The organism is Ruegeria sp. MALMAid1280 (assembly GCF_049195285.1).
GTDB lineage: Bacteria > Pseudomonadota > Alphaproteobacteria > Rhodobacterales > Rhodobacteraceae > Ruegeria.
The window spans coordinates 334047-390669 of the sequence record NZ_JBMIRT010000059.1; the positions used below are offsets into that span (position 1 = coordinate 334047).

A 56623-nucleotide genomic window follows, 5' to 3' on the forward strand; every position below is an offset into this window, starting at 1 on the left:
AAGGCAGAGATTACGGCTGGCCGAAGGTGTCGCTGGGCACACGGTATAACCGGCTGCCGCTGCCCGACACTCTGGACTACGGGCGCCACCCTGAGTTCGAATTGCCTGCTTATTCCTGGTTGCCATCGGTCGCCATCAGCTCGCTGGCCCTTATTGACGATTTCCATCCCGCCTGGGATGGCGATCTGATCGCCGGTTCACTGGCAGGCAACAGCCTTTTCCGCATCCGGACGAAGGGCGACAGCATCCTGTTTAACGAACAAATCCCGCTGGGTTTTCGTATTCGATATGTGCATCAATATGGTGACGCGATTGTTCTGTGGACGGATCAGAAAAAGGTGCTGCACCTGACTGTTGGCGAGTTTGATCCCAGCTATCAATTCGCCGTTTCGAAAATTGGAAACCTCGACCTGTCCAAACACACGGCCGAGGCGGTCGAAACCGCGCTGGAAGGCTGCGCTGAATGCCATGGCTTCGGTGTGCTGCCCAGTGCCGGCGCCCCGTCTTTGGGTGAAGTCTATGGGCGCAAGGTCGCGGGTCTGGCGGATTTCGACTACTCGCAATCTCTTTCTGCCGTCGGCGGTGAGTGGGACCGCAGCCAGCTTGTTGCCTTCCTTGGCAATCCGCAGTCCGTGGCGGGCGAAACGTCCATGCCGGACCCAGCCTTGGATGATCCCGAGGTGATCGACGCGATCGTGGACATCCTGATCTCGCTGCGTCGGCAGGCCGAGTGAAAAGCGGTCTGACTCCATACCCTGAACCGAGAAAAGCACAGGCGCCCTGGCCTGTGCTTTTTTGCTTTTGGAAGCAGGCCGTGCGGCCCCCCCCGGAGGGCCGGATAGCCTAAATTTGCTCAACCTTCACCGACTCGACCGGATAGAAGGCCACATAGCCCTTGATCTCAGCCATGGCGGGCAACGGGTCCTCATAGCTCCACGCCGCGTTCTCGGTCACCGAGGATTTATTGACGATCGAGAAATGCGCCGCGTCCCCTTTATGCGGGCAATGCGTGACCTTATCGGTCATGTCCAGAAATGCCATCGCGATGTCCGAGCGGGGAAAATAGATCACCGGGGTCAGGTCCCCCTCCGACAATTCCAGGGCGCCAGTGCTTTCACCCAGTACAGCGCCACCCGAACGAACGCTCCATTTGCCCGGTGCCTTGCGGATCGTGATCTCTACCATTTCTTTTTCCTCGTCTCTTCTGGGCCGCTCCTCTGCCCGGTATATGTAACAGTCCGGTGTCAAATCGGCGCGGTTGCGGCATCCAACCACAGTTGAGCGTCATCGCCCAGCCTTGGCCGGACCTTTTCCGCAACGTCGCGGTGATAGGCGTTCAGCCAGGTGCGCTCTGCGCTTGTCAGCATATCGACCACAATCAGCCGCCTGTCGATGGGCACATAGGTCAGCGTTCGCCAGTTCAGCATGGCGCGTTCGTCGTCACCGCCGGGCAGGGCCGGGGCCTCTTGCACGACGACAAGGTTTTCGATGCGGATGCCAAACGCGCCTTCGCGATAATATCCCGGCTCGTTCGACAGGATCATGCCGGGCTGCAGCGGCACATGGCTGACTTTCGACAGACGTTGGGGGCCTTCGTGAACGCTCAGATACGCGCCGACCCCATGGCCGACGCCGTGGTTGAAATCCTGCCCCGCAGCCCAAAGCGGCGCACGCGCGATGCCTTCTATGTCGCGCCCGGCCAGCCCAACAGGCCAGCGCAGCATGGACAGGTTAATCATGCCCTTCAACACGCGGGTGAAACAGGATTTTTCCTCGTCGCCCGCATCACCGATGGCGATAGTACGGGTGATGTCCGTGGTGCCATCCAGATATTGCCCGCCGCTGTCGAGAACCAGTATCTGCCCGTCTTCAAGGCGGCTGTCGGTCTCTTCGGTCACGCGGTAATGCATGATCGCGCCATTGGGTCCGGTGCCCGCGATGGTATCGAATGAGATGTCCTGCAGCGCGTTATCCTTGCGGCGGTTTTCCTCAAGCCGGGTGACGACCTGAGTTTCGGTCAGCGTGCCGGGGGGCTGGGCATCCAGCCAGCACAGGGTTTCGATCACCGCCACCGCGTCCCGCAAATGCGCCTCGGCGCTGCCAGCGATTTCGGCTGCGTTCTTGCAGGCCTTGGGCAGGGCGCAGGGATCGCCGTTATCCACGATCCGGTCCTGCAGCACATCCGCAACCGCCTGAGGCAAAGTACCCAAGTCGACCTGAACCTGCCCGTCCAGCGCTTCGATAGCGCTCAGAAACCTGTCCGGCGCATGGATCCGCACCTGTTCGTCCAAAGCCACCGTCAACTTCTCGTCGACCATGAACAGGTCCACGGTCCCGTCGGCGTTCAGAATGGCAAAGCCATACGCCACCGGGTTATACCCGATATCCGAGCCGCGAATGTTCAGCAACCACATGATTGAATCCGGCAAAGTGATTACAGCCGCCGTACAGTCGGCCTCGTGCAGGGCCTCGGCCAGACGGGAGATCTTGCTGTCTGCCGTTTCCCCCGCAAACTCGATCGGGTGCGCTTTGACCAAGTTCATCGGCGGGGCGGGCTGATCTTCCCAAATCCGGTCCACCAGATTGTCACAGCGCAGCAGTTCGATCCCGCTGCCTGCCAGTTCTTTCCGGGCGCTCTCGATTTGACCAGCGGCATGAAGCCAGGGATCAAAGCCCACCTTGCCGCCGTCCGGCAACTGCTCTTTCAGCCACGCACTGAGACTGATTTCGGGCCACGGCACGGGCGTATATTCCGCGGCAACCTGCGCCTTCACCTGTGTCCGATAGCGGCCATCGACGAATACACCTGCGATGTCGGTCAAAACGGCACAAAACCCAGCCGATCCGGTGAAGCCGGTCAGCCAGGCCAACCGCTCGTCCCGAGGGGCTACATATTCGCCCTGATGTACATCCGCGCGTGGGATCAGGAACCCGTCCAGCCCTTCTCGCGCAATCTCTAGGCGCAATGCAGCCAACCGAGGCGGCCCCTGTTCCGGACGCGCGGTGACTTCAAAGGACTGAAACATTTCCTACTTCTCCTAACCCGGGCTTACCCCTTCATCTTTTTGGAAAATACTCCCGCCGGAGGCAAGGCCAGCCTCAGCTGGCCTTCTTCATTCCCATCACCCGCGCCCGAGCCCGCGGGTCGCTGTCAAACAACGCTGCCAGTTGCTCGGTCATTGCGCCTGCCAACTGTTCCACATCCGTGATTGTCACCGCGCGGTCATAATAGCGGGTCACATCGTGGCCGATCCCAATAGCCAACAGTTCCACCATCTTGCGTTTTTCGACCATGGCAATCACGTCGCGCAGGTGTTTCTCAAGATAATTCGCGGGGTTGACGCTGAGCGTTGAATCGTCGACCGGTGCGCCGTCCGAGATCACCATCAGGATCTTGCGCTGTTCGCGCCGGGCCAGCATCCGGCGATGCGCCCACTCCAAGGCCTCACCGTCGATATTTTCCTTCAACAGGCCCTCTTTCATCATCAAACCCAGATTGGGCCGCGCCCGCCGCCACGGTGCATCCGCGCCCTTATAGATGATGTGCCTCAGATCGTTCAGACGCCCCGGCTGCTGCGGGCGGCCATCGTTCAGCCACGCCTCGCGCGCCTGACCGCCTTTCCAGGCGCGGGTGGTGAAACCCAGAATTTCGACCTTCACGTTGCAACGCTCCAGTGTGCGCGCCAGAACGTCGGCACAGATCGCGGCAATCGAGATCGGACGGCCCCGCATCGACCCCGAGTTGTCCAGCAGCAGCGTCACCACCGTATCGCGGAACTCAGTGTCTTTCTCGACCTTGAAGCTCAGCGGAGTGGTCGGGTTCGCCACCACGCGCGCCAGACGGCCCGCGTCCAGAATGCCTTCCTCGCGGTCGAACTCCCAACTGCGGTTCTGTTGCGCCTGCAGGCGGCGCTGCAGCTTGTTGGCCAAGCGGCTGACCGCACCCTTCAGTGGCTCCAGCTGCTGATCCAGATAAGCGCGCAGCCGTTCCAGCTCGGCCGGTTCGGCCAAGTCCTCGGCGGCGATCTCTTCGTCATAGGTGTTCAGATACACCTTGTATTCCGGATCGGCCTCGGACGCGGGGGCCGGGGCAGGCGGCTCCAGCGGTGCCTCGCCTTCGGGCATCTCGGCCTCTTCGCCCATCTCTTCATCGGCCATCTCGTCCATCGAGACCTGAGCCTGAGACTGGTCCTGCTGTTCTTCCTGCGTCTGTTCCGGGTTGGCGTCAGCGTCCTGTTCGTCCTGATCGTCCTGACCGGTGCTGTCAGGATCGGGTTGTTCCTCGGCGTCTTCCTCGGCCTGATCTTCCTGCTCGTCGTCCAGTTCATCCGGGTCGTCGCCCAACTGGTCGCCATAGCCCAGATCCTTGATCATCTGCCGCGCGAACTTGGCGAATTCGGCTTGATCCGAGAGGGTTTCATCCAGGTTTTCCAGCGTCCCGCCGGCCTGTTCCTCGATAAACCCGCGCCACAGGTTCATGATGTTTTCGGCGGCAGGCGGCAGGTCGCGTCCGGTGGCCAGATGGCGGATCAAATAGCCCGCCGCAACCGCCAGCGGTGCATCCGCAGGCTGTTTGCACTGATCATATCCTCGGCGCAACGCCTCATGCCCAATCTTGACGTCAATATTGCTGGCCGTGCCGGGCATGTCCCGCGCGCCCATCGCCTCGCATCGGGCAACCTCCATCGCTTCATAGAGGTCCCGCGCCATATCACCCGGAGGCGCATAACGCGCATGGGTCGCGTCATCATGATATCGGCGCTGCAACGCAAGGGCATCCGCCGTCCCGCGCGCCAGCAGAACCTCTTCGCGGGTCATCCGGCGGCTGACTTGCGGCAGGCGCATTGACTCACCCGTCAGTCCCGACGGATCGACCGTATAAGAGACGTTCAGTTCCGGGTCGTCGGCCATCACCTTGGTGGCCTCGGCCAGGGCCTTCTTGAACGGATCGGCGGGGTTGTCGTTGGGTTTGCTCATCGGCGGCAGGTCCGGACTTGTTCTGTTCGGGCAACCTAGAGCCATTCCGGTGCCTTGGCCATAGGTCCACCCCCGTTTTCCCATGAAACCAGCGCGGTGCTTACGGCAGAACCTCGGTGCATTCGGAAATCCAGCGCGCAAGCCGCCGTTCCGTCCCGGCGGCGGCCCGTTCGTTCATCTGAACGCGTTGGCACCTATGCGTACAGGTTAAACCACCTGGAAACCCCGTCCAGCGCACCTTTCAGACCCGTCGCAGGAAAGAACTCCTGATCCTTGCCGTGGTGCGAATCCAGAACGGTTTCCGCCAAATGGTCCATTTGTCCGGCATTTAGTGCAACCGGATTGTTGACGGCGCTGGAGTTTACCTTTTTGGCGGGTATGTCGGACAGATCGAACCCGTTTTTCCGCCCAAACTTTTTCAGCCCGCTTTGCAGTTTTGCAAAATTCAGCAGTGAAACACGTGCTCCGGACGCATGTAGGGCACTGGTATTGAGCATCAATCGTGCGGGGATATTCTGGGTATCCAGCAGATTCGAGATGGAATGGTTGGTCGATACAAGCGCCTCGAATTCCTGCAAGTCGATGGGTTCGTTGCGGGCGTCTAGGCCAAAGCCGCCGTCTTCCTGTTCACGCATCCAGCGGTGGGGCGAGTAGTACAGTGAGATCATCCGCTCGACCGGAGGGCGGGCAAAAGCATAAACTGTATAGCCGGAAAAGGCCGGGCCAATCAGGTCGCAGTACTCTGCCAGGGTCTGGTGCTTGGACTTGGTCGCTTGGCCATTCAGTTCAAATCGGTCGGTGCCGTCCTGATGCCCGCTGGTGATGATCGCGTCGTCGGAAAACCGAAGGAAGCAGCGGGTAAAGAAGTTTCCTCCGGTTTTCGGAACGTGAATGAACACGCACTTTTGCTTAGCGAAATGCACGTCTTAGCCCAGACTTGCACTTGCTGCGCTTTCGGGCAGTTCCTCGTCAAAGCAACGCTGGTAGAACTCAGCTACCGTCTGGCGCTCCAGCTCATCACATTTGTTGAGGAAGGACAGGCGGAAGGCGTAACCCACGTCGCGGAAAATCTCGGCGTTTTGGGCCCAGTTGATCACGGTCCGGGGGCTCATCACAGTCGACAGGTCACCATTCATGAAGGCTGTCCGGGTCAGGTCGGCAACGGTGACCATCTGGCTGACGGTCTTGCGGCCCTTTTCGGTGTTGTAATGCGGCGCCTTGGACAGAACGATCATCGTCTCGGCATCGTGGCTGAGATAGTTCAGCGTCGAGACCAGCGACCAGCGGTCCATCTGCGCCTGGTTAATCTGTTGCGTACCGTGGTACAGGCCGGTTGTGTCGCCCAGGCCCACGGTGTTTGCGGTGGCGAACAGGCGGAAGTTCGGGTTCGGGGTGATGATCTCGTTCTGGTCCAGCAGTGTCAGCTTGCCGTCATGCTCCAGCACCCGCTGGATCACGAACATCACGTCCGCGCGGCCGGCGTCGTATTCATCGAACACGATGGCAACAGGGTTGCGCAGCGCCCAGGGCAGGATGCCTTCGTGAAACTCAGTGACTTGCTTGCCGTCGCGCAGCTTGATCGCGTCCTTACCGATCAGGTCAATCCGGCTGATATGGCTGTCCAGGTTCACGCGGACGGCAGGCCAGTTCAGACGGGCGGCAACCTGTTCGATATGGGTGGATTTACCGGTGCCGTGATAGCCCTGAATCATCACCCGGCGATTATGGGTGAAACCCGCCAGAATCGCCAGCGTGGTCTCGGGGTCGAACTTGTAGGTATGGTCGATCACCGGCACCCGATCGCTACGCTCGGCAAAGCCCTTGACCGCCATGTCGCTGTCAATGCCGAACACTTCACGGACCGAGATATCCTCGGTGGGCTTTGCATTGATATCAATCGATCCGTCAGCCATGCGCGTCGTCCTTATCCTTTGGCCCGTATTGCCGGGTTTGAACCCGTGTGTGGTGCAACATATTGCGGGCAAGGGCAAGGGAAAGAGGTGATGGCGCTAGGTTAGCCGGATGTTTTCCTGAAACTGGCCTTATTCTGCAAATGACAACACTTATTCACATCCAGACTCAGCCCGACAAGTGTCATGTTTCGCGACCTAGCTCCAACGCCAGCCAGAGTTTTCCGTGCTTATATCCACCCGATACCAGTGCCCCTGTTTGCAGAACGTCGGAAAAGTCATCGAACCAATCGCGAAACCGGTCGTTTGACACGATCCGCGCCTTGTTATCCCGGGCTGCGTTCAGAATGAACGGATCAGCGGGGTTGCCTTTTGGTGCGACCATCACACGGCTTGAGGGCAGGTCCAGAAGACGGCCCAACGCGCGATCATCCAGATACCGGTCGCAGAGCTTGTACCCTGCGTTGGCATCGAAGACGACTGCAGGTTTCAGCCCCGATCCCGCCAACTCGGACAATACCTCGCGCAAGGTATCGATATCTGCTTTGCCGTTTTTCCAGTGCATGACGTTCGACCCATCTACCAGCACCCAGCTTGCCCTGGATCTGAACCGATGCAAGGCGCTCTGGATCAGCAATATCAGGCTGCCGGTCACACAGGGTACAAACACCAGAAACCAGTCATATCTGACAGGATCAAGTGCAGCAAACATGAGGCCGCACATCGAAATGAACAGAAGAACCAAAGGAGGGCGCATCAATAAATGCTCGCAATTAAAACGGCATTCCGACCGCGGTGGTTTTGAATTGCCGCGGATACCCAAACTGGTACTCCGGGCCGGCTTGTCTTGCAACTGTCAGGTCAATTCCGGGGTCTCGGCTAAACAGGCGTCAGACGGACAAAATTCAACACCCGCCATACACGCCGCGCAGCCGGTTCTGCGCCGTGCCACGCGGCAGCACGTTCGTGCCGCCTAAGGTGACGTTTCCGGCGCGCAGGCCGACGCTGTGCCTACTTGAAATTCCGGCTGTCCTTGATCTGATCCCAGGCCCAGACGACCTCTTGCAGTTGTTCTTCCTGAGACCGGTCGCCGCCGTTCATGTCCGGGTGCAGCACCTTGATCAGCTTTTTATAGGCCTTGCGCACTTCGGCCTTGGTCCAGCTGTCATTGGCCTCGAGAATTTCGATCGCGCGGCGTTCGGTGGGGGGCAGGCGACGGCCGCCGCCGCCCGAGGTGCGCCCCTTGTTCTGCGTGCTGTTTGCACCCAGCACCTGATGCGGGTCCTCGATGCCCAGACGTGCCCAAGCGCGGGCCTCGGGGTCACCCATAGGTTTGGTTTCGCGCTCCCATACTTTGTCCTTGGATCGCTGCGCGTTCAACTCGGCCTCGGTGGTGCCGTCAAAGAAATTCCATTTCTGGTTATATTCACGCACGTGTTGCTGGCAGAACCAGAAGAAATCATCCAGAACATCCGGTGCTTTCGGCGCGCGGAACTTGCCCGCCTCTTCGCAGCCTTCGTGGTCGCAGATGCGCACCGAGGTCTCAGACGCACCCGACATCCCCCGACGCCCGCGCGGGTTCTTTTTCTTGGCGCTGGAGACGGACATATCGAATCCGAAAGGGTCTGATTTCGTCATGCTGTGATCCTTAAGAACGCATCTTCTCGACTCGGAGGCAGCAGTTTAATCTAAGCAGCCGAAAGTAGAAGAGGGGGGCGGTAAAATTTTTACCGCTGAGCGAAAAAATGACTGTGACCGACGAAATCCGAGCCCGCCTGCAGGCGGCATTTGATCCGCGAGAGCTTGAAGTCATCGATGACAGCGAAAGCCACCGCGGCCATGCGGGGTATCAGGATGGCGGTGAAAGCCATTTCAACGTCCGCATCCGCGCCAGCGCGTTCGCAGGCCAATCCCGCGTTGTCCGCCACCGCGCGGTCCACAAGGCATTGGGCGATATCGTGCCGCGTATTCACGCCTTGGCGCTGGATATCGGGGAATAAGCTACAGAAATTCGTTGGTTTATGCTGCGAAGCACCAAATCAGAAAACCGTTGACAGACGACTGCGTCGCTTTTCAAGTTAAGGAATGCGACGTTTTGTAGAAAGATCTTTTGCGTTCAGGGTCCTGCTGGCAGTTTGCCTATTGCTTCAGCTTCCATCTTCGTCTGCATCGCAGGACCTTGTTCTGGTCTCACCGGATGGCAAACCGGTCGTTCACGGCGTGTCCAGCCGATTTCGGCGGACGGGGGGGCTGTGCCTGGACTATGGTAAGACGCGTTTGCGCAATGGGCAAAAATACAAGGTGGTCGAGCCCAGCCGCACAATTACCAGTCATGAGGGGATGGATTTTTGCAAACGTGCCGGCTCACCGGTGATTTCGCCCGTCAACGGGCGGATCAAGTATATCGAGCAAGACAACGCGGTATATGGCGGGGTTGTTGGGATTAGCATGGATGTCTCGGTTCGGCCCAGACCGGGGCAGGCCAAACAAAAAATGTTCCTTGAGATGGTTCATGTGGTGCCGGTCTCTGGGCTAAGGCGCGGCCAGCGCGTCCAGGCGGGCCAAGTGGTTGCTTACGTCCAAAAGGCGAACCGTCCAAGCATCGGAAAAACGCCCCACGTTCATTTCGCGGTCAGGCGTTGCGATCACTGGCCAACGTGCCACGTAGATCCGAACCTGTTCTGGCGAGACGGGCCGGGGCGCTTGTCCTGCTACGACCCCGCAAAGCCGCTTCCAAAGGGGCGGATTGTTGCGCCGGTCCCGTGTTGACGTCTGTTAGCTCTGAGGCTCTTCCCCGGATTCCGTCTTTCTTTCGGCCCCTTTCAGCGATAACGGGGGTTCCTTGGCCTCTTCCGCAATAGGGGCGGGAGCCTCAACGGCATCTGGTCCTGGAATTGGCTTTGCTTGCGACACGCTTTCATCGGCCTCGGGCGGGATCTGGGATGATGCATTAGTGTCCTCGGCCTCTCGGCGGAATACCAGAACATTGCGCCAGTTCACCGTCGAACCGGTCAGGCCTGCGCGTTCCTCGCTGGGCAGCAATTCGGCGCGCTGGTATTCCCAGCCGTCCTGACCCATCTGGTTCAGTACCTGTTCGACCGATGCGGCAAACCGGCCTTCTGCGGTTTTCTCACCTTTGGCCTTGATGCCTTTTTGCGGGGCGGGGACAACTTTGTATTCGTAGCGCTGCATCGGATTTTCCTGCTGTCGGGTCCCGGCAATCTAACATGCTGGAGATTTTGGGAAAGTCATCTTCGCGCGGAAAGAGACGGAAAAGAAAAACGGCGGGGTTTTGCGCAAACCCCACCGTCAGCATTTCGTATCCAGATCGATTTACGAACCCAGCTTTTGGCTGACCAGTTCGTTGACCGCCTTCGGGTTGGCCTTGCCGCCGGTGGCTTTCATCACCTGACCGACAAACCAGCCCGCCAGTTTCGGGTTCACCTTGGCTTTTTCGACCTGCGCCGGGTTGGCGGCGATGATCTCGTCCAAAGCGGCCTCAATGGCGCCGGTATCGGTGACCTGCTTCATGCCGCGTTCTTCGACGATCTGCGCCGGGTCGCCGCCTTCGGTATAGACGATTTCGAACAGGTCCTTGGCGATTTTGCCCGAGATGGCGTCCGAGGCGATCAGGTCGATGATCGCGCCCAGCTGAGCGGGGGAAACCGGGCTTTCGGTGATGTCGTGATCTTCTTTTTTCAGACGGCCAAACAGTTCGTTGATGACCCAGTTGGCGGCCAGTTTGCCGTTGCGGCCCTTGGCGACCTCTTCGAAATAGGCAGCCGATTCCACCTCGGCAGTCAGAACCGACGCGTCATAGTCGGTCAGGCCGAATTCGCTGATGAACCGCGCCTTTTTGTCATCGGGCAGTTCCGGCAGTTTTGCGGCGATGTCGTCCACCCATGCCTGCTCGATCTCCAACGGCAGCAGGTCGGGGTCGGGGAAGTAGCGGTAGTCATGTGCTTCTTCCTTGGACCGCATCGAGCGGGTCTCGCCCTTGTCCGGGTCATACAGGCGGGTTTCCTGATCCACCTTGCCGCCACCTTCGACGATGGCGATCTGGCGACGGGCTTCGACCTCGATCGCTTGCTGGATGAAGCGCATCGAGTTCATGTTCTTGATTTCGCAGCGGGTGCCCAGATGCGAGAAATCCTGCGTTTCCTGGTACTTTTCATACGCACCCGGCAAACAGATCGAGACGTTCACGTCCGCCCGCAGGTTGCCGTTCTGCATGTTACCGTCGCAGGTGCCCAGATAGCGCATGATCTGGCGCAGCTTGGCGATATAAGCGGCGGCCTCTTCGGGGCCACGGATATCGGGGCGCGAGACGATCTCCATCAGGCAGACGCCGGTCCGGTTCAGGTCCACAAAGGACATATGCGGGTCCATGTCGTGGATCGACTTGCCCGCGTCCTGCTCCATATGGATACGTTCGATGCGGACCATGCGCGCGGTGCCATCGCCCATCTCGACCAGCACTTCACCTTCGCCCACGATGGGATGGTACAGCTGGGAAATCTGGTAGCCCTGCGGCAGGTCAGGATAGAAATAGTTCTTGCGGTCAAAGGCCGATTTCAGGTTGATATCCGCCTTCAGGCCCAGCCCGGTGCGCACGGCCTGTTCCACGCAATATTCGTTGATCACCGGCAGCATCCCCGGCATTGCGGCATCCACAAAGGCCACGTTCGAGTTCGGCTCGGCCCCGAATTGGGTCGATGCGCCGGAAAACAGTTTTGCGTTGGATGAGACCTGAGCGTGCACCTCCATCCCGATCACCAGTTCCCAATCGTGCTTGGCCCCGGCAATGGTTTTAACTTTGGGCATTTCGTATGTCAGGTCGAGCATGGCGCGCCTCATTTCCGCAGAAGTCTAAGCCTGCGTATTAGGCCCGGCAGGGGCTAGGGGCAAGGGGGAATCAGTGCTCAGACAGGCGCAGACCCGACGGTGTGAAGGTCACGTCCATACCGCTGCGCAGTTCTTCGCGGAACAGATCGCCGATGGCGCGCAGGGCCTGGCGCTGGCCCCGGGCTGCAAACCGTTCGGCCGAGTTGATGCGGACCGAGTTGTTGAACCCGCTCGCGGCATGCGCCCAGATCAGCGGGTGCAGTTCTGTCATGTGGTCGCGGATCAGCCAGTTGGCGGCCTTGTGAATCTGCGAGCGCACCAGATCGGCCTTGTCGTTCAGGCCCAGCCCGCCCTGGATCGTGGTGGCGCAATAGGCCGACAGCATGTTCACGGTTTGCTGATCCGGGCGGCGATGCAAAATGTCGTGCAGGCCTTCCAGGAAATACTCGACATCCAGCCGCGCGCAGGCCTCTTCATCCAATGCGATGGCGTCAAACTGTACCCATGTATACCCGCCAGCGCCCCAGATACCGCAGGTGCGGGCCGCGTTGCGCAACGCCTGAACCTCAAGCTCTTCGTAGCTGCCGAACCAGCGCGGCAGAAGATGGGTGCCCATCGCCCGCATGTGGCGTTGGTTGTGCGGGTCCAGCGTGATCAGCCGTTCGTATTCGTCGGCCACGCGCAGGTCGGCTTTGCGCTGACCGGCCATCAGGGCGCAACCGGTTGCGGCAACCAACGGGCTGTCCGACGCGGCTGCGCGGCATTTCGGCAAAAGGGCCGCGGCGCGGTCGAAATGCGCGGCACAGCGCGACCGGTGCAGCGGAGGCAAGTTGGCATCCGTCGCGGTTCCGCGCCATGCCCAGGCCAGGTCGATATGCGCCAGGGCGACCACCAGCGCGATCATCGGATCATCGGGCTGCGCGCGCATTTCGTCTTCCAATTCAGAGATACCGCCCAGCAGGTCATACTCGGAAAGGGCGGCCCCGTCGGACAGGGCGTGTTCGACAGCCAGAACCACGTCGGACCGGGCGCCAAAGGCCAGCAGATCCGCAATCGGCATCCCGTCGGGCGCGGTCGTGCGGGATTCGTCTGCGGCCCGCATCTGGCGCGACAGTTCGGCCCAGCGGTCCTGTCTGGCCAGCGTGCGCCCAAGTTCAATGGTGTCGCGTCCAACCAGATCCCCGGCGCAGGCCCGGGCCAGCGGAATATTCAGTTGCCCCGCGTCCGGCAGACCAGCCGCCACGGCGCAATCGGCTGCGCGCATGTCCTGCGTAATCTGACGGGAAGGCAAAGAAGAGCGGGCCTGACGCGCCCGGAAAAACCGAAACATGGTAAAACTCGAAACTGAAACAAACAGGTAGGCTGACTTGAGATTTTGGCTGAAATTCACCTCAAATTCAAGCTTTTTGCGGGGTGGGAGGGGATGTGCCGGGTGAATGGCATCCTTTAGGGCACATTGTTTCAGAAAACGGTGAAATGATGCCGCTCGACCCGGAAACCAGCCTTTTGCAGGGTGACTTCAAGCTCATTGTGGGGGGGCGTGGACTCGTCAGGCAGCCGAATCCGCTTGCCCGATGTCAGTGCCACAGAGACGCGGACCGAGAAATCCCAGCGGGTGTCGAACCGGATGTGGTCGATATCCGCGAGAGGGATTTCGCCCTCACGATTGCCCGAGAACCACTTTATCCGGTCGTGATCCAGAGTCATCCCCGCGCGCGTGCCATGCACGACATCCCACAATGCGGGCAGGGTGGACAGGGCCAGGAGCCCGACCAGCCACCACGCCGCATCGAACAGGACCAGCAAGGCCACCAGCGCCACGTAGATACTGATCAGGATCAGAATCGTACGCGGCGTCTGGTTGTGACGCGTGAAGGTGAACGGGATCATGCGTCGAGGATTCGGGTCACCATTTCGGTGGTATCCCGCGACAGCTCTGGCGTGTCGGCGATACGGGTCAGTTGGGCCCGGATCAGGGCCTGACGGTCGGCGTCATAGCGTTTCCATGTCTGGAAAGCCGTGCACATCCGCGCTGTCGTCTGCGGATTCACCGGGTCCAACCGGATCAGCCAGTCCGCCAGCAAGGCATATCCGTCCCCATTCGCATAGTGGAAACCGGCGTGGTTCATGGTCAGCGCCCCCATGACCGCGCGGAAGCGGTTGGGATTCTTCCAATTGAAATCAGCGTGCCCGGTCAGCGCGCGCGCGATACCCGCTGTGGCCTCGGGGTCGGCGGTGGTCACCTGAAGGCCGAACCACTTGTCCATCACAAGCCGATCATGCTGCCACTGGTCATAGAACGCAGCCAGTTCCTGCTGGCCTGTCCCGGCCCGCAACAGGCACGACAGGGCTGTCAATTGGTACGTCATGTTGTTGGCAGCGGCATATTCCTCGGCCGCTTTGGCGCCACCATCCAGCCGCGATGTCAGATACAGCGCGGCACCACCAAGCGCGCGTTTACCCGCCTGATCGGCGTCGGGGCTGAACGGAGCGTCGATCAGGGTCTCACTATGCAGCCGTGGCAGCAGGTCCTGCACATGTTGCGCTGTCGCCTGCCGCAGGGTTTCCACGGCCCGCCAAATTGCCATCGGGTCCGGGGTTTCTCCGGCCTCGAACAGCGCCGCGGCCAGTTCGGATTGTGTCGGCAAGCCCAGCATCAGCGCGCGATAGGCCGGTTCCAGATCGCCATCACGCAGCACCGCCAGAATGCCGTCCAGATAGTCGGTGCCGGGTGCGCTGTCTTCGCGGATCATGCGCAGCAGCGTGTCCTCTGCCAGCGACCGTCCGGCCTGCCAGCGGTTGAACGGGTCGGTGTCGTGGGCCAGCAGAAAGGCGCGCTCGGCATCCGTGTGGTCGTGCTCCAGAATGACCGGCGCCGAAAAGTCGCGCAGGATCGAGGCCACCGGCTTGGCGGCCAGCCCGGAGAACTGAAAGCTCTGCTCGGCCTCAGTCAGTTCCAGAATCTCGGTCGCGCGAACCTCGTCCCCGTTGGCGCCCAACAGTCCGACGGCAACCGGGATCACCTGCGGCAGTTTTTCAGTCTGACCGGGGGTCGGCTCGGTGCGCTGCGACAGGGTCAGGGTGTAGGTGCCGTCTGCATATTCCTCGGCCACGGTCACACGCGGCGTGCCTGACTGGCTGTACCAGCGTTTGAACTGGGTCAGATCGCGGCCCGTTGTATCCTCGAACACCTTGATCCAGTCTTCGATGGTGCAGGCCTGCCCGTCGTGTCGGTCGAAATAGAGGTCCAGCGCCTGCGCATAGGCCTCATCCCCCACCAGCCGTTTCAGCATCCCGATCACTTCGGCACCTTTTTCATAAACGGTGGCGGTGTAGAAGTTGTTGATTTCCTGAAAGCTTTCCGGTCGGACAGGGTGCGAGAGCGGCCCGTTGTCCTCGGGGAATTGACGCGCGCGCAGGTCGATGGCGTCCTGGATGCGTTTCACCGAGCCCGAGCGCATGTCGGATGTGAACTGCGCGTCGCGGAAGACGGTCAGGCCCTCTTTCAGGCACAGCTGGAACCAGTCGCGGCAGGTGATGCGGTTGCCGGTCCAGTTGTGGAAATACTCATGCGCGATGATCGCCTCGATCCGTTCGAAATTGGCATCGGTCGAGGTCTCGGGGCTGGCCAGAACAGCCGAGGAGTTGAAGATGTTCAGCCCCTTGTTCTCCATCGCGCCCATGTTGAAATCGTCCACGGCCACGATGTTGAACACGTCCAGATCGTATTCACGGCCATAGACGTCTTCGTCCCATTTCATCGACTTCTTCAGCGCCTCCATGCCGAAGGCGCATTTACCCTCGTCACCGGGGCGGACCCAAAGGTTCAATTCTACGTCCCGGCCCGACTTGGTGGTGAACTGGCCCGGATGGGCGATCAGGTCGCCCGCAACCAGTGCAAACAGATAAGCCGGTTTGGGCCACGGATCCGTCCATTCGGCCCAGCCTTCGCCTTTGCCCGTGGGGTTTCCGTTGGACAGCAGCACTGGAAGGTCCCCATTGATGCGCACGGTGAAGGTCGACATCACATCTGGACGGTCGGGGTAATAGGTGATCTTGCGGAATCCCTCGGCCTCGCATTGGGTACAGTACATGCCGTTCGACATATACAGCCCTTCAAGCGCGGTGTTGTTGGCGGGGTCGACCTCGACCACGGCCTCCCAGACAAAGGGCGCGTCGGGGGCGTTTGCTGTCAGGCCCTTGTCGGTGACCCCGGGCGAGATTTCTTTACCGTCAATGACCGCGCGGATCAGGGTCAGGTCTTCGCCATGCAGGAAAAAGGTTCGATCGGTGGCCTCGGGATTCGGCCGGAAGGCAATGCGCGAGGTGACACGGGTGGCGTTTGCGGCCAGATCGAATGTCAGGTGTACGCTGTCCACCAGATAGCCGAACGGCGTGTAGTCTTTCAGGTAGATTGTCGTGGGGGCAGCGTCGCGCATTGGGGGCCTCGCATCAGTTGGTTCGGGCGCGACGTTAGGGGCTTCGTCGGGGGGCTGCAACCGCGGCTTCACTGTCTTGTCGTTTTTGAAGCACCTCCGTGCAAGACCGAAGGGTTCGAACGTGGCGTCGAAAGTTGCCTGTCGGAAACAATCGGCTTAAATGCGTGCGGCATACAATGGCGCACAATGGCGGAGAGACACCAAATGAGCAGCAGACAGGCACGCAGCGGACTTCAGGTTGATACGGTTCTGGCCGAGTTTATCGAAGGCAAGGCCCTGCCGGGAAGCGGTGTCACGGCTGCGACGTTCTGGGATGGTCTGTCGCGGATGGCCGCCGAGTTGGGCCCCAAGAACCGCGCCTTGCTGGCCAAGCGAGAAAAGATCCAGGGGCAGGTCGATGGCTGGCATCTGGGACGCAAGGGGCAGGCGCATGACCCCGCCGCCTATCAGGCTTTCCTGCGCGAAATCGGGTACCTGGTCGATGAAGGCGCGGATTTTCAGATCGAGACCTCCGGCGTCGACCCCGAGATTGCACTGATTCCCGGCCCGCAATTGGTCGTGCCGATCACCAACGCCCGTTTCGCTCTGAACGCAGCCAACGCGCGCTGGGGCAGCCTGTATGATGCGCTGTATGGCACCGACGCGATGGGCGATCTGCCTGCCGGCAAAGGCTATGACGCAGAACGTGGCGCGCGCGTTATTGCGTGGGCCAAAGCGTTCCTTGACGATGCTGTTCCACTTGCAAGGGGCTCTTGGGCAGATGTCACGGGACTGAGCGTGAACGCGGGTGCGTTGGTGCCCGCGCTGGCGGATGCGTCCAGTTTTGTGGGCTACGGCGGCGCGGCTGACAAACCTGAATTCGTCCTGCTCAAGAACAACGGCCTGCACATCCAGATCATGATCGACCCGATCAGCGCAATTGGCGCGACGGACCCGGCCAACATCTCGGACCTGCGTACGGAGTCGGCTCTGTCCACGATCATGGATTGCGAAGACTCGGTTGCGTGTGTGGATGCCGCTGACAAGGTCGTGGCCTACGGCAACTGGCTGGGCCTGATGAAAGGTGACCTGACCGAAGAGGTGCGCAAATCCGGCAAGACCTTCACCCGCAAGCTGTCTGGTGATCTGGCCTATACCGGTGCAGACGGCGTGGACGCGAGGCTGAAAGGCCGCTCGCTGATGCTGGTGCGCAATGTGGGCCACCTGATGACCAACCCGGCCGTTCTGGACGCCGATGGCAATGAGATCGGTGAGGGCCTGATGGATGCGCTTTGCACCACGCTGATCGCCATGCACGATTTGGCTCGCGAAGGCGGGAACTCGGTCACCGGTTCGGTCTATGTAGTGAAGCCCAAGATGCACGGGCCGGAAGAGGTGGCGTTCTCGGTCGAAATCTTCGACATGGTCGAAGACATCCTCGGCCTGCCGCGTAACACCGTAAAGCTGGGCATCATGGATGAGGAACGCCGCACCTCGGCCAACCTCAAGGAATGTATCCGCGCCGCGAAATCGCGCGCGGCCTTCATCAATACCGGTTTCCTCGACCGGACGGGGGATGAGATTCATACCTCGATGGAAGCTGGCCCGATGTTGCCCAAGGGCGACATCAAGATCACGCCGTGGATTGCCTCGTATGAGGATCGCAACGTCGATATCGGTCTGGCCTGCGGCCTGAAGGGTAAGGCGCAGATCGGCAAGGGGATGTGGGCGATGCCCGACCGGATGGGTGACATGCTGGACGCCAAGATCGACCATCCGCAATCCGGTGCGACCTGCGCTTGGGTGCCGTCGCCGACCGCCGCGACCCTGCACGCGACGCACTACCACAAGGTCGACGTTCTGGCCCGTCAGGACGAACTGGCCGCCGGTGGTGCCCGTGGCACGCTGGAGGACCTGCTGACGATACCGCTGCTGGGCGGCCGCAACCTTGGCGATGATGAGATCACGCGTGAGATCGAGAACAACGCTCAGGGCATTCTGGGCTATGTCGTGCGCTGGGTCGATCAGGGTGTGGGCTGCTCGAAAGTGCCCGACATCAACGATATCGGTCTGATGGAAGACCGCGCGACCTGCCGGATCTCCAGCCAGGCGTTGGCCAACTGGTTGCATCATGATGTTGTCTCGGAAGAACAGGTCATGGCGGCAATGCGCAAAATGGCCGTTGTGGTGGATCGCCAGAATGAAAACGATCCCGACTATTCTCCGATGGCGCCCGGCTTCGACGGCATCGCCTTTCAGGCCGCCTGCGATCTGGTGTTCAAGGGCCGTATCCAGCCCTCGGGTTATACCGAGCCGGTCCTGCACGCCCGCCGTCTGGAACTGAAAGCCAGCCTTTAATCTCAACGAACGAGAGGACACATCATGGCAGTTAACCTGCGCAAAGCCCGCACGATCATTCGGAAAACACTGGAAAAAGGCCGCGAGATGGAGCTAAGGCCTTTGTCCGTCGTCGTTCTGGACGCAGGCGGCCACGTCATCGCGTTTGAGCGCGAAGACGGCGCAGCCCCCGGTCGTTTCGCTATTGCGCATGGTAAGGCCTATGGCTCGGTCATGCTGGGCATGGCGGGCACAGCGCAAATGCAGCGGGCCGAGGCGCAGGCCTATTTCATGGCCGCTGTGAACGGCGTCTATGGCGGACAAGTCGTACCGGTTCCGGGCGGCATTCTTCTGCGGGACCGCAAAGGAGAGGTCGTCGGGGCGGTTGGCGTGACCGGCGATACCTCGGACAATGATGCGACAGCAGGAATGACCGGAGTTGAGGCGGCTGGCCTGACCGGAGAAATCTGATTTCCTTCAGTCTTTGCTGATGAGTAATGGCGGTTTCCGGGAAATTATCCCTGGATTTCCGCCATTATCGCAACTGTGTTCTTGTATTTTGTCGAATATCAGAACGCTGTGTGCGTGATTGAACACGTCCTTGCGCTGTCATGCAGGGCGTGTTCTGTTGCACGTTTCCATTGCCGCGGGTAGCTTTCCTGTTAATCAAACTGGTAGCAAGGAATACGGAATGACTCGACCCGTCGTCGGTATCATCGGCAACTCTTACCTCATGAACGATGAATACCCGACACATGCGGGTGGTACGATGAATTCCGAGGCCGTGGCCAACGTTTCGCATTGCCTTCCACTATTGATCCCTTCTGATCCGCGCTACGTCACGGTCGAAGAATTGCTTGAGGTCTGTGACGGTTTCCTCCTGACCGGTGGGCGCCCGAATGTACATCCCGAGGAATATGGCGAGGACGCCACTGACGCGCATGGTGAGTTCGACCGGGCGCGGGATGCGATCACCCTGCCTCTGGTCCGGGCCTGTGTGGAACGCGGCCAGCCGTTCATGGGCATTTGCCGTGGGTTCCAAGAGGTCAACGTGGCGATGGGCGGGACGCTTTATCCGGAAATCCGCGATCTGCCGGGCCGTATGAACCACCGGATGCCGCCGGACGGGACGTTGGAGGAAAAGTTTGCCCTGCGCCATGTGGTTTCGTTGGACGAAGGTGGCGTGTTTCACCAACTGTTCGGCGCCCCCGAGGTGATGACCAACACGCTGCACGGTCAAGGCATCAAGACTGTCGGGCAGCGCGTCGTGATCGACGGGCACGCCCCTGATGGCACGCCCGAGGCGATCTATATCAAGGATGCGCCCGGATTTACCCTGTCGGTGCAATGGCACCCCGAGTGGGATGCCATCAACGATCCGGTCTCACGTCCTCTGTTCGAGGCGTTCGGTACAGCCGTACGTGCCTGGGCGACAGGATCGAACGCCGGCCTGATACAGCAAACGGCGTGAATATTGCGCCGGCCCGCAATAGTGGAACCGGCGCATCGCGATCAGACCAGCAGGTTGAACTGATTGCTCAGCGGTAGGGTGCGGGCGCGTTTCCCTGTCAGGTCGAACAGAGCATTGCCAAGGGCGGGCATGGACGGCGGCGTGCCGGGCTCACCCGCGCCACCCATATGGCGGTTGGTTTCCAGCACGCGCACTTCGACCTGCGGCGCGGTGTGCATACGCAGCGCGTCATAGTCGGGGAAGTTGTATTGCTCGACCTCGCCCTCGGCAAAGGTGATCTCGCCGTAGCAGGCCGCAGACAGACCGTACATCATGCCGCCGAACATCTGCGCCTTGACGTTTTCGGGGTCCAGAGCCAGCCCCATGTCACAGGCAATCCACGCCTTGTTGATGCGGATGGTGCCGTCTTCGTCGACCACTTCGATCACCTGCGCTACCGGAGTGCCAAAGCTGTAGGTGAAGGCCACGCCGCGTCCGACGCCATCCGGCGTCTGACCTGTCCAGCCCGACATTTCTTTGACAGCTTCCAGGCAACCCGCCGAAGGCGCGTGCTCGGATTTCATCAGCTCCAGCCGGAATTCCAGCGGGTCCTGACCGGCGGCGTGGGCCATCTCGTCCATGAAGGTTTCATGGAAGAACCCGTTGTGGCTGTTGCCGACCGAGCGCCAGAACCCGACGGGGACGTCAAGCTTGGCGATGTGGCCGCTCATCCGGTAATTCGGCACCGCGTAGGGTTGGTTGAAGAAGCCTTCGACCAGCACCTTGTCCGGGCCCGCACCGGGCATTCCGGTGTAGCGCGTCACCGCCTGCTGGGTGCAGGATTGCGCGGCCACTTTGCCGTCGATCAGAACCGCTTTGCCGTCCTGCACTGCGCCGCGCATCCGGGCGATGGCGCCGGGGCGGAAGTAGTCATGGCGCATGTCCTCTTCGCGGCTCCATGTGGTCTGAACCGGAGTGCCGGGCATCTCCATGGCAATCTTGGTGGCGATCTCACCAAAGTCCAGCTCACCCCGACGACCAAAGCCGCCGCCCAGATAGGTCGTGTGGATTTGGACGGCTTCGGTATCCAGACCGGCTGTGTTGGCCACACGGAAGCGAATCAAGGTCGGGGCCTGATTGCCGCACCACAGTTCCAAAGCGTCACCGGTATAAAGCGCGGTGGCGTTCATCGGCTCCATCGTGGCGTGGGCCAGATAGGGCAGGCGGTACTCTGCCGTGATCTCGGTCGCGCTCTCGGGCGTTACATCGACATCGCCGTCATCGCGCATGGTCGAGTTTGGGGCGTCGTCAAATGCCTCGGCAATCTTGGCAAAGATACCATCCGTGTCGGGCGGATAGGGAGCGTCACCCCAATCCACGTCGATCGCCTCAACCGCCTGATTGGCCAGCCATGTGTTGTTGGCAATCACCGCGACACCGGTGCCCAGATCGACAATCTTCTCGACCCCCGGCATGGATTTCGCGATGCTGTCGTCGAAACTGTTCATCGCGCCGCCCAACCTGGGGTTCATGCGCACGGCAGCAAATTTCATGCCCGGCAGGCGGACGTCGACACCGAACTCAGCCGTCCCGGTCACCTTTTCGACCATGTCCAGACGCGGTTGGGTCTGGCCCAGATACCGCCACTCGGACGGATCCCGCAGAGGTGCGTCGATCGGCTCAAGCTTGGCAACTTCGGTGGCAAGTTCGGTGTAAGGAATTTTGTCACCGTCTGGGGCGATGACATGACCCGAGGCCGTTTTCAGTTCACTGCGGTCAAGGCCCAGCCGATCCGCCGCAGCCTGTTTCAGCGTCTCGCGGGCCGAGGCTCCGGCCTGGCGCATCCGCTCGAACCCGTCTTTCATCGAGGTCGACCCACCGGTGACTTGAAGGCTCAGCGCCTTGCCAAGAACTCCCAGCGCCTCGCCCAGATTGTGCTGGAAGTCCGAGACGTCATAACCTTTGTTGGGCAAGCTTTCCCCCATCAGCGCCGAGTTGTAATAGGCCGCCGCCGCCGGACCGTGCAGGACGGTGATCTGGTCCAGATCAACGTCCAGTTCCTCGGCAATCAGCGCGGCCCATGTGGTTTTGACGCCCTGTCCCATCTCGGCACGGGGGGCAAAGAGCGTCACGCCGTTCTGGTCGATCAGAACAAATGGGTTCAGCGCCGCCTGACCCTTGCCGGGTTTCAGCGGGTTTGCGGCAGGGCGGCTGACGTAATAGGCACCGAACGCCACGCCGCCGACAATCGCGGCAGAGCCGATCAGGAAGGTGCGGCGGAGGATTTTTCCAACAGATGCCATCGGTTACACCTCCTTCAGTTTGCCGGCCGCGTCATGGATCGCGGCGCGGATACGGGGGTAGGTGCCACAGCGGCACAGGTTACCTTGCATGGCTTCGTCAATCTCGGCGTCCGAGGGGGCGGGGTTTTCCGCCAACAGCGCGGCGGCCTGCATGATCTGGCCTGACTGGCAGTAGCCGCACTGCGCCACCTGATGATCGACCCAGGCCTGTTGAAGCGTGGTCATTGCGTCGGGCGACCCCATCCCTTCGATCGTGGTCACATCACCCCAGACATCCGACAGCGTCACCTGGCAGGACCGCACGGCCTCGCCATCGATATGTACGGTACAAGCCCCACAGGCGGCCACGCCGCAGCCGAATTTGGTTCCGGTCAAGCCGACCTCATCCCGCAGCACCCAAAGCAGGGGGACGTCATCGGGCAGGTCTACCTGATGTTGCTTTCCGTTGATTTTTAGCGCGGTCGCCATGGCGCACCTCATCTAGCTGTGGCTGGTTTTGTGACATAATTGGCTTAAAGTGTCAGTGTGTCAATTGACAAAATGAACAAAAACTGTCACGAGTTCAAGTATGACGGAAACAGTTGACGATTCACGGCAAAAGGCGATCCTGAATTCCGCTTTTCAGGCCTTTGCCACTTATGGATTTAGAAAGACCTCGATGGATGACATAGCGCGCGGGGCGGGAATGTCCCGGCCAGCCGTGTATCTGCACTTCAGGAACAAAGAGGCGATCGTCAGCAAACTGACCGAGGTTTATTACGCCGAGAAAAGCGCGGCAGTCGCCGAAGCCCTGGCATCTTCTGGGTCGGTGCCCGACGTTCTGACCCGCGCGATAAAAGCCCAGACCGAGGGGATGGCGGCGATACTGGCCTCACCTCACGGGCTTGAGATGCTGGACAATACCAAATCCATGGCGGCCGAGATCATCTCGGAAGGAGAGGCCAGGATGGCGGGTCTGTACGCTGATTGGTTGACGCAGCAAGCGCAGGCCGGGCGGGTGCGTCTGTTGGCCGGGGCGGCCGAGACCGGCAGGACGATCACCGCCACGCTCAAGGGGCTCAAGCTGATCGGGGCAGGGGCTGAGGTCTATGAACAGCAGGTGGCGCAGATTGCGGCGCTGATCGGCGCTGGGCTTGAGGTCAGGTAACCCGCTGTCGCACCTTGTATTCCGGGGCATCCCACAAACGGTTCTGCATGATGTCGGTCAGGATATCGACGGCGCGCTCCACATCCTGTTCGTCGATGTAAAGCGGCGTGAAGCCGAACCGCATGATGTCGGGCGAACGGAAATCTCCGATCACGCCGCGGGCGATCAGGGCCTGCATCGCGGCGTACCCGTCGGCAAACCGGAACGAAACCTGACTGCCGCGCTGGTTCGGATCACGCGGACTGGCCAGTTGCAGCTCGGGGCAGGTGGCCTCGACGCGGGCGATGAACAGCTCGGTCAGGTCGATGGACTTGGCGCGCACATCCGCCATGTCTGCCATGTCCCAGATATCCATCGCTGCCGACAAAGCGGTCATCTGGATGATCGGAGGGGTTCCGACCCGCATCCTTTCGATGCCGCTGCCGGGGCGGTAGTCCAGATCAAAGGCAAAGGGGGCTTCATGCCCCAGCCAGCCGGACAGGGCGGGGCGCACGCGGTCAGCCAGGCGTGGGGCGACATAGATAAACGCAGGCGCGCCGGGGCCGCCATTCAGGTACTTGTACGTGCAGCCCACTGCGAAATCGGCATTGCAACCGGACAAGTCCACCGGGATAGCGCCTGCGGAATGGGCCAGATCCCAGACGGTCACGGTGCCGTTGGCTTGGGCCAGTTCGGTCAGTGCCTTCATGTCGTGCATCCGTCCGCTGCGGTAGTCGGCCTCGGTCAGCATCAGAACGGCGACGTCTTCGGTGATGTGGGCGGCCACGTCCTCGGGCGCGACAACCCGCAATTCGTAATCCGACCCAAGCGAGCGCAACAGGCCGTCCACCATATATAGGTCCGAGGGGAAGTTGCCGCTGTCCGACAGCACAACCTTGCGGTCCGGGCACAGTTCAAGGGCCGAGGCTACGGCCTGATAGACTTTGATCGACAACGTGTCGCCGGTCACGACCGTACCGGGCTCGGCGCCGATCAACCGACCGATGCGGTCACCCAGCCCGGTCGGCATCGCCATCCACCCGGCCTTGTTCCAGCCGGTGATCAGCATCTGTCCCCATTCGTTGCGCATCATGTCGTTCACCCGGTCGCTGGCGGCGCGCGGCAGCGGGCCCAGCGAGTTGCCGTCAAGGTAAATAACGCCGTCGGGCAGATCGAACATGGCTTTGGTCGCGGCAAAATCTGTCATCTGAGGCTCATCATTTTGTGTCACGGTTCGGCAGTTGTCTTCGGCCTATCCGATCTGCAATTGCCTGTCCATTGATGCGACATACTGAGCTTTTGCCAATCTGTTCCGAAAGCGATAGGAAAGCGCTCAGAAGCGACACATCTTTACGCTTCGTCAATTGCGGGGAATGAACATGCGCCGGATCGACATACCTCCTGTCTGGCTTGTCGGGTTTGCTGTGTTGGCCTGGCTGCAGGCGCGCCATTTGTCGCTGGGGTTGTCCCTGGACAGCGGCCTGACCGACCTGCTGAGCGGTATCCTGATCGGAGGCGGTATCCTGTTTGCGGTTCTGGCAATTGTCGAATTCCGCCGACACAAGACAACGGTCATTCCGCATGAAACGCCCTCGTCTTTGGTGCAAACGGGCATCTACACCCGCAGCCGCAATCCGATCTACGTCGGTGATGTCCTGATCCTTGCCGGTCTGGTTCTGCGGTTCGATGCGGTGCTGTCTCTGGTTTTGGTTCCTGTCTTCGTATGGGTGCTGGAACGCCGCTTCATACTGCCTGAAGAAGACCGCTTGCGCCGTACGTTTCGTGCGGATTTCGCCCGGTATGAACGCAAGACCCGACGGTGGATCTAGGATGGCCAGGGTCATGACACCACGTAACGATTGCTGCGCTTGCGAAACAATGTTGCGCAAGATACATGTTTGCTTAACAAACATAACCGACCACACGCTCGGATCGAGTGAGAATTAGGGGGACTGCCAGTGAAAATAGGCACACCAAAGGAAATACTGGACGGTGAGAACCGGGTCGCGATGACCCCGGATTCGGCTGTGCAGTTGCAGAAACTGGGCTATGAATGCGCCATCGAAAAAGGGGCGGGTGCTGCTGCCGGTTTTTCGGATGAGGCCTATGAGGCCGCAGGCGTCGAGATTGTAAAAACCGCCGCGTCGCTGTGGAAAAACTCTGACATCATCGCCAAAGTTCGGATCCCGACTGAGACCGAGCTAAAGCGTCTGACCAAAGGCAAGACACTGATTTCCTTCTTCAACCCGGCAGGGAACGAAGAAGGGATGGAGCTGGCCAAGTCCAAGGGCGCCAACGTGATCGCGATGGAGATGGTGCCGCGTATTTCTCGCGCTCAGAAGATGGATGCGCTGTCTTCGATGGCCAATATTGCCGGTTACCGCGCGGTGATCGAGGCGGGCAACAACTTTGGCCGTTTCTTCACCGGTCAGGTCACGGCGGCCGGCAAGGTACCGCCTGCGAAGGTTCTGATTGTTGGCGCGGGTGTGGCCGGTCTGGCGGCCATCGGGACGTCGACTTCGCTGGGTGCAATCACCTATGCGTTCGACGTGCGCCCCGAAGTGGCCGAACAGGTCGAATCCATGGGGGCCGAATTCGTCTATCTGGACTTTGAAGAGGACCAGCAGGACGGCGCGGCGACCGGCGGTTACGCCTCGGTCCAGTCGGAAGAGTTCCGCGAGGCGCAGCTGGCCAAGTTCCGCGAACTGGCGCCCGAGATGGACATTGTCATCACCACCGCCCTGATCCCCAACCGCCCGGCACCGAAGCTGTGGCTTGAGGATATGGTCAAGGCGATGAAGCCGGGCTCGGTCATCGTTGACCTTGCAGCCGAGCGTGGCGGCAACGTGGAAGGCACCGTGCCGGATGAGAAGATCGTGACCGACAATGGCGTGACCATCATCGGCTATACCGACTTCCCCAGCCGGATGGCGGCGCAGTCTTCGTCTTTGTACGCGACCAATATCCGTCACATGATGACCGACCTGACGCCCGAGAAGGACGGTCAGATCAACCACGACATGGAAGATGACGTGATCCGCGGCTCGACCGTGACCCATGAGGGCGAGATCACCTTCCCGCCGCCACCGCCCAAAGTGCAGGCGATTGCAACGCAGAAGAAACCCGAGGTCAAGGAACTGACCCCGGAAGAGAAAAAGGCGCAAGAGATTGCGGCCTTCAAGGCGCAGACCAAGCAGCAGTTCACGCTGCTGGGGGTCGGCGGTGCGCTGATGCTGCTGGTGGGGCTGGTTGCTCCGGCCAGCTTCATGCAGCATTTTATCGTCTTCGTACTGGCGATCTTTGTCGGCTTCCAGGTGATCTGGAACGTCTCGCATTCGTTGCATACGCCGTTAATGGCGATCACCAACGCGATCTCGTCGATCATCATCGTTGGGGCGCTGATGCAGATCGGATCGGGCTCGTTCCTGGTTATTCTGCTGGCGGCGCTTTCCGTTTTCATGGCCGGGATCAACATCTTCGGCGGCTTCCTCGTAACCCGGCGCATGCTTGCCATGTTCCAGAAATCTTAAGGAGGCCGGGCACATGGAATTTGGCTTCACCACTGCCGCCTATGTCGTTGCGGCTGTTCTGTTCATCCTTTCGCTCGGCGGTCTGTCAAACCAGGAAAGCGCCAAGCGCGCGGTTTGGTACGGCATCGTCGGTATGGCGCTGGCGGTCTTTGCCACGCTGGTCGGTCCAGGTTCGGGCCTGTGGCTGCTGTCTCTGCTGCTGATCGCTGGCGGTGGCTTTATCGGTCAATATGTGGCGCAGCGCGTCCAGATGACCGAGATGCCGCAGCTGGTGGCCGCGATGCACTCGCTGGTCGGTCTGGCGGCTGTGTTCGTCGGCTACAACGCGCATTTCGAAGTTCTGAACGTCGCCGAAGTGATGGCGGCCGAGGATGCATCGAAAGAGGTGCTGTACACCGGTCTTGGAGGGTTTGCCCAACTGATCGCCAAGAAAACCCCCGCAGAGCTGTCGATCCTGCATGTCGAGCTGTTTTTGGGTGTCTTCATTGGGGCTATCACCTTTACCGGTTCAGTCGTGGCCTATGGCAAGCTGGCGGGCAAGGTAACATCTGCGGCGACCAAGCTGCCCGGCGGTCATGCGCTGAACGCGGCAGCGGCGGGTCTCTCGCTGATTTGTCTGATCTGGTATACCGCATCGGGCGGCTTTTTCCCGCTGTTCCTGATGACACTAGCGGCGCTGTTCATCGGCTATCACCTGATCATGGGCATCGGCGGCGCCGACATGCCGGTGGTTGTGTCGATGCTGAACTCGTATTCGGGTTGGGCTGCTGCGGCGATCGGCTTCTCGCTGGGCAACGACCTGCTGATCGTGGTTGGCGCGCTGGTGGGTTCGTCGGGTGCGATCCTGTCCTACATCATGTGTAAGGCGATGAACCGTCACTTTGTCAGCGTGATCCTTGGCGGCTTTGGCGGCCCGCAGGGCGAGCAGATGGCCGTTGAGGGCGAGCAGGTGGCGATCGACGCCGATGGCGTTGCTGCGGCTCTGAATGACGCCGACAGCGTGATCATCATCCCCGGCTACGGCATGGCGGTGGCACAGGCGCAGCAGTCTGTTTCCGAACTGGTCCGCAAGCTGCGCGCCAAGGGTAAAGAGGTGCGCTTTGCGATCCACCCCGTTGCCGGTCGTCTGCCAGGCCACATGAACGTGCTGCTGGCCGAGGCCAAGGTGCCCTATGACATCGTTCTTGAAATGGACGAGATCAACGAGGACTTCCCGGATACGGATGTGGCTATCGTCATCGGTTCGAACGACATCGTGAACCCTGCGGCGCAGGAAGATCCGAACAGCCCCATCGCCGGGATGCCAGTTCTGGAATGCTGGAAGGCAAAGCAGGTGTTCGTGTCCAAGCGCGGTCAGGGTACCGGCTATTCGGGCATCGAAAACCCGCTGTTCTTCAAGGAAAACACACGCATGTTCTATGGCGACGCCAAGCAGTCACTGGACAAGCTACTGCCGATGATCGACTGATCTACAGGGTTAACCAAATTGCAAAGGGCGCCTTCGGGCGCCCTTTTCTGTTTTCCTTGGAATGGGGCTTTGCCCTGCCGCCACCGAATGCTCGAAGCCCAGGCGGCCCCCCAAAGATATTTTTGGCCAGATGAAGCAATCGGGGTACTGTTGGCAAACGCAACCCGGGGAGGTCGGTGATGCAGAAAGTGAATGGAATAGGTGGCGTGTTCTTTCGCGCGCGTGATCCCGAAGCCCTGAGTGCCTGGTACGAAAAGCACCTTGGCGTCAATCACTACGATCCGGTGCCCTGGAAGCAGCGCGAGGGCTACACAGTGTTTGCCCCTTTCGCGCAGGATACCGAGTATTTCGGGCGCGCCGAACAGCAATGGATGATCAATTTCCGTGTCGATGATCTGGCTGCGATGATCACCCAGTTACAAGCCGCCGGGATCACGGTTGAAACCCGTGCCGAGTGGGACAGCGAGGTCGGAAAGTTTGCCCGCATTCATGACCCTGAGGGCAATCCGATCGAGCTGTGGCAGCCAAATCAATGACATAGCGGGATGTGTATACTGTCGTATCCATGTAAGTGCATGAAATAAAAAGAGAATTGATGTATTTCCGATGTCTCGTATAGTGCACGGATGAATCGGAGCCCTGTATGACGCCCATCGACGACCATCCGCTGCGCTATGCGCTGGCCAATGAACTGCATGCGCGCCCTTTTCCGGTCGCGGGGACGCCGTGCACCGTGGCTTTTCTTGCGATCAAAAAGCCCGAGGCTGCGGCAGCGCGGGATCGGGATGAGGATCTGGCCCATCTGATCAACCTGTTGGATCGGCATGGCGCACAGCACCCGCAGCCTCAGGCCACCCACTACGCAGGGCAGATCGGTCGTCACTGGCTGAAATGGGAACAGCATACCGAGTTCGTCACCTATACCGCGATCACGCAGAACGTCAGTGACCGCGCCTTTAACCCGGCCGATTTTGAGGTCTTCCCGCCTGATTGGTTGATGGCCAGCCCGGGACAGCGCGTAACCTCGGCGATGATCCGGGTGGTCGGACGGCAGCAGGATGAAGCGGTTCAGGCGGCTCTGGCGGATTGGTTCGAGCCCGAAAGCCTGGCTGTGGCACGGGTACTGGACGATGCTGCCATTTGTGCCTGCGATTTTCGCATCGACCCGGCCGGTCACATGCGCTTTGCACTGTTTGTGACCAAGGGCACCGGTCGGCGCCGGACCGGTCGTATCATTCAGCGCCTGTGTGAGATCGAGACTTACAAGGCGATGTCGATGCTGGGTTTCGCCCGGGTCAAACAACTGACGCCCCGTATCGGCGAGTTGGACAGCAGGCTGACCGGGTTGATGGGGCAGATGACGGACAATTCGGCCCATCCCGACGAATTGCTGCCTGATCTGCTGTCTACCTCGACCGAGCTTGAGACCCTTTCAGCCCAGTGTTCGTTCCGGTTTGGGGCAACGGGCGCTTATGAGGCGATCGTGAACCAGAGGATTGAAGTTCTGCGGGAAGAGCGGTTCGAGGGCCGTCAGAGCTTTGCCGATTTCATGATGCGCCGCTACGACCCAGCAATACGCACGGTGAAGTCCACGGAACGTCGTTTGCAGGCGCTGTCCGACCGGGCCATTCGGGCCGGGGAACTGTTGCGGACGCGGGTCGATGTGGAGCGCAGCGCGCAAAACCAGGCGCTGCTGGAAAGCATGGATCGTCGCGCCGATCTGGCCTTGCGTCTGCAGCACACGGTCGAGGGGCTCTCGGTCGTTGCGATCAGCTACTATGCCGTCTCACTGGTCAGCTATGTGTTGTACCCGCTGACCAAGGCCGGGATGAGCAAGGGGATGCTGACGGCGGCGGTGACGATCCCGGTGGTGCTGGCGGTCTGGTTCTTTATCCGGCAGGTTCGCAAGCGGCTGGAATGAACGGCATTTGCCAATCCACCCTCAGCCTGTAGAACAGGGGCGAGTGACGCTGTCTGCGAAGGAAACCCGGTGATCGGACTTGTGGCCGCGTGGCGGGCCGTGGCTGCCATGTTCATCCTGAACGGTGCGCTGTTCGGCATCTGGGCGTCCCGTATCCCCGCCGTGCGTGACCGGCTTGACCTGACGCATGAGGCGCTGGGCTATGGCCTTTTGTTCATGGCGGCTGGGGCGGTGTGTTCCTTTCCCGTCACCGGGCGACTGACCGACCGGTTCGGAGCGGTGGCCCTGACGCGGATCGTCGCGGTTCTCTACACGCTGTCGCTGATTCTGCTGGCCATGGCGGATGGGTTCTGGGCGTTGGCGGCGTTTCTGTTTGTGTTCGGGGCTTTTCACGGCTCGATGGATGTAGCGATGAACGCTTGGGCGGCCGAGGTGGAGCAGGCCTTTTGCAAGCCTGTCATGTCCTCGTTTCACGCGATGTGGAGCCTTGGGGCCGGGCTGGGCGCGCTCAGCGGGTTTGGCGCGGTGCAGATGGGGCTGACGGTGATGCAGCACTTTTTGCTGGCCGGTGGTGTCGTCGTGGCCCTGGCGCTGGCTTTGTCCTGGGTGCGCTGGTCGTCCCGCAAAGCCGCGGCGCATGGAGGGGCGGTTTTTGCATTACCCTCGGGCGCGCTGATCCTCGTGGGTTTCACCGCCCTGTGCGGAGCATTGGGCGAAGGTGCCGTGGCGGATTGGAGCGCGATATTCCTGCGCGATGTAACCGGAGCAGCGGAAAGCATCGCAGCCCTTGGGTACGCTGTGTTTTCGGTGACCATGGTGGCCTTCCGGCTGGCCGGGGGCTTCGTGATCGCCCGCTTTGGCCCCGTTGCCATTGCCCGTTTCGGCGGCGTTTGCGCGGCGTTGGGCGTGCTGGGTGTTGTCTCGGCAGGCGAGGCAGGGCTGGCTCTGGCAGGCTTTGCTCTGATGGGCGTCGGCTATGCCGTGATCATGCCGTTGGCCTTCAGCCGGGCCGCCAATGATCCGCACGTCCCACCGGGGCAGGCCATCGCAAGTGTGGCGACGCTCGGCTATGGAGGATTGCTGATCGGCCCGCCGCTTATTGGGTTTCTGGCAGAGATGCTTACATTACGACTGGCGTTCACGGCCTTGCTGCCTTTGGCCGTTCTGATTGCCTTGTTGTCCGGCGCGCTGCGGCCTGCGCCTTTGGATTGACGCCACGATTAAACCGGGATTTACCCAGGTCAAAAAACAAGATGGGAGATGACCATGCCGATCAAGAACCGCTTCGCCGAACTGCAGAGTGAAATCACCGAGTGGCGCCGCGATATTCATGAAAACCCCGAGATTCTGTTCGAGACTCATCGCACCAGCGCATTGGTCGCGGACAAACTGAAGGAGTTCGGCTGCGATGAGGTGGTGACCGGCATCGGCCGCACCGGTGTCGTTGGTGTTATCAAGGGCAAGGTTGATACGGGCGGCAAGGTGATTGGTCTGAGGGCGGACATGGATGCGTTGCCAATCCACGAGGCAACGGGGTTGGACTATGCCTCCAAGACCGAGGGGGCGATGCACGCTTGCGGCCATGATGGACACACGGCGATGTTGCTGGGGGCGGCGAAATACCTCTCGGAAACGCGGAACTTTGACGGCACGGTTGTGGTGATATTTCAGCCGGCGGAAGAGGGCGGCGGCGGCGGCCGCGAGATGTGCGAAGACGGTATGATGGACCGCTGGGGCATTCAGGAGGTTTACGGGATGCACAATTGGCCCGGCCGCCCCGTAGGCAGCTTTGCCATTCGTCCGGGCGCGTTTTTTGCCGCCACAGATCAGTTCGACATCACGTTCGAAGGCAAAGGCGGACACGCCGCCAAACCGCATGAGACCGTCGATACCACAGTGATGGCCGCGCAGGCTGTGCTGGCCTTGCAGACGGTCGCCGCGCGCAATGCTGATCCGGTGGACCAGGTTGTGGTCTCGGTGACATCATTTGAGACCTCGTCCACAGCGTTCAACGTGATCCCGCAAACGGTGCAGTTGAAAGGGACCGTTCGCACGATGAGTTCGGAGATGCGGGATCTGGCAGAGAAACGTATTAAGGAAATCTGCAGCGGCGTGGCTGCGACCTTTGGCGGGGTCGCCGAGGTGACGTACTACCGGGGCTATCCGGTGATGGTGAACAGCGATGAGCAGACCGGTTTCGCCGCAGATGTCGCGCGATCCGTTTCGGGCAACTGCGACGAGGCACCCTTGATCATGGGCGGCGAGGATTTTGCCTTTATGCTCGAGGAGCGTCCGGGGGCGTATATTCTGGTCGGCAATGGCGACACAGCGGCGGTGCACCATCCCGAATACAATTTCAACGATGAGGCTATTCCGGCCGGGTGCAGCTGGTGGGCCGGAATCGTGGAACAGCGGATGCCTGCTGCTTGAGGGTCAGCGCGGGGGCTCTGCCCCCGCACCCCCGGGATATTTTTAGCCAGATGAAGATGAATCCCGGGCAGACAGGCTGAGTTGGGTGCAGAGCGTATCGACGATTGCATCCAGCGCGGTTTTTTGGGTGTTCACGCAGGATTTTGCGGCATTGCGCGCCGTGTCCAGAGCGTTTTGATCCGACAGCCAGGTTGCCACGGCTGCGGCCAGGTCGGTGGCAGTCTGGACTTGCAGTGCTCCACCTGTTGCGATCAGCGGGGCGAAGGTTTCGGCGAAGTTGAAATAGCCCGATCCGGTGATCACCGCGGCTCCGGCCTGTGCGGGTTCGAACGGGTTGTGGCCGCCAATCTCTTTCAATGAGCCGCCCAGAAACACAATGGGGCAGAGGGCGTACCATGTGCCGGTCTCACCCAGAGTGTCCGCCACGTAGATTTGTGTTTTCTCGGTGATCTGATCTCCGGCTGACCGGAGCGCCGCGTTTTGTCCGGCTTGCTCAATCAGTGCGGCCACGTCGTTGCGGCGCTCGGGGTGGCGGGGGATCAGCAGTAGAAGCAGATCGGGCCAGCGTTTGAGTAAGTCCGTATGGGCGGCCAGTACAATTTCTTCTTCGCCCGTATGGGTGGAACTGGCGATCCAGACGGGGCGGCTTCCGATCTGGGTGCGGATGTCCGTCAGCGTGGGTTCATCCACGGGCAGCGGGTCGGACATCGCCTTGAGGTTCGTACCGGGCTGAACGCGTTCCGCGCGTGCGCCCATGTCGATCAGGTTTGCCGCCGTTTTGTCGTTCTGCGTCAGGAACAGGCGGAAGTGGTCCAGAATGAAGCGCGTCGTGTCGGGGCGTTTCTTCCAGCCTTTGACGGATTTGTCCGACAGGCGGGCGTTGAGCAACGCCAGAGGGATGCCACGGACCGCGCCTTCGACAATCAGGCGCGGCCAGATTTCGCTTTCGACAAAAATACCGGCGTCGGGGCGCCAGTGATCCAGAAATCGCCGGACGGGGCCGGACATGTCTAGGGGCGGGTATTGGTGCCGTGTGCGTGGCGGCATACGTTTTTCGATCAGCGCAGCCGAGGTGGGGGTGCCCGAGGTGATCAGAAACTCGGCATCGGGCAGGCGCTCGCCCAGCCGTTTGATCAGGCTGATCACCGACAGGGTTTCACCGACGCTGGCTGCGTGGAACCAGATCAGGCGCCCGTCGGGGCGGGGCAGACTGGCGTGACCCAGACGTTCTTGTTGACGGATTACGGGAACGTCGGCCGCCTGCAGCTTTTTCCGCACCGTGCGCCAGACCAGCGGTCCTGCAACAGAGGTCAGGCCGCAATACAAGTGATAGAGCAATGTCGGTCGACCCGGTTGATCCGGCATGTCAGCCGCCTGTGTGGCTCATGTGACGGCTCATCTGGCCGTCAACCGCCTGACGGGAATAGTCGAAATCATGCCCCTTGGGCTTGAGGTTGATCGCGGCACGGATTGCATCCTCGAGCGGTTGCTCGGTGTCGGGATGGTCGCGCAGGGCGTCGCGCAGGTCGGCCATGTCCTCTTGGCCGAGGCACATGAAAAGCTCACCGGTGCAGGTCAGGCGCACGCGGTTGCAGCTTTCGCAGAAATTATGCGACAGCGGCGTGATGAAGCCGATCTTTTGCCCGGTTTCCTCCAGCCGTACATAGCGCGCAGGCCCACCGGTCCGTTCGGTCAGATCGGTTACCGTATAGTGGTTCTCGTATTCCTTGCGCACGTCTTTCAGCGACCAGTACTGATCGAGACGGTCCTCATTTCCGATGTCGCCCATTGGCATGACCTCGATCCAGGTCAGGTCCATGTCGCGTTCGGCGCACCATTTCGTGATAGTGGGCAGTTCTTCTTCGTTGAAACCCTTCAGGGCCACCGCGTTGATCTTGATCCGCAGTCCGGCTTTTTGCGCAGCATCAATGCCGTTCAGCACCTGTTTCAGGCGACCCCAGCGGGTGATCTGGGCAAACTTCTCCTCGTCGAGCGTGTCCAGCGAGATATTCACCCGCCGCACGCCCGCCGCATAAAGGTCATCCGCAAAGCGATGCAGTTGCGATCCATTGGTGGTCAGCGTCAGCTCTTTCAACGCGCCGCTGTCCAGATGCCGGGTCATGCTGTTGAAAAACGTCATGATATTGCGGCGCACAAGCGGTTCGCCACCGGTGATGCGTAGTTTCTCGACCCCCATCTTCACGAAGGTCGTGCACATGCGGTCCAGCTCTTCCAGCGTCAGCAGGTCTTTCTTTGGCAGGAATTTCATGTCCTCGGACATGCAGTACACGCAGCGGAAATCGCAGCGGTCCGTGACAGAGACGCGGAGATAGGTGATCGCACGGGCGAACGGGTCGATGAGAGGCGCAGTCATGCGACATAGGTAAAGCCGGGACATGCCTGCGACAAGGGCGAAGTTTCCTTTGCGCTGGTACAGATGCGCGCAGGGCGGTAGGCTGTCGGCATGAGGTATGCGCTTTTGACTTTGTGCGTTCTGGTTGCGGGGTGCGACACCGTCCGCTCGACGACAGACCGCGTTTTCGGGGGGGATGAAAAGCCCGCCGAGGCCGAAGAGGTTGTGGCCGAAACACCGGTTGAGCCGGAGCCCTTGCCGGCCACCGCTGCTGGCTGGGTCGGGGCCAAGACCACCATTGCCGGTTTGGGCGACCCGACGACGCCGGGCCGTTGGCTGCAGACGCCGCTGGTTGATACCGAATTCACCGGTCGCGTGGTTGTGCCGAAAACCGGGTCGCAGGCCTATATCACTCTGGTTCCCGCACCAGGGCCCGAGGGTGGCGGCAGCCGATTGTCGTTGGACGCGATGCGGGCCTTGTTGCTGCCGTTCGACGAGTTGGTTGAACTTGAGGTCTATTCCAACTGATCTTTCAGAAATTTTCCGGCTTCGCGGCGGGCAAAAGGTTTCATTGCGTCGCCATGTGAGGCCAGAAAGGCAATCACGCGGTCCGGGTCGTGTTTGGAAAGCTCACGCAGCCACCATGCGATGGCTTTCTGAATGAACCAGTGGCGGTCGGGGACATAGCCCGCCGCCCAGCCGAGGATACGGTCGCGCCGTGCCAGATCGTCGGGTTTGGGGTGGTTCTGTTTGGTCCAGGGCAGCGTGGCCACCAGCGCCGCGCGCCGTGTCCACATATGATCCGACGTCGTCCAGTGTTCGGCCTGATCCAGCCGGGATGGGTTGGCGGACAGGCGTTTCTGCATTGCCATGCAGGCGTGATCGGCCACCGCCCAAGCGTCGAAATCTGGCAGCCAGCTTTGCAGCAGATCCCAAACCGCCTCATCTGGGCGAATGCGGGCCTGTGTCAGCAGCTTGGCGGCGGCCAGACGGCCTTCGTGGATGTTGGTCTGCCAGAGCGCATCTGCCAGTTCCACGCGCGCATTCACATCCAGTTCCTGACGCCACGCTTTGGTGAGGTCATTCAGCACAGGGTTTCCGACTCCCAGATAAGGACGATCGGCCTTGTGATAAGCCGCCATCTGCTCGGCGCGCTCGGCATCCGCATGGGTTTTGATCTGATCCAGATAGGTGTCCAGCATCGGATCAGTTGGCGCGGGTCGGTTTGCCGTCGATGGTCTGCTGGTTCTTTTCCACCCAGTAGGCGCGGATGTCGTCGTCGGACTTGCCGTCCACCCATTTTTGCATGGTGTCCCGGTCGGACTGATACTCCATGAACGGCACCGCATAGCCGCAGGAGGTCTGAACCAGATCGATATCCAGATCATAAATCTGCCGCGCGCTGCGGTGATCGGGAAACAGGCCGGCCAGTTCGTCCCAGCCAGCGTCGCCCAAATGCAAGGTGCGCGCGGTCCCATAGGTGCGCAGGATCAGAGGGCGGGTGGTGAATGAACACCACATCAGCGTCATGCGATTGGTTTCCAGCAAATGCCCGGCGGTTTCATTGCCACTTCCTGTCAGGTTCATCCAGACAATCCGGTTCGGCCCTAGAACGCGCAGCGAATCCATCCCCTTGGGCGAGATATTCACCCGCCCGTCAGGTGCGGCGGTGCCGACAAAAAAGAGGTGCTGATCTGCGATGAACTTGCGCTGGGCGTCGTCCAGCTCCGGGAATTGCTTGGCCATGCTTCACTCCACCGTGACGGATTTCGCCAGATTGCGCGGTTGGTCTACATCGGTGCCCTTTGCCACCGCCGTGTGATAGGCCAGCAGTTGCGCCGGGACCGAATACAGGATCGGGGCGAGGCTGGCGTGGATGTGGGGCATACGGATGGTGCTCCAGACGCCATCTTCTGCCTCGGCAATGCCGTCATCGTCCGAGACCAGAATGACCTTGCCCTTGCGCGCCATCACCTCTTGCATGTTCGAAACGGTTTTGTCGAACACCGCATCGCGCGGGGCCATGACGACCACCGGCATATGTTTGTCGATCAGGGCGATGGGGCCGTGTTTCAGTTCACCCGACGCGTAACCTTCGGCGTGTATATAACTAATTTCCTTGAGTTTCAGCGCGCCTTCCATCGCCAGTGGGTACATCAGGCCGCGTCCCAGAAACAGCACGTCGCGGGCTTCGGACAGGCGCTGAGCGGATTTCCTGATGGCCTGGTTCTGATCCAGCGCGGTGTTGAGCGCCGTCGGCAGCCCGCGCAGCGCGGCGGCGTGATCGGCCAGTTCCTCGTCGCTCAGCGTTCCCCGGTCCGCAGCGGCCTTTAGCGCCAGCATCAGCAAAACGCTGAGCTGACAGGTGAACGCTTTGGTCGAGGCCACACCGATCTCGACCCCCGCGTGGATGGGCAGGGCGATATCGCTTTCCCGCGCGATCGAGCTTTCGGGAACGTTGACCACCGACACGATCTTGTCGGCCCTGCCCTCGCAATAGCGCAGCGCGGCCAACGTGTCGGCGGTTTCGCCCGACTGGCTGACGAACAACGCCGCCGTACGACCCGGGATCGGCGGTTCGCGATAGCGGAACTCGCTGGCGATATCGACTTCGACCGGCATCTTGGCCAGCTGTTCGAACCAGTATTTCGCGGTCAGACAGGCATAGAATGCGGTGCCGCAGGCGACCATGGTCAGACGGTCGAGCTTGGTAAAGTCCAGCTCACCCGGCAGAACGACCTCATCCCCGCCGGTGGGCAGGTATGACCGAATCGCTTCGGCCACCACCACGGGCTGCTCGGCGATTTCCTTGGCCATAAAGTGTTTGTGGCCGGCCTTGTCGGCCCGCGTCTGGTCCAGTTTGATCTGGCGGGTTTCGCGGTTTGCCAGCTCTCCGGCCTCGTTGCGAATCTCAAGCGAGGTGCGGGTCAGGACCGCGCGGTCGCCTTCCTCAAGATAGGTGATGCGGTCGGTCAGCGGCGCCAGCGCAATCGCATCCGAGCCCACGAACATCTCACCAACCCCATGCCCGATGGCCAGAGGGGAACCCTTGCGTGCCGCAACGATCAGGTCGTCTTGCCCATCGAACAGGAAGGCCAGTGCAAAAGCGCCCTTGAGGCGGTTGATGGTCTTGAAGGCGGCCTCAACCGGGGACAGGCCGGTGCTCAGGTAATGCTCGGCCATCAACGCCACGGTTTCGGTGTCGGTTTCGGTCACGAAATCCACGCCATGCTCGGCCAGTTCCGCCCGCAGCTCGCGATAATTCTCGACGATACCGTTATGCACCACGGCCACCGGGCCGGCCTTGTGCGGGTGCGCGTTGGTGACCGAGGGCGCACCATGGGTGGCCCAGCGGGTATGCCCGATGCCGGATTTGCCCGGCAGCGGGTCATGCACCAGCAGATCGCTGAGATTGACCAGCTTGCCCACCGCCCGGCGGCGCCCAAGCGCGCCATTATTGACCGTGGCGATGCCCGCACTGTCATAGCCGCGGTATTCCAGCCGCTTCAGCGCTTCGACCAGGATGGGGGCGGCTTCGTGTTCGCCCAGAACACCTACGATTCCACACATGGATCAGGCTCCTTTGTCGCGGCGAGCCTTCTTCGCCTTCAACATGTCAAACAATTTGCGCGCGTAGCCCGGCTTGTTGTCCTGCCTGGCGCGCGCCACGGCTAGCGCGTCGGGTTCCACGTCACGGGTCACCACAGTTCCGGTTGCCGTCATCGCGCCGTCTCCCAGCGTGACCGGGGCCACCAGCATGGTGTTCGAGCCAATAAAGACATTCTCGCCAATCGTAGTGCGGTGCTTCATCACGCCGTCATAGTTGCAGGTGATCGTTCCCGCGCCGATATTCGTGGTCGCCCCGACCGAAGCGTCGCCGATATAGCTGAGGTGATTGACCTTGGCACCTTCGGCTATTTCAGCGTTCTTGATCTCGACAAAATTGCCGATGCGGGTGTTTTCCGCCAGCTCCGCGCCGGGCCGCAGGCGGGCATAAGGGCCGACGATGGCACCACGGCTGACATGGCAGCCCTCCAGATGCGAAAACGCCCGGATCGTCGCGCCGCTTTCTACGGTGACGCCGGGGCCGAAGACCACGTTGGGTTCGATCACTGTATCGCGGCCGATGATCGTGTCGGCGGCCAGATAGACGGTTTCAGGGGCCATCAGGGTGACGCCCAATTCCAGCAGAGCGTTGCGGGAATTGGCCTGAAACACAGCGTCCGCTGCCGCCAGATCAGCGCGCGAGTTCACGCCCAGCGTCTGCGCCTCGTCACAGGCGACGGCGGTGACTTTCAGGTCGCGATTGCGGGCGATTTCAACCACGTCGGTCAGGTAATATTCGCCTGCCGCGTTGTCGTTTTCTACTGCATCAATCAGGGAGAACAGCGTAATCGCATCACACGCCAAAAGGCCAGAATTACAGAAAGTTATGGCGCGTTCCTGATCCGAGGCGTCCTTGAATTCGACGATCCGTTCCAAACTGTCGCCATTCATGACCAGGCGGCCATAACGGGCGGGGTCGGCGGCCTCGAAACCCAGAATGACCAGATCGTTGTCCGTCCGGGCTGCGATCATGCGCTCCAGCGTGTCGGGTTGCAGAAACGGCGTGTCACCGTAGAGAACGACCACATCGCCTTCGAACCCCGTCAGCGCGTCACGAGCCTGTGCTACGGCATGGGCGGTGCCCAGTTGTTCTTCCTGTACGGCAATCTGCGCGGTGTCGTCCTCGTCCGCCGCGACCTGTGCCACGGCCTCGGCCCCATGGCCGGTGACGATCACGGTGCGTTCGGGTGACAGCACAGCCCCGGCGCGCATGGCATGGACCAGCATGGGTGTCTGGGCGATGGGGTGCAGAACTTTGGGGATATCCGAATGCATCCTGGTGCCTTTTCCGGCGGCAAGGATGACAAGGGCAGTGCTCATGAAATCGATTTCTCTTTGTGTTTTGTTGCCGTCCGTTTTATCCGCTGAGGTCAAAGGCGCAAGCGGTTCAGCCATCAAACAAGATTGCCGTTTGCAACACGACACGGCAAAAAACCGCCGAGGCAGGAGGCACAATGCGCACGGTTATCTTCGATCTGGACGGAACACTGGCCGATACGTCGGGAGATCTGCTGGCTGCAGCGAACCACTGTTTTCGCCAGATGGGGCACGGTGATGTGCTGGTGCACGGGCAGGACGCGGCGGTTGCATTGCGGGGCGGGCGGATGATGCTGACGCATGGGCTCAAGCGGGTCGGGGCCTATGACGAAGAGACGGTTCACGCCTATTATCCAACGCTGCTTGAAGCGTATTCGCAGGCCATCGACACCCACACGCAGTTCTATCCCGGTGCGCTGGACGCGGTCGAGGTTTTGCGGTCGGCCGGATATGGTGTGGGCATCTGCACCAACAAGCCCGAAGCATTGGCGCATCAGTTGCTAACCCAGATGGGCGTGCGGGATGCATTCGCCTCTTTGGTCGGGGCGGACACGTTGCCAGTGCGCAAGCCGGACCCGGAACCGCTGCGCGAGGCTGCGCGTCGGGCGGGCGGTCATCCCGATCTGTGCGTGCTGATCGGAGATTCCGATACTGACCGTAACACCGCCCGCGCGGCTGGTGTGCCCTCGGTTCTTGTCACGTTCGGCCCGTCCGGCGATGACATGGCCGCGCTGGAACCCGAAGCCTTGCTGCATCACTTCGACGATCTGCATTCGGTGGTCGAAGGACTGATCGGTGCGGCGGCGTGATCTCTTGACCCTCAGCCCGCGCGGCCTCAGAAAAAGCCTATGACCGAGATATTCACTGGCAGCTTCACCCAGCAGGAACCCATCCCCGAAGAGGCGATTGAGGCCGCGATGGCCGTCCTGCGCCACGGACGCCTGCACCGTTACAACGTCGTGCACGGAGAGCTGGGCGAAACCGCTTTGCTGGAGCAGGAATTCGCGGCGCAGATGGGGGCGAAATACTGTCTGGCGGTGTCCTCCGGCGGCTATGCATTGGCGACGGCGCTGCGGGCGGTAGGAGTGCAGCCCGGCGACCCTGTGCTGACCAATGCCTTCACGCTGGCCCCGGTGCCGGGGGCGATTGCCTCGGTCGGGGCGCGGCCGATCTTTGTGGGCGTGACTGAGAGCCTGACCATTGATCTGGATGACCTTGAGGCAAAGCTGGATCAGGCGAAGGTCCTGATGCTCAGCCATATGCGCGGGCATCTGTGCGACATGGATCGACTGATGCAGATGTGCGATGCGGCAGGCGTCACGGTGATCGAGGATTGCGCTCATACGATGGGCGCGGCATGGCGCGGGCAGCTTTCGGGGCGGCAGGGGGCGATTGGGTGCTATTCCTGTCAGACCTATAAACATGTCAACTCCGGTGAGGGCGGATTACTGATCACCGATGATGAGGAACTGGCAGCCAAGGCGACGATGCTGTCGGGGTCCTATATGCTCTATGAACGCCACCTGGCCGCGCCGGGGCCGGAGGTGTTTGAGCGGATCAAGTACACCACGCCGAATGTATCCGGCCGTATGGACAACCTGCGCGCCGCCATTCTGCGCCCGCAGCTGCGGGATCTGGACCGTCAGGTGCAGCGTTGGAATGAACGGTATGACGAGATCGCGGCGGGGCTGCGCGGAACTCCGGGCCTGACCATCGTCGGGCGTCCCGAAGAGGAAGCATATGTCGGTTCGTCGATCCAGTTCCTGTTGCTCGACTGGTCGCCCAAGCGCATTGCTGAGGTAATCCGGCGCTGTTCCGCGCGTGGGGTAGAGCTTAAGTGGTTCGGCGGGGCGGAGCCGACCGGATTTACGTCGCGCTATGATAGCTGGCGGTATGCGGACAGCGTGCCTTTGCCGACGAGTGACCGCATTCTGGCAGGCATCATGGACATGCGTGTGCCACTGACCTTTTCGCTGGAGGATTGTCGTTTGATCGCGCGCATCATCCGATCGGAGGTCGGTGCGGTCTACCAATCCTGATCCAATCGAGTGCACCTACGGTGCACGCTTTATTTGACAGCCGCCCTTTGGGCGGCTGTCCGCATTTAGGGTAGCGGTGTCGAACTGGGTCGTTGACCGGATGCAATCCGGCTGCTATCAGTTTATTGAACATGTGTTCATTTATGCGAAGGAGGAGATCGCGTATGTTCTCGGCCACAATGCAATTTGATCTGGGCGATGACGTGAATGCCCTGCGCGATATGGTGCATCGCTGGGCGCAGGATCGGGTTAAGCCGATCGCGGCTGAGGTCGACAAGTCCAATGCTTTTCCCAATGAGTTGTGGAAAGAGATGGGCGATTTGGGGATGCTCGGGATCACCGTCCCCGAAGAGTATGGCGGGGCGGGGATGTCATACCTGGCCCATACCGTTGCGGTTGAGGAGGTCGCGCGGGCCTCGGCCTCGGTTTCGCTGTCTTACGGGGCGCATTCGAATCTGTGCGTCAACCAGATCAAGCTGAATGGAACCGACGAGCAAAAAGCGAAGTATCTGCCGCGCCTGATCTCGGGCGAGCATGTGGGTGCGTTGGCGATGTCCGAGGCCTCGGCAGGGTCCGACGTGGTGTCGATGAAACTGCGCGCGGAAAAGCGCAACGATCATTACCGGCTGAACGGCACCAAGTATTGGATCACCAACGGGCCGGACGCGGATACTCTGGTCGTCTACGCCAAGACGGACCCGGAGGCAGGATCAAGGGGGATCACGGCCTTTCTGATCGAGAAGGAGATGAAGGGGTTTTCGACCTCGCCCCATTTCGACAAGCTGGGAATGCGCGGGTCCAACACGGCCGAGTTGATTTTCGAAGATGTCGAGGTGCCGTTCGAAAACGTTCTGGGCGAAGAGGGCAAAGGCGTCGCGGTTCTGATGTCGGGGCTGGACTATGAGCGCGTGGTTTTGGCCGGGATCGGGACGGGCATCATGGCAGCCTGTCTGGATGAGATCATGCCCTATCTGGCCGAACGCAAGCAGTTCGGCAAGCCCATTGGTAGCTTTCAACTGATGCAGGGCAAGATCGCCGACATGTACACCGCGATGAATTCGGCGCGGGCCTATGTCTATGAGGTTGCCAAGGCCTGTGACCGGGGGGATGTGACCCGTCAGGATGCTGCGGCGTGCTGCCTTTACGCCTCAGAACAGGCGATGACACAGGCGCATCAGGCAGTGCAGGCGATGGGTGGAGCCGGGTTTCTGGCGGATTCGGCGGTCAGTCGGATTTTCCGCGACGCCAAGCTGATGGAGATCGGCGCAGGGACCAGTGAAATCCGCCGGATGCTGATCGGGCGGGAAATGATGAGCGAAATGCTGTGATGGAAAAACGCCCCGCAGACGAGGAAGCCGCGGGGCGTTCTTTCAAAGGATCAGAAGCGATGGACGTAGGATACGCCGACCAGCCAGGGATCGATTTCGGCGGTGCCGATATCGGTGCCGTTCAGTTTGACGTCCGAGTCGATGTCGAACCAGCGGACGTTCAGACGTACGGCACCTTTTTCGGTGACCATATAGTCCAGACCGGCTTGAAGCGCGACACCGACCGAGTTGTCCAGTTCCAGATCGCCCAGAGCCGATTTCTCATCGAAGAAGATGGTGTAGTTGATACCGGCGCCGACATAGGGTTTCCAGGCGCTGTTGGTCGGGAAGTGGTAGTTCAGCGACAGGGTGGGCGGCAGGTGTTTGACGGAACCTGCGTCGATGTTGCCGCCCAGTGTGACGGTGTGGCTGAATGGGGTCGCGGCCAGCAGTTCGATACCGAGGTTGTCGCGGACAAAGTATTCAGCCGTGAAAATCGGTCGAGTGTCCGAGTCAATTTCGGCGTCCATGCCAGCCATGGTGCCATTGTCGGATTTCGGATCAAGGTAGCCAACACCGACACCAACGGTCCAGTCACCTTGGGTCTGGGCCATTGCGGGGGCGGAAAGCGCGACAAGCGCGGTGGAGAGTGTCAAAGCGGCGAGTGTTTTGCTCATGTTATGGCCTTTGGATTTGCTGATGGATCGGTTTTGCCGGGCAACGACGCTGCCAACTCTGATCTGCATCAAATTCCTGCGAGCCTGACACAGTGCGGCCGGTCGAAAAATGTCATAAAAACATCAGGTTTCACGCATGTGTCCCGTTAGCGTCATACCGGGTATTCGAGAAATGGGGGGCTGGGATATTCCCGCCAGCCTCAACATGGCGCGGCAATGCCTGACACATCCCGGCGACAGTGTCGCCATCCTTGATCTGACGGCGGGTGGGCGCGTCGCCGTCTCGTATGGCCAGCTTGGGCGCATGACTGACGGGATTGCGCGGGCATTGCTGAAACAGGTGCAGCCCGGTGACCGCGTGGGCGTGCTGCTCAGCCAGTCGCCTTGGTGCGCTGCGGCCCATCTGGCGATCTGGAAGCTCGGGGCGATTTCGGTGCCTCTGTTCAAGCTGTTCAAGCGTGACGCACTGGCCTCTCGTGTTGGGGACGCAGCGGCGCAGGTGGTGCTGACAGATGAGGACGGCGCCGCATTGCTGGGCGATCTGGCGCAGCCAATCCGGGTTGATCAGATCGCGCCGTCCGACGAACCGCTGCCCTTTGCCAAGACCGGCCCCGAGGACCCGGCGGTGTTGATCTATACCTCAGGCACCACCGGCAGCCCGAAGGGGGCATTGCACGGGCACCGGGTTCTGATCGGACACCTGCCGGGTGTTTCGATCAGCCACAACCATTTGCGTGACGGTGATTGCCTGTGGACGCCCGCTGATTGGGCGTGGATTGGTGGATTGTTCGATGTGCTGATGCCCGGTCTGGCGCTGGGCATTCCCGTGGTCGCAGCGCGGCTTGAGAAATTCACCCCCGAAGCCTGCGCCGATGTGATCGCGCGCGGTCGGGTGCGGAACGTATTCTTCCCGCCGACCGCGCTGCGCATGCTGAAGGCGGCGGATCAGAGCATCCCCGGCCTGCGTTCTGTCGCCTCAGGCGGTGAGCCATTGGGGGCTGAAATGCTGGCTTGGGGTCAAAACGCATTTGGCCTGACGATCAACGAATTCTATGGCCAGACCGAATGCAACATGGTCGTATCCTCCTGCGCCGAGGATTTCCCGGTGCGCCCCGGCTGTATCGGCAAGCCGGTGCCGGGGCATGAGGTGGCGGTGATCGACGAGGCCGGGAATCCGACCGATGAGGAGGGTGACGTGGCCATCCGGCGTGGCTCGGCCTCGATGCTGTTGGAATACTGGAACCGGCCCGATGCCACGGCTGAGAAGTTCTGTGGCGATTGGCTGATCACCGGCGACCGCGGCGTGTGGGAGGGCGACTATCTGCGCTTTGTCGGCCGCGATGACGACGTGATCACCTCGGCCGGCTACCGCATCGGCCCGGCCGAGATCGAGGATTGCCTTCTGACGCATCCGGCCGTGGCGACGGTGGGCGTGGTCGGCAAGCCCGACCCGCTGCGGACCGAGATCGTGAAGGCCTATGTGGTGCTGAAACCGGGGGTCGAAGTGTCAGGCGCGGAGTTGCAGGATTGGGTCAAGGACCGTCTGGCCCAGTATTCCTATCCGCGTGAAGTGGCGTTCCTGCAAGAGTTGCCGATGACGGTGACGGGGAAGGTGATCCGGAAGGAATTGAAGGCGTTGGCCATTGAAGAGGAAGTCGTTTCAACCAAGGCGGGAATTGATGCTTTGGACGAAGCGACGTATTCGTCTGGTGCCTACCAATCGAATAAGGAAAAAAAATAAAATGAGAACATTAGTCCTCTCCACAGTGTTCAGCTTCTTTGGTGTTTTTTCAGTGGCAGCATTCGCCCAGCCGTTGCAAACGATTGATGATTTCGTTTCTGAAACACACCTTAACATGGCTGAGTGTTTCAATTGGGAGTTATCAGACCAACTTACCTGTTACGAGCAAGCCATTCGCCGCTGTCGCCAATTTACGCAGAACCTCAGTACGGCCGGTGGCGCCTACCATTGTAACGACGTCGCCTTCCGGGAAATCGACGCAAAGCTCAATGAGGTTTATCCAGTTTATTTGGCGGCAGCGCCAAACAACGTATATGGCACTGAACGGGCTGATGAGAGCGAAGAGCTGCTGAGGACCGCTCAGAGAGCTTGGGTCAAGTATCGAGATGCAATGTGCGAGATTGAGGCGCGTTGGAACGCCATCCACTCTGGTTTTGGCGCTGTAGTCGATGATTGTAGGTCAAGGCTTACACTTATGCAGATGCATACACTTCAGTCCGAACTGGGCGGCTTCATCTACGAGCAGTAAACACATTAGCCACAGGCCGGATCGGGTTAATCTGGTCTGTGGCGAATGCCTTGGGTCTTTCGAGAAGAGAATGGGATCGCATAGATATGAAACTCACATCCAAAGCCATGCCCGCCTCCGAGGGCTTCAAAACAAACCGCGCGGCTCATCTCGACGCGCTGGCGCAAATCTCAGACGCTGCCGAAGCGGCCCGCATGGGGGGCGGTGAGAAATCCCGTGCGCGGCATGAATCGCGGGGCAAGATGCTGCCGCGTCGGCGGGTGGCGAACCTGCTGGACCCGGGGTCTCCGTTTCTGGAAATCGGCGCGACGGCGGCGCATGGGATGTATGGGGACGCCGCGCCTAGTGCGGGTGTCATCGCGGGCATTGGCCGGGTGCAGGGGCGCGAGGTCATGGTGGTCTGCAACGACGCCACCGTGAAGGGCGGCACCTATTACCCGATGACGGTCAAGAAACACCTACGAGCTCAGGAGATTGCCGAGGAGAACCATCTGCCCTGTGTCTATCTGGTCGACAGCGGCGGCGCGAACCTGCCCAATCAGGATGAGGTTTTCCCCGACCGCGATCACTTTGGCCGCATCTTCTATAACCAGGCGCGGATGAGCGCGAAGGGCATCCCTCAGATCGCCGTGGTGATGGGGTCGTGCACAGCGGGCGGGGCCTATGTGCCTGCAATGTCGGATGTGACGATCATCGTGAAGGAACAGGGCACGATCTTTCTGGCCGGGCCGCCCTTGGTCAAGGCCGCGACCGGAGAGGTTGTCAGCGCCGAGGACTTGGGCGGCGGTGACGTCCATACCCGCCTGTCCGGCGTGGCGGATTACCTGGCCGAGGATGATGCCCATGCGCTGGCCTTGGCCCGCCGGGCGGTCGGATCGCTGAACCTGCGCAAGCCGCAGACCGTGGATTGGGCCAGCCCCGAAGACCCGGCCTATGACCCCGAGGAAATCCTCGGAGTGGTCCCGGCTGATCTGCGCACGCCGTATGACATTCGTGAGGTGATTGCGCGGCTCGTCGACGGCTCTCGGTTCGACGAATTCAAGCCCCGGTTCGGTGAGACGCTGGTGACCGGCTTCGCCCATGTCAAAGGCTGCCCCGTCGGGATCATCGCCAATAACGGCGTGCTGTTTTCCGAGTCGGCGCAGAAGGGCGCGCATTTCGTGGAACTTTGTTCTCAGCGCCGCATCCCGCTGGTCTTTCTGCAGAACATCACAGGTTTCATGGTGGGCCGGAAATATGAAAACGAAGGCATCGCGCGGCATGGGGCCAAGATGGTGACTGCGGTTGCCACGACGAATGTACCGAAAATCACCATGCTGGTCGGCGGGTCCTTCGGGGCTGGCAACTATGGCATGGCCGGTCGCGCCTATCAGCCCCGGTTCCTGTGGACATGGCCGAACTCTCGGATATCGGTGATGGGCGGTGAGCAGGCGGCGGGCGTGTTGGCCACCGTCAAGCGCGACGGGATCGAGCGGCAGGGCGGCACGTGGTCGGCCGAGGAAGAGGCCGAGTTCAAGCGTCCGACGCTTGAGATGTTCGAGGAGCAATCGCACCCGCTCTATGCCTCGGCCCGGTTGTGGGATGACGGTATCATCGATCCGCGAAAAAGCCGCGATGTACTGGCCCTTTCACTGAATGCCGCATTGAACGCCCCGATTGAGGAGACACGCTTCGGCGTGTTCAGGATGTGATGAGCATGACTTTGAAAGATGTGTTGGCCCGTTATCCCGGCGCGCAAACCTTCAAGTTTGGCGACAGCGCGAGGATGAGCGCGGAATTGCTGGCTTTGGTTCGTGCAGGCAGGAAAACGGCAACCTGTGGTGCGCTGCGGGACTATCCGGCAGGCAGTCTCGAAATGCCAGCAGTTGGGCGACGCGATGTCGCCCTGGAGTGGGATGACCGCCCGGCTGTGGTGATTGAAACGGTCGATGTCACAATCTGCCGTTTCTGCGATATGACCGAGGATTTTGCCTTGGCAGAAGGCGAGAATGAAACGCTTGAAGGATGGCGCGAAGATCACCGCCGCTTTTTCGAACGCAATGGCGGGTTTGATCCCGAGATGGAACTGCTTTGCGAGCGGTTCCGCCTTGTCGAAGATGTGGCTGTTGAGGGGTAAGACATGTTTAACAAAATCCTGATTGCCAACCGCGGAGAGATCGCCTGTCGCGTGATGGAAACCGCCCAGAAGATGGGGGTGACCTGCGTTGCGGTTTACTCGGACGCAGATGCCTCGGCCAAACATGTGCAGATGGCGGATGAGGTCGTACATATTGGTGGCGCCGCCCCGGCAGAGAGCTACCTGAAAGGTGATGTGATCATTCAGGCCGCGTTGGATACCGGCGCGCAGGCGATCCATCCGGGGTATGGGTTTCTGTCTGAAAACCCCGAATTTGTGGATGCGGTTGACACTGCGGGGCTGGTCTTTATCGGCCCCTCGGCGGATGCGATCCGCAAGATGGGTCTGAAGGACGCCGCGAAAGTGCTGATGGAGCAAGCGGGCGTGCCCGTCGTTCCCGGTTATCACGGAGATAATCAAGACCCCGAGCATCTGGCCGGGGCGGCGGACACCATTGGCTATCCGGTGCTGATCAAGGCCGTCGCGGGCGGCGGCGGCAAGGGGATGCGTCTGGTCGAACGGCCCGAGGATTTCGCCTCGGCTTTGGACAGTGCACGCGGCGAGGCGCGTACCGCCTTTGGCAATGACGCCGTGTTGGTCGAGAAATTCGTCGCCAAACCCCGCCATATCGAGGTGCAGGTGTTCGGAGACGGCACCCACGCCGTGCATCTTTTCGAACGCGATTGCTCACTGCAACGGCGGCACCAAAAGGTGATCGAAGAGGCTCCGGCCCCCGGCATGACGCCCGAGATGCGTGAGGCGATGGGGCAGGCGGGCGTGCGCGCGGCTGAGGCGATTGGCTACAAAGGGGCAGGGACGGTTGAGTTCATCGTCGATGCCTCGGACGGGCTGCGCCCGGATCGGTTCTGGTTCATGGAGATGAATACCCGCCTGCAGGTGGAACATCCCGTGACCGAAGCGATCACCGGTGTTGATCTGGTCGAATGGCAATTGCGGGTCGCCTCGGGTGAAACTCTACCCAAGCAGCAGGGCGACTTGTCGATCAATGGCCACGCGTTCGAAGCGCGGCTGTACGCGGAAGACGTGCCGAAAGGGTTCCTGCCCGCAACCGGCACCCTGACGCATCTTCAGTTCCCGTCTGCTTGCCGCGCTGACAGCGGTGTGCGTGCGGGGGACACGATCAGCCCGTGGTACGACCCGATGATTGCAAAAGTCATTGTCCATGGTCCAACCCGCGCGGTTGCGTTGGAACAGCTTCACCGCGCCCTGCAACAGACCGAAGTGGCCGGCACCGTGACCAACCTGGCTTTTCTGGGCGCGCTGACCCGGCATCAGGGATTTGCCGTGGGCGATGTGGATACCGGACTGATCGGTCGGGATTTGCAAGCGTTAACGCAGGATGCACCGGCCGCTGCTGCTACATGTGTGGCTGCTGCAATGACGGCGCTGGGGTTGGCCGAGAGCTCTGATGAGACTGGATTTTCCCTATGGGCACCGTTGCATCGTGCCGTGCAGTTGATGGCCGATGAGCTGGTCGATCTGGATGTTCAGGTCCAAGGCCCAAACCGCCAGATATGGCAGGTGGATGAGGAAACCCTCATCGCGGAACGCAGCGGTGAGGGTTGGTCGATTGGCGGTGCCTCCATGCCGCGCGTGTCGGTGTCGGGATCACGGATCACCGTGTTTGAAAACTATGGGCGAGCTTTTGAAATCGTCGACCCGCTGGACCGTGACACCAGCGCCGCTGGCGATACCAATGTGATCGAAGCTCCCATGCCCGGACTGGTGAAGGCGGTGTTTGCCTCGGTCGGGCAGGCGGTGAAAGAAGGGGATCGGCTGGCCATTCTGGAGGCCATGAAGATGGAGCATTCGCTGTTGGCCGCTCGGGATGGGATCGTTGCCGAAGTGCTGGCCGAAGACGGTTCGCAGGTTGAGGCCGGAGCCGCCCTGGTCCGGTTGGAAGAGGAGTAGCCTGTTCCTGCGCCGCATCGCGTGGCACAGTCGGGTCAACATGTTGGAAACGAAACCGGGAGGAGCGCTGCAATGGATGAGCGGGTCGAGATTTTCGAAGTAGGTCCACGCGATGGCCTGCAAAACGAACAGCGTGCAATTCCTGTGGCCGATAAGGTGGCCTTGATCGACAGCCTCAGCCGCGCCGGGTTCAATCGGATCGAAGTGGCCAGTTTCGTCTCGCCCAAATGGGTGCCGCAAATGGCGGGCAGTGCTGATGTGCTGGCCGGTATCCAACGGGCGGACGGGGTGCGCTATGCCGCGCTGACGCCGAATATGCGTGGCTACGACGACGCGCTGGCGGCCAAAGCGGATGAGATTGCAGTGTTTGCCTCGGCCTCCGAGGGGTTCTCGAAAGCCAACATCAATGCCACGATTGCCGAGTCCATCGAACGGTTCACTCCGATCCTTGAGGCTGCGCGCCACATTGATCTGCCGGTGCGCGGGTATGTGTCGTGCGTGACCGACTGCCCCTATGACGGGCCAACCCCGCCCGAGAAGGTGGCCGAGGTTGCGGATCATCTGTTCGCGCTGGGCTGCTATGAGGTCTCGCTGGGCGACACCATCGGGCAGGGGACGCCGGATACCGTCGCGCATATGCTGTTGGCGGTGCGAGAGCGGGTGCCGGTCACCCGGTTGGCGGGCCACTTCCATGACACCAATGGACGCGCAATCGACAATATTGATGCCGCGCTGGCGCTGGGCGTTCGAACCTTCGACTCGGCTGTTGGTGGGTTGGGCGGTTGTCCCTACGCGCCAGGTGCGTCCGGCAACGTTGCGACCGAAGCCGTCGTCGCGCATCTGGAGCGGCTGGGATATCAAACCGGGATTGATCAGGCGGCGGTCGAAGAGGCCGCTCAGATCGCCCGTGCAATGCGAGCGGAGTAAAGGGTGATGTTCGAAACGATCTCGGTCACGCAGGACGCGCGGGGTGTGGCGACGTTGACGCTCGACCGTCCGGAAAAGCACAACGCGATGTCGGCGCAAATGATTTCCGAGCTGACGCAAGCGGCGGCACAGTTGGGGGCGGACGATACAGTACGGGTCGTGGTCCTGACCGGCGCAGGGAAAAGCTTTTGTGCAGGTGGGGATCTGGGCTGGATGCAGGACCAGATGGCCGCCGACCCTGAGACCCGGTTCGCCGAGGCGCGCAAGCTGGCCGAGATGCTGCAGGCGCTGAACACGATGCCCAAACCTCTGGTCGGGGCGCTTCAGGGCAATGCTTTTGGCGGAGGTGTCGGGCTGGCTGCGGTTTGCGATGTGGCTGTGGGCGTGGACGGGATAAAGATGGCGCTGACCGAAACCCGGTTGGGCCTGATCCCGGCGACCATTGGACCCTATGTCATCGCCCGCATGGGCGCGGCCCGGGCGCGGCGCGTGTTCATGTCGGCCCGGATGTTCGACGCGGCTGAGGCCGTGGACCTTGGGCTGTTGGCCAAAACCGTTCCTGCTGCCGATCTTGGCGATGCCGTTGAGGCCGAAGTTCAGCCCTACCTGTCCTGCGCACCGGGGGCGGTGGCCTCGGCCAAGGATCTGGTGCAGGCGCTGGGTCCGCGCATTGACGATGCCGTGATTGACCGGACGATCCAATCGCTGGTCCAACGGTGGGAAACCGACGAGGCGCGCGAAGGCATCAGCGCCTTTTTCGACAAACGAAAACCTGCATGGAATACTCAGGTTTAGCGCCCCGTCAGTGCAAAATCGGATTCGCCAAAATGCCGGGTTTTCCAATTGTGGAGGCAAGTGGAATATTAAGCCCCTGCGCGTTTCTGTTCGGTTGACCCTCTGACCCCACAGGGATAGAGAATGTCCAGTCAACACGCCAATTGACGGCGCGTCCCTGGGGGGTATGCGCAGGAAAGGAGCTATTCGTGGAAGACCTGCTGCGGGAGTACCTCCCGATTCTGGTGTTTCTGGCCGTTGCCGTGGGCCTTGGAATCGTACTGATTCTGGCTGCGGTGGTACTGGCCGTCCGCAATCCCGACCCTGAAAAGGTCAGCGCATATGAGTGCGGTTTCAACGCCTTCGACGATGCGCGGATGAAATTCGACGTCCGATTCTATCTGGTTTCGATTCTCTTCATCATCTTCGATCTGGAAATCGCCTTCCTGTTCCCGTGGGCCGTGGGCTTCAAGGACATCAGTGATGTGGGGTTCTGGTCGATGATGGTGTTCCTGGCAGTGCTGACCATCGGCTTTGCCTATGAATGGAAGAAAGGGGCCCTGGAATGGGAGTGATGACGGGTGCAAACACCGCTGGCGTCGACAAGGAAGTCGCCACCCAGGCCCTGAATGCCGAGCTGCAGGACAAAGGGTTCCTGCTGACCTCAACCGAAGACATCATCAACTGGGCGCGTACCGGTTCGCTGCACTGGATGACCTTTGGTCTGGCCTGCTGCGCGGTTGAGATGATGCACACCTCGATGCCGCGTTATGATGCGGAACGGTTTGGCATCGCGCCGCGAGCGTCCCCGCGCCAGTCCGACGTGATGATCGTGGCCGGCACCCTGACCAACAAGATGGCCCCGGCGCTGCGCAAGGTCTACGATCAGATGCCCGAGCCGCGCTATGTGATCTCGATGGGCTCCTGTGCGAATGGCGGTGGCTATTACCACTATTCCTATTCTGTCGTGCGCGGCTGTGACCGGGTTGTTCCGGTGGACATCTACGTGCCCGGCTGCCCTCCGACGGCTGAGGCGCTGCTGTACGGTCTGATGCAGCTGCAACGCAAAATCCGCCGCACCGGCACCATCGTACGCTGAGGAGAGGGCAGATGAGCGAAGCACTCAAGGAACTCGGCGCCCGGCTGGAACTGAAACGGGCTGATTGCGTTCTATCCTGGGATGTGACCTATGGCGAGCTGAACGTCGATGTGGCCCCGTCAAACATCGTGGAGTTCGTGGAATTCCTGCGGACCGACCAGAACTGCAAGTTCTCGACCCTCGTTGACATCACCGGCGTGGACTACCCGGAACGCGCCAAGCGGTTCGACGTGGTTTACCACTTCCTGTCGATGTACCAGAACCAGCGTATCCGCCTGCGGGTCTCGATCCGCGAGGAAGACATGGTGCCGTCGATCGTGGACGTTCACCCCTCGGCCAATTGGTTCGAGCGTGAGGTGTTCGACATGTTCGGCATCCTGTTCTCGGGTCACCCGGACCTGCGGCGCATCCTGACGGACTATGGTTTCCGCGGCCATCCGCTGCGCAAGGATTTCCCCACCACCGGCTATACCGAGGTGCGTTATGACGAGGCGCAAAAGCGTGTGATCTACGAACCGGTCAGCCTGGTTCAGGAATACCGTCAATTCGATTTCATGTCCCCATGGGAAGGCGCGAATTACATCCTGCCGGGGGATGAGAAACAGGAGAGTGAGTAATGGGTGGCATCTGGTGGTTGATCCTTTCGGCACTAACCATCATCCCGATGGTGAAGATTTTGCCGTTTTTCGGGATCAACAAATACTGGTGCCTTCTTTGTCTGATCCCTTTCGGCACGATTGCGTTGCTTTGGTGGGTTGGGCTGAAATTACAGGAACTGGAGCGCCGCTGAGATGATGCTGCTGGGGGAACTGATCGCGTTGGGTGCGTTGGGGGTCCTGCTGGCGGGGGCCGCAGTCAAGGCGGCCGAGGCGGAAAAGGTCCGGGTTCGGGCTGATGCGAAAAAGAAACGAGGGCGTTGATGGACGGCTCAAGATACGATGACGGCAGCACGGACGCGCTGAGCGGAGAACAGAAGATCCGCAATTTCAACATCAACTTCGGCCCGCAACACCCTGCGGCGCACGGAGTTTTGCGTCTTGTGCTCGAGCTGGACGGCGAAATTGTCGAGCGTTGCGACCCTCATATCGGCCTGCTGCACCGTGGCACCGAAAAACTGATGGAAAGCCGGACGTATCTGCAGAACCTGCCGTATTTCGACCGTCTGGATTACGTGGCACCGATGAACCAGGAACATGCCTGGTGTCTGGCCATCGAAAAACTGACCGGTGTGGAAGTGCCACGCCGGGGCTCGCTGATCCGGGTTCTGTATTCCGAGATCGGGCGCATCCTGAACCACCTGCTGAACGTGACCACGCAGGCGATGGACGTTGGCGCGCTGACCCCGCCGCTCTGGGGCTTTGAAGAGCGCGAAAAGCTGATGGTGTTCTATGAGCGTGCCTGTGGTGCCCGCCTGCACGCGGCCTATTTCCGCCCCGGTGGAGTGCATCAGGACCTGCCGCCCGAACTGCTGGACGATATCGAAGCGTGGAGCCACGAATTCCCCGCTGTTCTGGATGACATTGACGGTCTGCTGACCGAAAACCGCATCTTCAAGCAGCGTAACGCTGATATTGGCGTCGTGACCGAGGATGACATCCAGAAATACGGCTTCTCGGGCGTGATGGTCCGTGGATCGGGGCTGGCATGGGACCTGCGTCGCGCGCAGCCCTATGAATGCTATGACGAGTTTGAATTCCAGATCCCCGTCGGCAAGAACGGCGACTGCTACGATCGTTACCTCGTCCGCATGGAAGAGATGCGCCAGTCGCTGCTGATCATCCGTCAGGCCATCGCCAAGCTGCGCGACTGCCCGGGCGATGTTCTGGCGCGTGGCAAGATCACTCCGCCGAAACGCTCGGACATGAAGACCTCGATGGAAAGCCTGATCCATCACTTCAAACTGTATACCGAAGGCTTCCACGTGCCCGCGGGCGAGGTCTATGCCGCCGTCGAGGCCCCCAAGGGCGAGTTCGGCGTCTATCTGGTCGCCGACGGTACCAACAAACCCTACCGCGCCAAACTGCGCGCGCCGGGCTTCCTGCACCTGCAAGCCATGGATCACGTCGCCGGAGGGCACCAACTGGCCGACGTCGCCGCCATCATCGGCACCATGGACGTCGTATTTGGAGAGATTGACCGCTAATGCTCCGCCGTCTGCATCCCGAACAACCCGAAAGCTTTGCCTTCTCTGCTGCCAACCAGCAATGGGCCGAAGCGCAGATCACCAAATACCCCGAGGGGCGTCAGGCCAGCGCGGTCATCCCGCTGCTGTGGCGTGCACAGGAGCAGGAGGGCTGGTTGAGCCGTCCGGCGATTGAATCCGTCGCCGACATGCTGGGTATGGCTTATATTCGCGTGCTCGAGGTTGCGTCCTTCTATTTCATGTTCCAACTGCAACCAGTTGGGTCTGTGGCGCATATTCAGGTCTGCGGTACGACTTCCTGCATGATCTGCGGGGCCGAGGATCTGATCGCGGTCTGCAAGGAAAAGATCGCGGCGAAACCGCATGAGCTGTCCGCCGATGGCAAGCTGAGCTGGGAAGAGGTGGAATGCCTCGGGTCCTGCACCAACGCGCCGATGGCGCAGATCGGCAAGGATTATTACGAAGACCTGACCGCCGAGAGCTTTGGCAAGATCGTCGACGATCTGGTGGCAGGCAAAGTGCCGACGCCGGGTCCGCAGAACGGCCGCTATGCGGCGGAACCGCTGAAGGGCCTGAGCAGTCTGGCCGAATATGAGGCCGAGAAACCTCAGTACAACGCGAGCGTCGAACTGGCGACTGATTTAAGCGACACGGTCAAGCGCATTGACGGGACTGAGGTTCCGATCCTGACCCCTTGGCTGGGCAAGGATGGCAAACAAGCTGGTGCCTCGGCGTCGGCGAAACCTCCGAAAGCGCCTGAAACACCGAAGCCGGCTGTAAAGCAGGCAGAAGAGGCGAAAGCCAAGCCTGAACCGGCAGAGGCCAAGGAAGACCAGCCCGATACGCTGACCGCAGCGCGGGATGGCAAGGCGGATGACCTCAAACTGCTGAAAGGTGTGGGGCCAAAGCTGGAAGAAACGCTAAACGAGCTTGGCTTCTACCACTATGACCAGATCGCGGCCTGGACGCCCGAGCATGTGGCCTGGGTGGATGCGCGTCTGAAGTTCAAAGGCCGGATCGAACGCGATGGCTGGATCGAACAGGCGGCCAAACTTGCGGCGGGTGAGGAAACCGAATTCGCCAAACGTGCCAAGGAAGACGGCACATACGAAGACTAAACGACGGTGCCCAGCCGGGGCGCCTTAGGTGAGATGGACAAGGACAAGGAACAGGCCATAGCCCGAAAGGGCCGACATATCGGCATCGTCATTGCGGTGACTATGGTGATCTGGCTTGCCATGAACATGTTCATCGGCCCCGCATTGGAACTGACGGCGCGCCATGCGCTGCTGTTCGATCTCGCCGCTCTGGCAGGATTTGTCTATGCGGGCGTCAACATATTTCAACT

At 60.7% G+C, this 56623-nt stretch carries 55 protein-coding genes (2 of these 55 only partly in view); 33 read left to right on the plus strand and 22 right to left on the minus strand.

Annotated elements, in window-relative coordinates:
- Window positions 1–734, plus strand: partial view of a PQQ-dependent sugar dehydrogenase gene (locus ACOQFT_RS18565; protein ID WP_421599354.1) — the final stretch only. The gene continues 892 nt to the left of window position 1, outside the view; 734 of the gene's 1626 nt are visible here — the last part of the coding sequence; its start codon lies beyond the left edge, outside the window; it ends in the stop codon at window positions 732–734.
- A 109-nt stretch (window positions 735–843) separates the two neighbouring features.
- Here ACOQFT_RS18565 and ACOQFT_RS18570 read toward each other — a convergent pair whose 3' ends face one another.
- The 7 genes from ACOQFT_RS18570 to ACOQFT_RS18600 form a co-directional block, all read right to left on the minus strand.
- Window positions 844–1185: a DUF427 domain-containing protein gene (locus tag ACOQFT_RS18570; RefSeq protein WP_421599355.1), complete on the minus strand. Its 342-nt coding sequence runs from the start codon at window positions 1183–1185 to the stop codon at window positions 844–846.
- A gap of 59 nt (window positions 1186–1244) precedes the next feature.
- Window positions 1245–3026, minus strand: a complete 1782-nt coding sequence (locus ACOQFT_RS18575; RefSeq protein ID WP_421599356.1) for an aminopeptidase P family protein — start codon at window positions 3024–3026, stop codon at window positions 1245–1247.
- A 73-nt stretch (window positions 3027–3099) separates the two neighbouring features.
- Window positions 3100–4977: a cobaltochelatase subunit CobT gene (gene cobT, locus ACOQFT_RS18580; protein WP_421599357.1), complete on the minus strand. Its 1878-nt coding sequence runs from the start codon at window positions 4975–4977 to the stop codon at window positions 3100–3102.
- Window positions 4978–5171: 194 nt separating this feature from the next.
- Window positions 5172–5876 carry a sulfotransferase family 2 domain-containing protein gene (locus ACOQFT_RS18585; RefSeq protein WP_421599358.1) on the minus strand — a complete coding sequence of 235 codons (705 nt, stop codon included), beginning with the start codon at window positions 5874–5876 and terminating at the stop codon, window positions 5172–5174.
- A gap of 27 nt (window positions 5877–5903) precedes the next feature.
- Window positions 5904–6890 carry a cobaltochelatase subunit CobS gene (gene cobS / locus ACOQFT_RS18590; RefSeq protein ID WP_421599359.1) on the minus strand — a complete coding sequence of 329 codons (987 nt, stop codon included), beginning with the start codon at window positions 6888–6890 and terminating at the stop codon, window positions 5904–5906.
- 181 nt (window positions 6891–7071) lie between these two features.
- Window positions 7072–7599 carry an NYN domain-containing protein gene (locus ACOQFT_RS18595; protein ID WP_421599360.1) on the minus strand — a complete coding sequence of 176 codons (528 nt, stop codon included), beginning with the start codon at window positions 7597–7599 and terminating at the stop codon, window positions 7072–7074.
- A gap of 299 nt (window positions 7600–7898) precedes the next feature.
- Window positions 7899–8525 carry a J domain-containing protein gene (locus ACOQFT_RS18600; RefSeq protein WP_170441240.1) on the minus strand — a complete coding sequence of 209 codons (627 nt, stop codon included), beginning with the start codon at window positions 8523–8525 and terminating at the stop codon, window positions 7899–7901.
- Window positions 8526–8632: 107 nt separating this feature from the next.
- Here ACOQFT_RS18600 and ACOQFT_RS18605 point away from each other — a divergent pair, with 107 nt between their 5' ends.
- Window positions 8633–8887, plus strand: a complete 255-nt coding sequence (locus ACOQFT_RS18605; protein ID WP_170441242.1) for a BolA family protein — start codon at window positions 8633–8635, stop codon at window positions 8885–8887.
- A 340-nt stretch (window positions 8888–9227) separates the two neighbouring features.
- Window positions 9228–9656 carry a peptidoglycan DD-metalloendopeptidase family protein gene (locus ACOQFT_RS18610; protein ID WP_421600068.1) on the plus strand — a complete coding sequence of 143 codons (429 nt, stop codon included), beginning with the start codon at window positions 9228–9230 and terminating at the stop codon, window positions 9654–9656.
- A 6-nt stretch (window positions 9657–9662) separates the two neighbouring features.
- On the opposite strand, the gene ACOQFT_RS18615 is transcribed toward ACOQFT_RS18610, so the two are convergent.
- The 5 genes from ACOQFT_RS18615 to pepN all read right to left on the minus strand — a co-directional run bounded on the left by ACOQFT_RS18615 (window position 9663) and on the right by pepN (window position 16171).
- Entirely contained in the window at window positions 9663–10079 is a 417-nt protein-coding gene (locus tag ACOQFT_RS18615; RefSeq protein WP_421599361.1) for a DUF4177 domain-containing protein, read from the minus strand.
- A 141-nt stretch (window positions 10080–10220) separates the two neighbouring features.
- Window positions 10221–11732 (minus strand): Asp-tRNA(Asn)/Glu-tRNA(Gln) amidotransferase subunit GatB, encoded by a 1512-nt coding sequence (gatB, locus tag ACOQFT_RS18620; protein ID WP_421599362.1) that lies wholly within the window; start codon window positions 11730–11732, stop codon window positions 10221–10223.
- Between the two features lie 70 nt (window positions 11733–11802).
- Window positions 11803–13062, minus strand: a complete 1260-nt coding sequence (locus ACOQFT_RS18625; RefSeq protein WP_421599363.1) for a hypothetical protein — start codon at window positions 13060–13062, stop codon at window positions 11803–11805.
- Between the two features lie 131 nt (window positions 13063–13193).
- Window positions 13194–13622: a hypothetical protein gene (locus tag ACOQFT_RS18630; RefSeq protein ID WP_421599364.1), complete on the minus strand. Its 429-nt coding sequence runs from the start codon at window positions 13620–13622 to the stop codon at window positions 13194–13196.
- Window positions 13619–16171: an aminopeptidase N gene (gene pepN, locus ACOQFT_RS18635; protein WP_421599365.1), complete on the minus strand. Its 2553-nt coding sequence runs from the start codon at window positions 16169–16171 to the stop codon at window positions 13619–13621. The genes ACOQFT_RS18630 and pepN overlap by 4 nt, the downstream gene beginning before the upstream one ends.
- A 204-nt stretch (window positions 16172–16375) precedes the next feature.
- Here pepN and ACOQFT_RS18640 point away from each other — a divergent pair, with 204 nt between their 5' ends.
- The 3 genes from ACOQFT_RS18640 to ACOQFT_RS18650 all read left to right on the plus strand — a co-directional run bounded on the left by ACOQFT_RS18640 (window position 16376) and on the right by ACOQFT_RS18650 (window position 19958).
- On the plus strand, window positions 16376–18508 hold the full coding sequence (locus tag ACOQFT_RS18640) for a malate synthase G (protein WP_421599366.1): 2133 nt from the start codon (window positions 16376–16378) through the stop codon (window positions 18506–18508).
- 24 nt (window positions 18509–18532) lie between these two features.
- Window positions 18533–18958, plus strand: coding sequence for a GlcG/HbpS family heme-binding protein (locus tag ACOQFT_RS18645; RefSeq protein ID WP_421599367.1), 426 nt, complete (start codon window positions 18533–18535; stop codon window positions 18956–18958).
- Window positions 18959–19178: 220 nt separating this feature from the next.
- Window positions 19179–19958 (plus strand): gamma-glutamyl-gamma-aminobutyrate hydrolase family protein, encoded by a 780-nt coding sequence (locus ACOQFT_RS18650; RefSeq protein WP_421599368.1) that lies wholly within the window; start codon window positions 19179–19181, stop codon window positions 19956–19958.
- 41 nt (window positions 19959–19999) lie between these two features.
- Here ACOQFT_RS18650 and ACOQFT_RS18655 read toward each other — a convergent pair whose 3' ends face one another.
- On the minus strand, window positions 20000–22240 hold the full coding sequence (locus ACOQFT_RS18655; RefSeq protein ID WP_421599369.1) for a molybdopterin cofactor-binding domain-containing protein: 2241 nt from the start codon (window positions 22238–22240) through the stop codon (window positions 20000–20002).
- Window positions 22241–22243: 3 nt separating this feature from the next.
- Complete coding sequence (locus ACOQFT_RS18660) at window positions 22244–22708, minus strand: (2Fe-2S)-binding protein (protein WP_421599370.1); 465 nt, start codon at window positions 22706–22708, stop codon at window positions 22244–22246.
- A 100-nt stretch (window positions 22709–22808) separates the two neighbouring features.
- Between ACOQFT_RS18660 and ACOQFT_RS18665 the strand changes: the two genes are divergently transcribed.
- A complete protein-coding gene (locus tag ACOQFT_RS18665; protein WP_421599371.1) occupies window positions 22809–23387 on the plus strand; it encodes a TetR/AcrR family transcriptional regulator in 579 nt (192 codons plus the stop codon).
- Here ACOQFT_RS18665 and kynU read toward each other — a convergent pair.
- Window positions 23380–24573: a kynureninase gene (gene kynU, locus ACOQFT_RS18670; RefSeq protein ID WP_421599372.1), complete on the minus strand. Its 1194-nt coding sequence runs from the start codon at window positions 24571–24573 to the stop codon at window positions 23380–23382. The genes ACOQFT_RS18665 and kynU overlap by 8 nt on opposite strands.
- 172 nt (window positions 24574–24745) lie before the next feature.
- On the opposite strand from kynU, the gene ACOQFT_RS18675 reads away from it, so the two are divergent.
- From ACOQFT_RS18675 to ACOQFT_RS18705, 7 genes are all read left to right on the plus strand, one after another.
- Window positions 24746–25195 (plus strand): methyltransferase family protein, encoded by a 450-nt coding sequence (locus ACOQFT_RS18675; RefSeq protein ID WP_170441286.1) that lies wholly within the window; start codon window positions 24746–24748, stop codon window positions 25193–25195.
- 129 nt (window positions 25196–25324) lie between these two features.
- Window positions 25325–26896: a Re/Si-specific NAD(P)(+) transhydrogenase subunit alpha gene (locus ACOQFT_RS18680; RefSeq protein WP_421599373.1), complete on the plus strand. Its 1572-nt coding sequence runs from the start codon at window positions 25325–25327 to the stop codon at window positions 26894–26896.
- 13 nt (window positions 26897–26909) lie between these two features.
- Window positions 26910–28364, plus strand: a complete 1455-nt coding sequence (locus tag ACOQFT_RS18685) for an NAD(P)(+) transhydrogenase (Re/Si-specific) subunit beta (RefSeq protein WP_421599374.1) — start codon at window positions 26910–26912, stop codon at window positions 28362–28364.
- A 179-nt stretch (window positions 28365–28543) separates the two neighbouring features.
- The gene (locus ACOQFT_RS18690) at window positions 28544–28900 is read left to right on the plus strand and encodes a VOC family protein (RefSeq protein WP_421599375.1); all 357 of its coding nucleotides are present in this window, start codon (window positions 28544–28546) and stop codon (window positions 28898–28900) included.
- Window positions 28901–29007: 107 nt separating this feature from the next.
- Entirely contained in the window at window positions 29008–30285 is a 1278-nt protein-coding gene (locus ACOQFT_RS18695; RefSeq protein ID WP_421599376.1) for a DUF3422 family protein, read from the plus strand.
- A gap of 69 nt (window positions 30286–30354) precedes the next feature.
- Window positions 30355–31497: an MFS transporter gene (locus ACOQFT_RS18700; RefSeq protein ID WP_421599377.1), complete on the plus strand. Its 1143-nt coding sequence runs from the start codon at window positions 30355–30357 to the stop codon at window positions 31495–31497.
- Window positions 31498–31551: 54 nt separating this feature from the next.
- Entirely contained in the window at window positions 31552–32715 is a 1164-nt protein-coding gene (locus ACOQFT_RS18705) for a M20 aminoacylase family protein (RefSeq protein WP_421599378.1), read from the plus strand.
- Between the two features lie 42 nt (window positions 32716–32757).
- Here ACOQFT_RS18705 and ACOQFT_RS18710 read toward each other — a convergent pair whose 3' ends face one another.
- Together ACOQFT_RS18710 and moaA are read right to left on the minus strand one after the other, a co-directional pair.
- Window positions 32758–34080: a 3-deoxy-D-manno-octulosonic acid transferase gene (locus ACOQFT_RS18710; protein ID WP_421599379.1), complete on the minus strand. Its 1323-nt coding sequence runs from the start codon at window positions 34078–34080 to the stop codon at window positions 32758–32760.
- A gap of 1 nt (window position 34081) precedes the next feature.
- On the minus strand, window positions 34082–35089 hold the full coding sequence (moaA, locus tag ACOQFT_RS18715; RefSeq protein WP_421599380.1) for a GTP 3',8-cyclase MoaA: 1008 nt from the start codon (window positions 35087–35089) through the stop codon (window positions 34082–34084).
- 90 nt (window positions 35090–35179) lie between these two features.
- On the opposite strand from moaA, the gene ACOQFT_RS18720 reads away from it, so the two are divergent.
- Window positions 35180–35596, plus strand: a complete 417-nt coding sequence (locus ACOQFT_RS18720; protein WP_421599381.1) for a hypothetical protein — start codon at window positions 35180–35182, stop codon at window positions 35594–35596.
- Here the strand turns inward: ACOQFT_RS18720 and ACOQFT_RS18725 are convergent.
- Genes ACOQFT_RS18725 through glmU form a run of 4 tightly spaced genes read right to left on the minus strand, consistent with a single transcriptional unit; the run spans window position 35584 to window position 39994 of the window.
- Complete coding sequence (locus ACOQFT_RS18725) at window positions 35584–36270, minus strand: DNA alkylation repair protein (protein ID WP_421599382.1); 687 nt, start codon at window positions 36268–36270, stop codon at window positions 35584–35586. The genes ACOQFT_RS18720 and ACOQFT_RS18725 overlap by 13 nt on opposite strands.
- A 4-nt stretch (window positions 36271–36274) precedes the next feature.
- Window positions 36275–36814: a pyridoxamine 5'-phosphate oxidase family protein gene (locus tag ACOQFT_RS18730; protein WP_421599383.1), complete on the minus strand. Its 540-nt coding sequence runs from the start codon at window positions 36812–36814 to the stop codon at window positions 36275–36277.
- A 3-nt stretch (window positions 36815–36817) separates the two neighbouring features.
- Complete coding sequence (gene glmS / locus ACOQFT_RS18735) at window positions 36818–38638, minus strand: glutamine--fructose-6-phosphate transaminase (isomerizing) (protein ID WP_421599384.1); 1821 nt, start codon at window positions 38636–38638, stop codon at window positions 36818–36820.
- Between the two features lie 3 nt (window positions 38639–38641).
- Window positions 38642–39994 (minus strand): bifunctional UDP-N-acetylglucosamine diphosphorylase/glucosamine-1-phosphate N-acetyltransferase GlmU, encoded by a 1353-nt coding sequence (glmU, locus tag ACOQFT_RS18740; protein ID WP_421599385.1) that lies wholly within the window; start codon window positions 39992–39994, stop codon window positions 38642–38644.
- A gap of 134 nt (window positions 39995–40128) precedes the next feature.
- Here glmU and ACOQFT_RS18745 point away from each other — a divergent pair, with 134 nt between their 5' ends.
- The 3 genes from ACOQFT_RS18745 to ACOQFT_RS18755 all read left to right on the plus strand — a co-directional run bounded on the left by ACOQFT_RS18745 (window position 40129) and on the right by ACOQFT_RS18755 (window position 43358).
- A complete protein-coding gene (locus ACOQFT_RS18745; RefSeq protein ID WP_421599386.1) occupies window positions 40129–40800 on the plus strand; it encodes an HAD-IA family hydrolase in 672 nt (223 codons plus the stop codon).
- A 39-nt stretch (window positions 40801–40839) separates the two neighbouring features.
- Window positions 40840–42030, plus strand: coding sequence for a DegT/DnrJ/EryC1/StrS family aminotransferase (locus ACOQFT_RS18750; protein WP_421599387.1), 1191 nt, complete (start codon window positions 40840–40842; stop codon window positions 42028–42030).
- 164 nt (window positions 42031–42194) lie between these two features.
- Window positions 42195–43358, plus strand: a complete 1164-nt coding sequence (locus ACOQFT_RS18755; protein WP_421599388.1) for an isovaleryl-CoA dehydrogenase — start codon at window positions 42195–42197, stop codon at window positions 43356–43358.
- Between the two features lie 50 nt (window positions 43359–43408).
- Here ACOQFT_RS18755 and ACOQFT_RS18760 read toward each other — a convergent pair whose 3' ends face one another.
- Entirely contained in the window at window positions 43409–44014 is a 606-nt protein-coding gene (locus ACOQFT_RS18760) for an OmpW/AlkL family protein (RefSeq protein WP_421599389.1), read from the minus strand.
- A gap of 136 nt (window positions 44015–44150) precedes the next feature.
- Here ACOQFT_RS18760 and ACOQFT_RS18765 point away from each other — a divergent pair, with 136 nt between their 5' ends.
- The 15 genes from ACOQFT_RS18765 to ACOQFT_RS18835 all read left to right on the plus strand — a co-directional run.
- Entirely contained in the window at window positions 44151–45755 is a 1605-nt protein-coding gene (locus tag ACOQFT_RS18765) for an AMP-binding protein (protein WP_421599390.1), read from the plus strand.
- Between the two features lies 1 nt (window position 45756).
- Window positions 45757–46284: a lysozyme inhibitor LprI family protein gene (locus ACOQFT_RS18770; RefSeq protein ID WP_421599391.1), complete on the plus strand. Its 528-nt coding sequence runs from the start codon at window positions 45757–45759 to the stop codon at window positions 46282–46284.
- Window positions 46285–46370: 86 nt separating this feature from the next.
- Window positions 46371–47975: a carboxyl transferase domain-containing protein gene (locus ACOQFT_RS18775; RefSeq protein ID WP_421599392.1), complete on the plus strand. Its 1605-nt coding sequence runs from the start codon at window positions 46371–46373 to the stop codon at window positions 47973–47975.
- Entirely contained in the window at window positions 47975–48400 is a 426-nt protein-coding gene (locus ACOQFT_RS18780) for an ASCH domain-containing protein (RefSeq protein ID WP_421599393.1), read from the plus strand. Before ACOQFT_RS18775 ends, ACOQFT_RS18780 begins: the two co-directional genes overlap by 1 nt.
- Before the next feature lie 3 nt (window positions 48401–48403).
- Window positions 48404–50332, plus strand: a complete 1929-nt coding sequence (locus ACOQFT_RS18785; RefSeq protein ID WP_421599394.1) for an acetyl/propionyl/methylcrotonyl-CoA carboxylase subunit alpha — start codon at window positions 48404–48406, stop codon at window positions 50330–50332.
- 72 nt (window positions 50333–50404) lie between these two features.
- A complete protein-coding gene (locus ACOQFT_RS18790; RefSeq protein ID WP_421599395.1) occupies window positions 50405–51259 on the plus strand; it encodes a hydroxymethylglutaryl-CoA lyase in 855 nt (284 codons plus the stop codon).
- Window positions 51260–51265: 6 nt separating this feature from the next.
- On the plus strand, window positions 51266–52054 hold the full coding sequence (locus ACOQFT_RS18795; RefSeq protein ID WP_421599396.1) for a crotonase/enoyl-CoA hydratase family protein: 789 nt from the start codon (window positions 51266–51268) through the stop codon (window positions 52052–52054).
- Window positions 52055–52242: 188 nt separating this feature from the next.
- Entirely contained in the window at window positions 52243–52608 is a 366-nt protein-coding gene (locus ACOQFT_RS18800; protein WP_170325678.1) for an NADH-quinone oxidoreductase subunit A, read from the plus strand.
- Complete coding sequence (locus ACOQFT_RS18805) at window positions 52599–53132, plus strand: NuoB/complex I 20 kDa subunit family protein (RefSeq protein ID WP_010442777.1); 534 nt, start codon at window positions 52599–52601, stop codon at window positions 53130–53132. Before ACOQFT_RS18800 ends, ACOQFT_RS18805 begins: the two co-directional genes overlap by 10 nt.
- Window positions 53133–53143: 11 nt before the next feature.
- Window positions 53144–53749: an NADH-quinone oxidoreductase subunit C gene (locus ACOQFT_RS18810; RefSeq protein WP_421599397.1), complete on the plus strand. Its 606-nt coding sequence runs from the start codon at window positions 53144–53146 to the stop codon at window positions 53747–53749.
- Window positions 53749–53922, plus strand: coding sequence for a hypothetical protein (locus tag ACOQFT_RS18815; RefSeq protein ID WP_170433422.1), 174 nt, complete (start codon window positions 53749–53751; stop codon window positions 53920–53922). The genes ACOQFT_RS18810 and ACOQFT_RS18815 overlap by 1 nt, the downstream gene beginning before the upstream one ends.
- A 1-nt stretch (window position 53923) precedes the next feature.
- Window positions 53924–54052 (plus strand): hypothetical protein, encoded by a 129-nt coding sequence (locus ACOQFT_RS18820; RefSeq protein ID WP_421599398.1) that lies wholly within the window; start codon window positions 53924–53926, stop codon window positions 54050–54052.
- On the plus strand, window positions 54052–55275 hold the full coding sequence (locus tag ACOQFT_RS18825; protein ID WP_170325675.1) for an NADH-quinone oxidoreductase subunit D: 1224 nt from the start codon (window positions 54052–54054) through the stop codon (window positions 55273–55275). Before ACOQFT_RS18820 ends, ACOQFT_RS18825 begins: the two co-directional genes overlap by 1 nt.
- Window positions 55275–56393, plus strand: coding sequence for an NADH-quinone oxidoreductase subunit NuoE (gene nuoE, locus ACOQFT_RS18830; protein WP_421599399.1), 1119 nt, complete (start codon window positions 55275–55277; stop codon window positions 56391–56393). Before ACOQFT_RS18825 ends, nuoE begins: the two co-directional genes overlap by 1 nt.
- A gap of 33 nt (window positions 56394–56426) precedes the next feature.
- On the plus strand, window positions 56427–56623 hold the 5' portion of the coding sequence (locus tag ACOQFT_RS18835; protein ID WP_421599400.1) for a DUF5337 domain-containing protein. 25 nt of this gene lie beyond the right edge of the window; 197 of the gene's 222 nt are visible here — the first part of the coding sequence; it begins with the start codon at window positions 56427–56429; the stop codon falls past the right edge of the window.

Coding starts and splice junctions, on each gene's coding strand:
- ACOQFT_RS18570 (WP_421599355.1), bottom strand. CDS start 1,185: ATGGTAGAGATCACGATCCGCAAGGCACCGGGCAAATGGAGCGTTCGT.
- ACOQFT_RS18575 (WP_421599356.1), bottom strand. CDS start 3,026: ATGTTTCAGTCCTTTGAAGTCACCGCGCGTCCGGAACAGGGGCCGCCT.
- cobT (WP_421599357.1), bottom strand. CDS start 4,977: ATGAGCAAACCCAACGACAACCCCGCCGATCCGTTCAAGAAGGCCCTG.
- cobS (WP_421599359.1), bottom strand. CDS start 6,890: ATGGCTGACGGATCGATTGATATCAATGCAAAGCCCACCGAGGATATC.
- ACOQFT_RS18595 (WP_421599360.1), bottom strand. CDS start 7,599: ATGTTTGCTGCACTTGATCCTGTCAGATATGACTGGTTTCTGGTGTTT.
- ACOQFT_RS18600 (WP_170441240.1), bottom strand. CDS start 8,525: ATGACGAAATCAGACCCTTTCGGATTCGATATGTCCGTCTCCAGCGCC.
- ACOQFT_RS18605 (WP_170441242.1), top strand. CDS start 8,633: ATGACTGTGACCGACGAAATCCGAGCCCGCCTGCAGGCGGCATTTGAT.
- ACOQFT_RS18610 (WP_421600068.1), top strand. CDS start 9,228: ATGGATTTTTGCAAACGTGCCGGCTCACCGGTGATTTCGCCCGTCAAC.
- ACOQFT_RS18615 (WP_421599361.1), bottom strand. CDS start 10,079: ATGCAGCGCTACGAATACAAAGTTGTCCCCGCCCCGCAAAAAGGCATC.
- gatB (WP_421599362.1), bottom strand. CDS start 11,732: ATGCTCGACCTGACATACGAAATGCCCAAAGTTAAAACCATTGCCGGG.
- ACOQFT_RS18625 (WP_421599363.1), bottom strand. CDS start 13,062: ATGTTTCGGTTTTTCCGGGCGCGTCAGGCCCGCTCTTCTTTGCCTTCC.
- ACOQFT_RS18630 (WP_421599364.1), bottom strand. CDS start 13,622: ATGATCCCGTTCACCTTCACGCGTCACAACCAGACGCCGCGTACGATT.
- pepN (WP_421599365.1), bottom strand. CDS start 16,171: ATGCGCGACGCTGCCCCCACGACAATCTACCTGAAAGACTACACGCCG.
- ACOQFT_RS18640 (WP_421599366.1), top strand. CDS start 16,376: ATGAGCAGCAGACAGGCACGCAGCGGACTTCAGGTTGATACGGTTCTG.
- ACOQFT_RS18645 (WP_421599367.1), top strand. CDS start 18,533: ATGGCAGTTAACCTGCGCAAAGCCCGCACGATCATTCGGAAAACACTG.
- ACOQFT_RS18650 (WP_421599368.1), top strand. CDS start 19,179: ATGACTCGACCCGTCGTCGGTATCATCGGCAACTCTTACCTCATGAAC.
- ACOQFT_RS18655 (WP_421599369.1), bottom strand. CDS start 22,240: ATGGCATCTGTTGGAAAAATCCTCCGCCGCACCTTCCTGATCGGCTCT.
- ACOQFT_RS18660 (WP_421599370.1), bottom strand. CDS start 22,708: ATGGCGACCGCGCTAAAAATCAACGGAAAGCAACATCAGGTAGACCTG.
- ACOQFT_RS18665 (WP_421599371.1), top strand. CDS start 22,809: ATGACGGAAACAGTTGACGATTCACGGCAAAAGGCGATCCTGAATTCC.
- kynU (WP_421599372.1), bottom strand. CDS start 24,573: ATGACAGATTTTGCCGCGACCAAAGCCATGTTCGATCTGCCCGACGGC.
- ACOQFT_RS18675 (WP_170441286.1), top strand. CDS start 24,746: ATGCGCCGGATCGACATACCTCCTGTCTGGCTTGTCGGGTTTGCTGTG.
- ACOQFT_RS18685 (WP_421599374.1), top strand. CDS start 26,910: ATGGAATTTGGCTTCACCACTGCCGCCTATGTCGTTGCGGCTGTTCTG.
- ACOQFT_RS18690 (WP_421599375.1), top strand. CDS start 28,544: ATGCAGAAAGTGAATGGAATAGGTGGCGTGTTCTTTCGCGCGCGTGAT.
- ACOQFT_RS18695 (WP_421599376.1), top strand. CDS start 29,008: ATGACGCCCATCGACGACCATCCGCTGCGCTATGCGCTGGCCAATGAA.
- ACOQFT_RS18705 (WP_421599378.1), top strand. CDS start 31,552: ATGCCGATCAAGAACCGCTTCGCCGAACTGCAGAGTGAAATCACCGAG.
- ACOQFT_RS18710 (WP_421599379.1), bottom strand. CDS start 34,080: ATGCCGGATCAACCGGGTCGACCGACATTGCTCTATCACTTGTATTGC.
- moaA (WP_421599380.1), bottom strand. CDS start 35,089: ATGACTGCGCCTCTCATCGACCCGTTCGCCCGTGCGATCACCTATCTC.
- ACOQFT_RS18720 (WP_421599381.1), top strand. CDS start 35,180: ATGAGGTATGCGCTTTTGACTTTGTGCGTTCTGGTTGCGGGGTGCGAC.
- ACOQFT_RS18725 (WP_421599382.1), bottom strand. CDS start 36,270: ATGCTGGACACCTATCTGGATCAGATCAAAACCCATGCGGATGCCGAG.
- ACOQFT_RS18730 (WP_421599383.1), bottom strand. CDS start 36,814: ATGGCCAAGCAATTCCCGGAGCTGGACGACGCCCAGCGCAAGTTCATC.
- glmS (WP_421599384.1), bottom strand. CDS start 38,638: ATGTGTGGAATCGTAGGTGTTCTGGGCGAACACGAAGCCGCCCCCATC.
- glmU (WP_421599385.1), bottom strand. CDS start 39,994: ATGAGCACTGCCCTTGTCATCCTTGCCGCCGGAAAAGGCACCAGGATG.
- ACOQFT_RS18745 (WP_421599386.1), top strand. CDS start 40,129: ATGCGCACGGTTATCTTCGATCTGGACGGAACACTGGCCGATACGTCG.
- ACOQFT_RS18750 (WP_421599387.1), top strand. CDS start 40,840: ATGACCGAGATATTCACTGGCAGCTTCACCCAGCAGGAACCCATCCCC.
- ACOQFT_RS18755 (WP_421599388.1), top strand. CDS start 42,195: ATGTTCTCGGCCACAATGCAATTTGATCTGGGCGATGACGTGAATGCC.
- ACOQFT_RS18760 (WP_421599389.1), bottom strand. CDS start 44,014: ATGAGCAAAACACTCGCCGCTTTGACACTCTCCACCGCGCTTGTCGCG.
- ACOQFT_RS18765 (WP_421599390.1), top strand. CDS start 44,151: ATGTGTCCCGTTAGCGTCATACCGGGTATTCGAGAAATGGGGGGCTGG.
- ACOQFT_RS18770 (WP_421599391.1), top strand. CDS start 45,757: ATGAGAACATTAGTCCTCTCCACAGTGTTCAGCTTCTTTGGTGTTTTT.
- ACOQFT_RS18775 (WP_421599392.1), top strand. CDS start 46,371: ATGAAACTCACATCCAAAGCCATGCCCGCCTCCGAGGGCTTCAAAACA.
- ACOQFT_RS18780 (WP_421599393.1), top strand. CDS start 47,975: ATGAGCATGACTTTGAAAGATGTGTTGGCCCGTTATCCCGGCGCGCAA.
- ACOQFT_RS18785 (WP_421599394.1), top strand. CDS start 48,404: ATGTTTAACAAAATCCTGATTGCCAACCGCGGAGAGATCGCCTGTCGC.
- ACOQFT_RS18790 (WP_421599395.1), top strand. CDS start 50,405: ATGGATGAGCGGGTCGAGATTTTCGAAGTAGGTCCACGCGATGGCCTG.
- ACOQFT_RS18795 (WP_421599396.1), top strand. CDS start 51,266: ATGTTCGAAACGATCTCGGTCACGCAGGACGCGCGGGGTGTGGCGACG.
- ACOQFT_RS18805 (WP_010442777.1), top strand. CDS start 52,599: ATGGGAGTGATGACGGGTGCAAACACCGCTGGCGTCGACAAGGAAGTC.
- ACOQFT_RS18810 (WP_421599397.1), top strand. CDS start 53,144: ATGAGCGAAGCACTCAAGGAACTCGGCGCCCGGCTGGAACTGAAACGG.
- ACOQFT_RS18815 (WP_170433422.1), top strand. CDS start 53,749: ATGGGTGGCATCTGGTGGTTGATCCTTTCGGCACTAACCATCATCCCG.
- ACOQFT_RS18820 (WP_421599398.1), top strand. CDS start 53,924: ATGATGCTGCTGGGGGAACTGATCGCGTTGGGTGCGTTGGGGGTCCTG.
- ACOQFT_RS18825 (WP_170325675.1), top strand. CDS start 54,052: ATGGACGGCTCAAGATACGATGACGGCAGCACGGACGCGCTGAGCGGA.
- nuoE (WP_421599399.1), top strand. CDS start 55,275: ATGCTCCGCCGTCTGCATCCCGAACAACCCGAAAGCTTTGCCTTCTCT.